The organism is Bacillus suaedaesalsae, from assembly GCF_016890225.1.
GTDB lineage: Bacteria > Bacillota > Bacilli > Bacillales > SA4 > Bacillus_BS > Bacillus_BS suaedaesalsae.
The window spans coordinates 1-57,671 of sequence record NZ_JAFELM010000045.1 but is presented as its reverse complement, the minus strand read 5'-3'; the positions used below and the strand labels follow the sequence as shown (position 1 = coordinate 57,671).

Here is a 57,671-nt window from a genome sequence, read left to right as displayed (position 1 = left end):
ACTGCTCGTCTTATGATGGGTGCTACAAATCCTAAGGAATCAGCACCAGGTACTATTCGTGGTGACTACGCAGTAACTGTTGGAAAAAACATTATCCACGGATCAGATTCACCTGAAAGCGCTGAGCGCGAAATCAATTTATTCTTTAACCAAGAAGAATTAGTTGATTACTCTAAGCTTATCAACGAGTGGACAATCTAATAGACGCTATTAGTAAAAACCAGTCAATCAGACTGGTTTTTTTTCTATTCCTTACATCCAAATATTCCTTACATACTTGATGTATGAATTAGCCTGATTTTCATGTATACTCAAGCTAATAAACTTACTAACGAAGATGAGGTAGCGCCATGAGTCAAGACTATGAGAAGTTCATACAAAATATCAAAAAGAAGACAGGTATTGATTTATCTCTATATAAAGAGGCTCAAATGAAAAGACGATTAACTTCGTTATATGAAAAAAAAGGATATAAAGACTTCGAAGAATACTACCAGCACATGACATCCAACCAGATGCTATTTGATGAGTTTTTAGACCGCATGACCATAAATGTCTCAGAGTTCTATCGAAACGGTAAACGGTGGGAAGTTCTCCAAGAAAAAATTATTCCTAAACTATTAGGTCAAAATAAGAAGTTGAAAGTTTGGAGTGCAGCGTGTTCTACCGGAGAAGAACCATACACAATCGCGATGGTATTATCGAACTTTATGCCGCTAAGCAGTATTTCCATTCATGCTAGTGACTTAGATGAAAATGCAATTGCTCGTGCAAAAAATGGTACGTATCCAGAACGATCTCTTCAAGAAGTACCAGCTGAAATGAAGAATAAATATTTTACAAAAGATGGTATGTTTTACAAAGTAGATGATGCAATAAAGAAAACCGTTACCTTTAAACAGGAAAACCTCCTAGCAGATTCCTTCGAACAAAACTATGATTTAATTGTTTGTCGTAATGTACTCATTTACTTTACTGAAGAAGCGAAAGACACCTTGTATAAGAAATTTAGTGATGCGTTGCGTCCGGGTGGGATATTATTTGTTGGAAGTACTGAACAAATTTTTAATCCCTCGAGCTATAACTTTGAAACAGAGGATACATTCTTTTACCGTAAACAATAAATCCACAAACTCAGTTTGTGGATTTTTTACATTATAATAGTAGCTTGTTTTCGGTGTTACTAGTATTTTGTCAGGTAAGTAGAATAGATACTTTCACAGTAGGCTTGGAGGCTTTAAAATACGGAGAGGTATTGACGTAAAGTCGGTTAAGTTGAACGTACTATCATCAAAATATAGCACGATAGACGTTCATTTCTTTCTTTGTCTACCTTGTGTATACTTTATAATATGAAAAAATATCTTCACTACAATATGAATTATGATATATTGTTACATAAAAGCTTTAAAGTGATAAAGGGGATGTGAAAAATGAGATATCTAACAGCAGGTGAGTCACATGGTCCACAATTAACTACCATTATAGAAGGTGTTCCTGCCGGAGTTCCTTTAACTGCAGAGGACATAAATGAGGAGTTAGCGCGAAGACAAAAAGGTCATGGTCGTGGCAGGAGAATGCAAATAGAAAAGGATCAGGTTCAGATCGTTAGTGGAGTACGCCATGGAGTAACACTTGGCTCTCCTATTGCATTAGTGGTTGAAAACAACGATTGGAAGCACTGGACGAACATTATGGGAATTGAACCTGTTGAAGAACAGTCAAATGAAGTAAAGCGAAAGGTATCCAGGCCCAGACCAGGACATGCAGATTTGAATGGTGCAATTAAATATGGTCATCGTGATATGAGAAATGTACTTGAACGTTCCTCTGCAAGAGAAACAACTGTAAGAGTGGCGGCTGGGGCAGTAGCCAAGAAAATATTAAGTGAATTAGGAATTAAGGTTGGTGGACATGTATTAGAAATTGGCGGAGTTAAAGCAAATCCACCGAATTATGAGACAATAGAACAGCTTCAAAAAAGAACGGAAGAATCTCCAGTTAGGTGCTTTGATCCTGAAGCGGAAATAAAAATGATGGAAGCAATTGATGATGCTAAGAAAAACGGTGATTCAATCGGTGGAATTGTCGAAGTAATCGTGGAAGGAGTACCTGTTGGTGTCGGGAGCTATGTACACTACGACCGAAAACTGGATGCGAAGATAGCAGCAGCAGTTATGAGTATTAATGCGTTTAAAGGTGTGGAGTTTGGAATTGGCTTTAAAGCAGCAGAAAAGCCGGGTAGTTTAGTTCATGATGAAATTATTTGGTCTGAAGAATATGGCTATTCACGCGCAACCAATAACCTAGGTGGATTTGAAGGCGGTATGACAACGGGTATGCCAATAGTTGTAAAAGGTGTCATGAAACCGATCCCTACCTTATATAAACCTTTAATGAGTATAGATATTGAGTCGAAAGAACCATTCGCAGCGAGTGTAGAACGTTCTGATAGCTGTGCTGTTCCGGCAGCGAGTGTAGTTGCTGAAAGTGTAGTTGCGTGGGAGGTAGCAGGTGCAATTGTAGAACAGTTTGGTCAGGATCGACTGGACCTTATTAAAGAGAACGTCCAAAAGATGAAAAATTGGGCGAGGGAATTTTAATGAATGAATTGTTAATACAGACAAATTCAAAGGAATATCCTTTAATAATAGGTGAAAATTTATTTCTGCAAAAGGATATTCTGTTACGTGCGATCGGTGAAAAGCCAACTTCTATACTGGTCATTACAGATGATCATATCTCTAGCCTATATCTTCAAAGGGTAGTTCATGCATTAGATGAAATTTCTCCTATATTTACAAAAGTAATAAGAAGTGGAGAAGCCTCTAAATCGTTTGACATGTATTACGAATGCCAAACCTTTGCTTTAGCAAAAGGACTTGATCGTAAGTCACTTATTATTGCACTAGGTGGTGGTGTAATTGGAGATTTAGCTGGATTTGTCGCTGCAACCTTTATGAGAGGAATTAGATTTATACAAATCCCAACTACAATATTAGCTCATGACAGTGCAGTGGGCGGTAAAGTCGCGATTAATCATCCACTAGGGAAAAATACAATCGGCGCCTTTCATCAACCAGAAGCTGTATTATACGATACAACCTTTCTTAAAACATTGCCTCCTGAAGAAAAGCGTTCTGGATTTGCTGAGATTATTAAGGAATCTTTAATTTTAGAAAAGAATTTTTATCAATGGTTAAAAACGTCTGTTCCAACATTAGATAGCCTTCACGGTTCAATATTACAAGAAGCATTGCTTAAGGGAATGAGAGTTAAAGCAACAATTGTTAGCCAAGATGAACGCGAAACAGGAATTCGAGCCTACTTAAATTTTGGTCATACACTTGGTCATGCACTAGAGTCTGTATTAGGATATGGAAAAATAAGTCACGGTGATGCTGTTGCAATTGGTATGATCTTCGCGATGAAGGTTAGTGAAAAACAATTGAATGTGACTTTACCCATCCGAGAAATGCAAAAATGGTTCAATGACATTGGCTTCCCGTTATTTCCAAAAGGTTTGTCTGCACATGATATCCTTGAAAGTATGAAAAAGGATAAAAAAGTTGTAAGAGGTAAAGTTCGGATGAATTTAATGAAGGAAATTGGAGCATTGGCAATTGAAGAGGTCGATGACGAGCTGTTACTCACCTTACTGAAACAAGAATGTGAGGAGGTAAACGTATGATCCGTGGAATAAGAGGCGCAACAACAGTGACCAGTAATTCTGAAGTTGAAATATTGAACCGGACAGAAGAACTAATTAGGGAAATGATCCAAGAAAACAGTGTAGAGCCTGCAGATATTGCTTCAATGATCATTTCCGTAACCGATGATATCAATGCAGTATTCCCTGCAAAGGCGCTAAGAGGAATAGTAGGCTTTACATTTGTTCCTGTTATGTGCGCGCGAGAGATACCTGTTCCAGGCTCTTTGCATTTGTGTATTCGTATTATGATGACTGTAAATACAACTGTAGCACCACATGAAGTGAAACATATATATCAATATGATGCTATTTCACTAAGACCTGATTTAAAATTGACAAATTAGGTTGAATTGTAATACTATTTAAAAAAGAGTATGTAAGAGTTGAGATTGTTAGTTGAGAAGAGACCGTAATAGGGTAGATGAGAATGAGTTGAGATAGTAGAGAAGAGCTGAGAAATAAGTATGAAATTCTACCCAAAGACAGGAAGTGTCTTTGGGTTTTCTATTTTTAGCAAAGGGAAATGTATTTTCTATACATTTCATCCCCTCTATTCTCCTCATTCTCCTGACAAAATGTTAGGAGGAGAGAGTATGTCCACACAAAATGAAGCCGCATTTCTTAAAGATTGCCTTCAGTACAATACCATACCCATAGTTAAAACGTTTTTTGTTGATACGTTAACTCCCATTCAGTTAATTCAAGTGCTTAAAGATGAAGCCGTGTATTTATTAGAAAGCAACGATGAGCAGTCACGGTGGTCCAATTATTCATTTATAGGATTATCTCCGTTTATGACAATCGAAGAAGAAAATCAACAACTACTTGTAAAAGATAAGCTTAATAAGGAGTTATACTCAGCAACTGGAGTAACAGAAGCCATTCAATATGTTAAGAAAGCATTAAAAATAAAGGAGCTAGATATAGATTTGCCCTTTAGAGGAGGTGCTGTTGGTTACATTGGCTATGATGCAATCACTTCAGTTGAACACGTTCCAAAACATAAAAACAATGATCTCAATTTAAAGACGCATCACTTACTCTTTTGTGAGACCATTCTTGTTTTCTCTCATTCTAGGAAGGAATTGACCTTTATTCACTACTTGCAGTTAAACGAATTAGAATCAATTGATCAGCGAAAAGAGAGTTATAGAAAAGCAATTGGAAATATTGATCGTTACTATAACCAGATTTGCAATTATCACTATCAATATGAACAGTTAACTAATCCACGTGACTTCAAAATTGAATTTTCAAAGTTTGCTTCCACATATAGCAAAGATACATTTATTGAACACGTAAACAAAATTAAAGAGTACATTTCTGCGGGGGATGTTTTTCAAACGGTATTATCTCAACGATTTGAGCTTCCTATTCAGACAACTGGCTTTGAACTTTATCGAGTATTAAGAGTAGTGAATCCATCTCCATATTTGTTCTATATAAATTTAAAAGAGTGTGAGATTGTAGGAAGTTCACCAGAGAGGTTGATTCAAGTTCATGATGGTCATTTAGAGATACATCCAATTGCTGGAACGAGGAGGAGAGGGAACTCACCAAAAGAAGACGAACAACTAGGTGAAGAATTATTAAAAGATAAGAAGGAGGAAGCAGAGCATTATATGCTTCTGGACCTCGCTAGAAATGATATAGGTCGAGTAGCTGAATATGGATCTGTAAAGGTTCCAGTTCAAAAAGAATTACACTACTTCTCTCATGTTATGCATCTAGTATCAAAGGTAACAGGACGACTCCAAAAAGAAGTAGCTACTGTAGATGCGTTATTAGCTTCGTTTCCAGCGGGTACCGTATCCGGTGCACCAAAGGTTAGAGCCATGCAGATTATACAAGAACTTGAACCTGTTGCCCGCAATATTTATGCAGGGACAATTGCATATATCGGATTTGATGGAAATATTGATTCATGTATTGCAATAAGAACAGCTGTCATTAAAGAGGAAAAAGCTTATGTTCAGGCAGGAGCAGGCATCGTGGCAGATTCTATCCCAGAACTAGAGTATAAGGAAACTTTAAATAAAGCGAGTGGAGTAATCAAGTCAATTTTAATAGCAGAGCAGATGTTTAGTAGAGAGGAGAAGGTACAGTGTTAAAAAGTTATTTGGAAGAAAGTTTACAAGGAAAAACACTTACTGAAGCAGAGGCAGAACAAGTAATGAACGAAATTATGAGTGGGAAAGCAACACCCAGCCAGATTGCTAGTTTAGTATCAATATTGCGATTTAGAGGAGAAACGGTTGAAGAGTTAACAGGGTTTGCGAAAACCATGAGGAAATATATGGATAAAGTAACAACTACATTTGAGGATGAGTGTATAGATACATGTGGAACTGGCGGTGATGGGGTATCTAGTTTTAATATTTCTACTGCTTCTGCAATTGTTGCCAGTTCACTCGGCATTAAGGTTGCCAAGCATGGAAATCGAGCTGTTTCTTCTAGAAGCGGTAGTGCAGATGTACTAGAATATCTAGGAATACCAATTCAGTCAACAATTGAGGAGGTACAACATTCCTTAGAGCATCATTCATTGTCATTTTTATTTGCTCCAATTTACCATGCAGCCATGAAGCATGCAGTAACTCCTAGGAAGGAGCTTGGTTTCCGTACAGTTTTTAACCTACTTGGTCCACTGGCAAATCCTACACTATGCAAAAGGCAAGTGATTGGAGTTTATGATACTAGGTTCGCATTGGACATGGCAGAAACGTTAAAGAAACTCGGCTCGACACATGTATTACTAGTCACTGGAAGAGATGGACTTGATGAACTGTCTGTGACAACGTACACAGATATCGTTGAATTAAAAAGAGGGGATATTACGACCTATACACTGCACCCTCATGATGTGGGATTAAATATCGGCAATTTAGATGATATACAGACAAACACTGTGGAGGAAAGTGCCTCATTAATTCTGCAGATTTTCAAAGGAAGTGCAAATGAGAGTGCACGAAACACGGTTCTGTTAAATGCAGGAGCAGCCATTTATGTGGCAGGAAGGGCGAGCTCCATTAAAGAAGGTGTTGAGATTGCACGTGAAGCAATTGATTCGTTAACGGTGCTTCATCATTTTAACTCACTAGTGAAAAATAGAGAGGAGCATCGTTATGCTTAATAAAATTATTGAAGTGAAAGTAGAGGAAATGAAAAACTTTGTACTTCCAGAACAACGGCAAGATTATAAGATTGTTTCCTTGTATGATGCATTGTCTTCACCAAACAGATCAGTCGGATTAATAGCCGAAGTTAAGAAAGCATCTCCATCAAAAGGTATTATACGTAAAGACTTCAATCCGTTGTCGATTGCTACAGATTATGTCTATGCTGGCGCAGATGCAATCAGTGTACTGACTGATGCGCCATTCTTTCAAGGTTCTAAAGAGTATCTATCGCAAATAAAGGAAGCAGTTGATGTCCCATTACTTCGAAAGGATTTCATTGTCGACAATAGGCAGATCCTTGAAAGTAAACACTTAGGGGCAGATGCCATATTGTTAATTGGAGAAGTACTTGAGCCATCGCGACTAGTTGAATTTTATATAGAAGCTGAAGAATTAGGTCTAGAATGCATTGTGGAAGTACATTCAATTGAGACAATAGAGAAGTTATTGAAACGATTTACTCCTAAGATTATTGGAATTAACAATAGGGACTTATCTTCCTTTCAAACTTCTATTGAACAAACAGAGGTCATTTCTAGCTATATTCCGCCAGAAAGCTTAATTGTTAGTGAAAGTGGAATATTCACTCATGCTGATATCGAGTATGTAAAGGAAAAAGGAGCAGATGCAGTATTAATAGGGGAAGCAATCATGAGGAAACAAGATGTAGTTTTAGCTATTAAAGAGTTATTCGGAGAAAATGCTCATGTCTAAACCTCTTTTAAAATATTGCGGTAATCGCTGTTTCGAAGATTGGTGTCTCGTGATGGAAAGTAAGGCAGATTTGATAGGTTTGATTTTTGCTGAAAGCAAGAGAAAGGTATCACCTGAAACTGTAGTGAAATGGATTGACGAGAAGCCTGTAACAGAAGGAAAAAAAATCGTTGGAGTATTTGTAAATGCAAGTTTATCCTATATCGAACATGTTGCATCATGTGTTCCACTAGATATCATTCAGTGTCATGGACGAGAATCAATTGAAGAATTATGCATGATTAAAGCGTTAACGAAACTTCCAGTTTGGAAAGCTATTCATCACGACATACATGCAATCTTGTGCATGAGGAATTTGAGAGGAATCGCAGATGGCTATGTAATTGATACAAAATCTATTAACTCATGGGGAGGAACAGGTGAATCGTTTGATTGGTCCGTTATACCAGAATACCAAAAAGAAGCGTTCGTACAAGAAGTTCCTTGCCTTATTGCAGGTGGTGTGAACCCAACTAACATTTCAAAACTATTAGCTCATCATGTGGATGGTATAGATATATCTTCAGGAATAGAATACGAAAATAGAAAAAATATAGAACGTATAAAACTCATAGATAAAGAGGTGGATTGCTATGTACACAACTTATCCAGATAAAAATGGTAGATTCGGCCAATTTGGTGGTAAATTCGTACCGGAAACACTGATGAACTCGCTGGAGGAAATTGAACAGGCACTAGAAGATGCGAATAATGATGAAGGCTTTAGAACGGAATATATAAGATTATTGAAACAATATTCAGGTAGACCGACAGCTTTAACATATGCAGATCATTTATCCTCTGTACTCGGTGGAGCAAAAATTTACTTTAAGAGAGAAGACCTGAATCATACAGGGGCTCATAAAATTAACAATGCAATTGGGCAAGCTCTGTTAGCCAAAAGGATGGGGAAACGAAAAATCATTGCAGAAACTGGAGCCGGTCAGCATGGAGTAGCAGCTGCAACAGTTGCGGCAAAGTTTGGTATGGAATGTATCGTTTTTATGGGAGAAGAGGATGTGAGGAGACAAGAGTTAAATGTGTTTCGAATGAAATTATTAGGAGCAACTGTCATCCCGGTAACAAGTGGTAATGCTACATTAAAGGATGCTACGAACGAAGCGATTCGATATTGGGTACAGCATTGTGAAGATCACTTTTATATGATTGGTTCTGTAGTTGGTCCACATCCATATCCCGAGATGGTACGGAATTTCCAACGAATTATAGGTGATGAAGCAAGAGAACAGTTTTTAACTCGAGAGGGGCAAATGCCTACAACTGTCATTGCTTGTGTAGGTGGTGGCAGTAATGCAGCAGGAATGTTTTATCCATTTTTAGCCGATGATGTTGAGTTAATCGGAGTAGAAGCAGCGGGTAAAGGTATAGATACAGCTTTACATGCAGCGACGATTACCAAGGGTACAATAGGCGTTATTCATGGCTCCCTAACTTATCTCCTGCAGGATGAAAATGGGCAGATTATTGAACCATACTCTATTTCTGCTGGGCTAGATTACCCTGGAGTTGGGCCAGAGCATGCATATTTTGCTAGTGTGAGCCGAGTCCAATACGAAAGTGTTACAGATGATGAAGCACTGTATGCACTACAATTCGTTACAAAAACAGAAGGAATCATACCAGCCATTGAATCCGCACATGCCTTGGCAAAGGCAATTGAAAAGGCAAAACACATGTCTACTCATGAATCAATATTAGTTTGTTTGTCAGGCAGAGGAGATAAAGACGTTCATACATTAATGGAACGATTAGGGGGGATTACATCATGAATACTCCACTGAAGCGTACGATACCGAAACAACAGTTTTTATTTATTCCTTTCATTATGGCAGGATTCCCTGATGAAGAAATAACAATTGAACTTGCGTTATCATTACAAGAGTTAGGGGCATCTGCAATAGAGCTGGGTGTTCCATATTCTGATCCTCTAGCTGATGGGCCGGTCATTCAACAGGCAGCTTCAAAATCACTAAAATCGGGCATGACAATACAGAGAGCCATGGAATTAGTCGGAAAAATGAGAAAAAAAGGGGTCGAAATTCCGGTTATCCTCTTTACCTATTATAATCCTGTGTTACAATTAGAAGAAAAATCCTTTTTCGCTTTAATGCACCAAAATGATATTGACGGTCTACTTATTCCAGATTTACCACATGAGGAAAGTCAGCATATGAGAAAGAGATGTAAACAGGAAAAAATTATGTACATTTCTTTAGTAGCCCCAACGTCAGATACTCGAATAGAACAGATTGCAACAGGAGCTGAAGGATTTCTATACTGTGTGTCTTCGCTCGGAGTCACAGGTGTGAGAAACGAATTACATAAAGACATTATTTCATTTTTAGCTACTGTAAAAAGACACTCTCCTATTCCAATTGCTGTTGGTTTTGGGATTTCGTCGGATACTCAAGTGAAAGAGCTTATGCCTTTATGTGATGGTGTTATTGTAGGTAGTGCGTTATTAAAGAAAATTGGTGAATTAGAAGATTTGCTTCTGAATCCTAAAACAAAGGATCAAGCAGTATACGAATTTAAGCAATTCGTGCTGTCTATTGTTACTCCCATCTCTTCTTAGAAAGGAATACAGATCATGATAATCAAACAACAACTTGAAACATTAACTCCTTATCAGCCTGGAAAGCCTATTGAGGAAGTTAAGGCAATGTACGGATTAGATAAGATTGTCAAGTTAGCATCAAACGAAAATCCATTTGGAAGTTCCCCTCAGGTTCAAAAAGCTATTCAAAAAAGTTTAAATGAGGTCACATTATATCCAGATGGATATGCTAGTCAATTGAGAGAGAAATTAGCTTTATTTTTGGACGTAGCTCCTAATCAACTTATTTTTGGAAATGGGTCAGATGAGGTTATTCAAATCTTGTGTCGTGCATTACTGTCTAGGGATACAAACACTGTAATGGCTACTCCGACGTTTCCACAATATAAGCATAATGCTGTCATTGAAGGAGCAGAAATAAGAGAGATTGAGTTATGTAATGGCCAGCACGATTTAGAAGGCATGCTTTCCGTAATAGATGAAAAAACCAGAATAGTTTGGGTATGTTCACCCAATAACCCTACCGGTACCCTTACTGATAAAAATAACTTGCTTTCTTTTATTGAAAAAGTACCTGCTACAACATTAATCGTCTTAGATGAGGCGTATTATGAATATGTTGAATCGAATTTGAAGTTAGATAGTGTTACATTACTAGATCAGTATAAAAATGTAATGATATTAAGAACCTTTTCTAAAATATATGGGTTAGCCAGCTTGAGAATTGGTTATGGAATTGGTAATGCTGAATTTATAAATGCTATTGAGACTGTAAGGGAACCTTTCAATACTTCTAGATTCGCACAGGCTGCAGCAATTGCAGCAATTTCTGATCAAGAATTCGTTGCAGCATGCAGAGAAAAAAACAGATTAGGATTACAACAGTTTATTCAATTTTGCGTGGAGAATGAATTAGCGTATTATCCGTCTCAAGGGAACTTTCTATTAATAGATTTCAAATCAATACAAGGAAATGAAGTATTTCAATATTTACTAGAGCGTGGGTTTATTGTTCGGTCAGGAAATGCACTTGGCTTCCCTACTTGTGTAAGAATTACAGTAGGAAGCACAGAAGATAACCAAAGCATCATTTCGTTATTAACTACGATGTTGAAAACAAAATTTCAAGTTTCATAATCTGGTCAAAAGGTGGGTACCTAACCTGCCTTTTTCTCTACATATTCAACTTCGAGGTGATAACATGAAGAAAAAAGTATTATTAATTGGTCTTGGATTAATTGGTGGCTCAATTGGTTTAGCGATTAGGCGGAATCAGGATGTCTTAATTAGTGGATATGATATCAAAGTAGAACAGGCAAGATTGGCAAAATCTCTGCATGTCATCGATGAAATAGCTGAGGACTATTTAGTAGAAGCAACTTCTGCTGATTTTATCATTATATCTACACCAGTTTCACAAACTGAGAAAATTATTCACGAGTTTTCAAAGCTTCAGTTGAGAACAGGTGTTGTCATCTCAGACGTTGGTAGTACGAAGTCACAAATTGTTGAGGCAAGTACTTGTTTATATCAGGAAAAAGTCTATTTTATTGGTGGTCATCCGATGGCTGGCTCACATAAATCAGGTGTTGGATCGTCCAAAGCACATCTTTTTGAGAATGCTTTTTACATCCTAACACCTACAGAACATACTCCGAGAGCATATGTTGAGTCGTTAAAGGAATTGCTAAGTGGGACAAAGGCAAATTTTATTGAAATGACTGCAAGAGAACATGATGAAATAGCAGGTCTCATTAGCCATTTTCCCCACATTATTGCAGCGAGTTTAGTGCATAACGTTGCAGGGTATGTAAATGAACGTCATAATATAAGTCGACTAGCTGCAGGTGGTTTTCGGGATATTACTAGAATTGCTTCCTCAAATCCAGCAATGTGGAGAGATATATTAATCCATAACAGAGAGCAGTTGTTAGCAATGTTTGATGCGTGGAAGGTAGAAATGGATCATGTTAAAGAAATGATAGAGAGTCTTAATGAAACGAGTATTTATCATTACTTTGAATCTGCAAAGGCCTTTCGAGATGGACTTCCACAAAAAGCAAAAGGAGCCATACCTGCTTTTTATGATCTTTTTGTAGATGTACCTGATTATCCGGGTGTAATATCAGAGGTAACAGGAGTCTTGGCCATTCAAGAGATAAGCATTACAAATATTCGTATTATCGAAGCAAGAGAAGATATTTATGGTGTTTTAAGACTTAGCTTTCAAACAGAAGAGGATAGAGAAGAAGCTAGACGTTGTTTAGAAGACGAAAACTATGAAACATACATATCAAGTTAGGAGGCAACCATGAAGAAGCTATCTTTGTATCATACACCTTTAAACGGAACAATCGAGGTTCCTGGTGATAAATCAATCTCCCATAGAGCGGTCATGTTTGGTTCTCTTGCTAATGGAGTGACACAGATTGAACATTTTTTACCAGGTGAGGACTGTCTTAGTACGATTTCATGCTTTCGCAAAATGGGGATTGACATTGTGCAATCACATGAAAATGTCAGTGTAACAGGTGCAGGCTGGAATGGAATTCAAGAACCGAAGGAAGTTTTAGATGTTGGGAATTCTGGTACAACAGCAAGACTATTATTAGGAATTTTAGCAGGACTACCAAATCATTCATGTCTGATCGGAGATGAATCAATTGGAAGGCGGCCAATGCGGAGGGTAACCGAACCATTAAGAGAGATGGGGGCCAAAATAGATGGCAGACAAGATGGACAATATACTCCAATCTCCATCCGTGGGGGAGGATTAAAAGGTATGCATTATCAATCTCCTATCGCAAGTGCACAAGTGAAGTCTGCCATTTTATTAGCGGGATTGAATGGTATAGGGGAAACGACAGTTACAGAGCCTCATCAATCTAGAGATCATACAGAAAGAATGCTTCTAGCGTTCGGAGCAGTAGTTGAAACGAATGAGAACACTGTTTCAGTGAAGGGCGGTCAATCATTAACAGCTACATCCATTTATGTACCTGGTGACATATCATCCGCTGCATTCTTTTTAGTTGCTGGAGCAATCACACCTGAAAGTAATATTACATTAAAAAATGTTGGTATTAATCCTACTAGGACTGGAGTTATTGATGTATTGCAACAGATGGGTGCATCTATTTCCATAACAAATCACCAAGAGAAAAACTTTGAGCCTTTTGCTGATCTTCATATTTCCACTTCAAACTTAAAAGGAATTGAAATTAGTGGAAGTTTAATACCAAGACTGATTGATGAGATTCCTATCATTGCATTGCTTGCAACACAAGCCGAAGGAACAACTATTATTAAAGATGCAAGTGAATTAAAGGTGAAGGAAACGAATCGAATCGATACGGTAGTAAATGAATTATCGAAATTAGGTGCTTCTATTGAAGCAACTGAAGACGGTATGATAATTCATGGTGGAGCAACTCTGTCAGGGAATACAGTAAATAGCTACGGAGATCACCGAATAGGCATGATGCTATCGATTGCCTCCTTTATAACAGAAGGAATTGTAGAAGTTGAAAACACAGAAGCAATAGCTGTGTCGTATCCAACATTTTTTGATGATATACAATCACTCACTAAACGGTAAAAGGATACAATTTATTGTCTTTCATATAGTCTATAGTATGCCTTTCGAATGGAATCGTTCGAAAGGCATTTTTAGTTTTCTTCGTTTTTATTACTTCAAGACCTCCCTGAGGCAATTACTTAAACATAATTGGTCATTGCAACGTCCATGAGGAACCTCTGCTAACTAACGGATCAATTAAGGTTACTCACGTCCTGTTTGAAACGCAGACTCCAACATCTCCGCCACTAGGAAGGATAACGAGCACTCTAAACGGGAATCAACTCTTATTAAAACTCAATTATTTCTAATCATACTTTTTCTATTTTCAACATAGCTTGTCTTAAGGAATTCGTTTTTGGTAGAGGCAAGTGTTGGGAGGATTTTGAATGACGTACGTAATCAATAATGCCAATGTAAAAAAGGAAAGTGAAATGATCACATGCTCTCTTTCCATTAAAGACAATAAGATTGAGTATATTAAATCACATATGAACAATGTGAACTTTATTAAGATGGATGTTTCCCCCTATTTATTAACTCCAGGTCACGTTATGCTAGATTTTAAAATTGAAAGATTAGCAAATATACAATCTTTTAAAGAGCATATGAAACAATTAGTCGGAAAAGGCTGTACAACTGCATTAGTTGGAGTTTCGGTTAAGTATGAGTCTGAACTTAAACAAAAAGTTATGAAAATACAACAGCAAATGATTAACAGTCCGATTGATTATTGTATTTGTGTAAAGATTCCTATTCGTGCTCTCACCCCATCTTTTATAAGGCAATGTAAAAGATTGAAAATCCCTGCAATATTTGTAGAGTTAAAAGAAGAGGAGTTGTACACAACTGTATGGGGATGGATTAGAGAAGCGTTATATCCTTATTTTCTTTCCGTAATCCCAATATGGACTCCTGATTATTCAAAAGGTAAGATAAAAAGATTAACAGCTGAATGGAAAGCTAGATTAGAAGAAGAGAAGATTCCTACTGTACCTAGTTGTCCAACTGAAGGAGAACCATTAGCCCTTAATGTTTTAAGGAAAATAGGTATCTCTCCAATAAAAGGTGAGCTGCGAATTGGTGGAGATGTCGATTATAATTTATATCAGCAAAAAAGCAGGGAATTTGCGAATCAGGAAGAAGTTAATTATGATATGGATAGACCTGTAATTACCGTGCATAAAGGCAGGAACATAAAGGTAGGTAACGAATTTTATATTAATCCAGGCTACGGTGATCAACTGTGCATTAAAGTGCCTGGTTTCTATTCTGCTACCTTTGAATAAATAAACTCATTAGATTAGGCAGCTCTCGAATAGATTGTTGTTTTTCAAAAAGTCTAGAGACACGTAATTAGATAGGGTTTCGGGGCATCTTTTCGTCAAAGAAATGAATTTATCATACATTTAAGATTTCAAAGTAATTATTAGGTAATTGCAACAAGGTTTACGAAAATGGCCTTAGATTAAGAGGGAAATAGGGGAGTAATATGAAATCGATACATGCAGCAATGGATCTTATAGAAAATGGAGATGTGGAAAAAGGCTTATCCGAGCTTGCAAGCATTATACCAAAAGCAAATGACGACGAACTATTTAGTATCGCAGAAACATACTATCAATATGGATTTTTAGAAGAGGCGAAAGATTTATTACGTAAGCTCCTAGAACGGTACCCTGGTGAGAGTGATTTAATTTTATTGCTGGCAGAAATCTTAATTGACTTAGATGAAGAAGAGCAGGCGATTAGTTTCCTTGGTACAGTAGAAAAAACAGACTCAGAATATCCAAGAGCGCTACTACTACTCGGAGACCTTTATCAAATGCAAGGTTTAGATGAAGTTGCCGAGCAAAAATTACTTCAAGCAAAGGAACTACTTCCAGACAATACAATTATCGATTTTGCGCTTGGTGAGTTTTATTCGGGAAGAGGTCAATACAAAAACAGTATTCCGTATTATAAATCAGTCTTAACCTCACAAGACACGGTAGGAGAAATAAATGTCGATTTAAGACTGGCAGAGTCCTATGCAGCAAGTGGATTATTTGAAGAAGCTTTTTCTCATTACGAAGCAGGACTTGAAGACAGGCTAGAGATTGATAGCTTGTTCGGCTATGCTTGTGCTTCTTACCAAGCGGAACAATACAAAACAACTATACACAAATTGATTCAATTAAAGGAAATGGATCCATCTTATAGTCCTTTATATATTGTGTTAGCTAAAGCTTATGAAGCGGAAGAGCTCTTACAAGAGGCGAATGAAGTAGTTAATGAAGGCTTGAAAATTGACGAATTTAATAAGGAACTTTTCATATATGGTGGAAAATTAGCAGTGAAGTTGCATGATCCATCAAGAGCGAAGGAATTACTCGAAACAGCTATTGAGCTAGACCATGAATCTGTTGAAGCGAGCTTCTTATTATCACGTCTTTATATGAATGAAGGTGCTTATGAGAAAGTAATTCCATTTATTGAAAAAGCGATGGAAAATGGTGACGAAGATCCCCAGATGATATGGGACTTGGCAACGGCTAAAAGGGAAGTCGAAGAATATTCAGATGCATTAAAACAATATTATGCAGCATATACTTTTTTTAAGGATCAACCGGATTTCCTAGAAGAATATGCACAGTTTCTAATTGAAGAGGGACAGCGAGACGAAGCTATTAAATTATATAAAGAAATTCTAACAATTGATCCATCAAGAATTGATATTGAAGAAGCAGTACTCCAATTAGAAAATGATTAATAACGATAACCTTTATCTTAAAAGCACAGAGGAGGGAAAACAAATGGCATCCCCTGTATCTGTTAACGAGAAGAAAGAGTTTGTGCGTTGGTTTTTAAATAATTTTCAATTAAAAAGAAGAGAATGCGTTTGGATTTTAAATTACTTAATGAGTCACGATCAATTAATGAAAAAAGTTCATTTCGTCGAGCAGGCTCAATATTGCCCTAAGGGAATTATCATGTCTACTCATTGTGTAGATGATGTACCGTTCCGATTCTATAAAGAAAACGTAATGACTACAGATGCGGAAAAATCGTTTCACGATATTCGATTAAATCGTGATGAAGATATTTATATTCAGTTAAACTTCCGTGAATCTTATCATTCCTCAAACTACGTTTTAGTGTTAGAAGACAATCCATTTATGCCAAAACATTTACAAATTAGTGAAAAGGATAAGGAACTGGCAGAAAAGTTCCTCGTCGAATCAATCTATACGTTTCAACGAGATAAGCTCATGAAATCGATTGATGAAGCGTTGGATAATCATGACCATGAGTCTTTTATACAACTAACAAAACAACTGAATAGTCTTCAATAGCACTCTATATCGATTCCCAAATGGGGTATCGGTAATAGAGTGTTTTTTTTGCTGCGAGAAATTTCTATATATGAAAGGAATAACATCAACATCAATAGAGGAAAAGATAACTTTTTACTATTTTCATAAGAATTGGTGCTATTTAATTAAAGGCTGTTTTCGTAAAGCTTGTTGCTTTTGCATATAAAATAAATTGCTATAGTGTAATGGAGCGGAAAATCTCAACTAAAACAACAAAGTATGCGAAAACAGCCTAATTAAATTAGGTGAGAGATTGTATTGGAGCGGAAGTAAGTGCCTTCAGCGAGAAGGAACGGACAGGCTACAGAGCTAAAACAACAATCTTTAGAAAGAAAAAACGTTATATTTTTACTCTGTTCACACCTTGGTTCAAAAAAGAACATTTTGTGAACAATATGGCTAGATTGGATTGAAAATGAAGTTTGCATTGTATTCTATAAGATGAAAAGAAAAAATGAATGTGGTTTAATGGAAATGGTAGTATTGGAGGTGAAATATATGAAGTGGATGACTACAGATGTTGATCTTTACATACAGTCTAAACAATATGTGGACACAGCGATAATTCCTCTCATTCCGGTTGATTTTTCAGAGGGAATGAAAAATAAAGTGCTTGAGGGTGAGTTTATTACTATATTAAGTAATGAAATTGAACGTCAATTCAAAGGGAGAATGTTTTTATTCCCACCTATTACATACTTAAGTGAAGAAACGAATTTATTTAACGATCTCGAAAGATTAAAAGATTGGAAGATGCTTGCAATAACTAAAGGATTTAAGCATGTAATATTTCTTACAAGCGATGCTGCTTGGAAAGAACATGAACAGGTTCTGGAATCTTCTCTAATTTGTCTATCACCTATCCCTCTTGAGCATGTAGATGGAAACCTAAAACAACAAATCATGACTGACCAAGTTCAAGCATTAGTACCATTATTGTTAAAAGCTTGGAGAAATTAACAAAATTTATACATATCTAATTCCGAATATGAAAATGATAATATTGACCTTAAAAGAATATTGATATAATATGAGTATGTCCTAGTTTTATAAGTGTTAAAGTATGTCCGAACGGACTTAGCTTCGTATAGAGGGGGGAAAATGATGAGTGAGAAAAAACATCGGGTTTCAAGACGTCAATTCTTAAACTATACCCTTACTGGTGTTGGTGGATTTATGGCGGCAGGAATGCTTATGCCTATGGTTCGATTTGCGTTGGATCCTGTTTTACGTCCGCAAGCTGAAACTGATTTAGTTGCAGTTGCTGATGTAGCTGATATAACTGCAGAACCTAAGCGATTTGACTATAAGATTGATCAAGTTGATGCTTGGTACAAATCTGAAGAACCAAAATCAGCTTGGGTGTATAAAGATGGCGATAAGGTTGTTGCTCTTTCACCTGTTTGTAAGCATCTAGGTTGTACGGTTAACTGGAACTCAGATCCAGGAAATCCAAATAGGTTCTTCTGTCCATGTCACTATGGAGCATATGAGAAGGATGGGAAAAACGTTCCAGGAACTCCACCTTTAGCACCATTAGATGTTTATGTTTCTGAAGTGAAAGACGGGAAATTATACTTAGGTAAAGCTAAGCCAAGAGGGGAGGCGTAATACATGTTAAACAAAATTTATGATTGGGTAGATGAACGTTTAGATATTACGCCGTTGTGGCGTGATATTGCGGACCATGAGGTTCCAGAACACGTTAACCCTGCACACCATTTCTCTGCATTTGTATACTGTTTTGGTGGTCTTACATTCTTTGTAACAGTTATACAAATTTTATCTGGTATGTTCTTAACAATGTACTATGTTCCAGATATCAAAAATGCTTGGGAATCAGTTTATTACCTGCAAAATGAAGTAGCATTCGGTGTTATTGTTCGTGGAATGCATCACTGGGGAGCAAGTTTGGTCATTGTTATGATGTTCCTACATACGCTTCGTGTGTTTTTCCAAGGGGCATATAAGAAGCCGCGTGAATTAAACTGGGTTGTCGGAGTTCTAATTTTCTTCGTAATGTTAGGACTAGGCTTTACTGGTTACCTACTACCTTGGGATATGAAGGCATTATTCGCTACTAAAGTAGGTTTAGAGATTGCAGCCGCAACACCATTCGTTGGAGATGCTGTAAAAACACTACTTGCTGGACATCCTGAAATCGTTGGTGCACAAACGTTAACTCGTTTCTTTGCAATCCACGTATTCTTCTTACCTGCTGCATTATTTGGTTTAATGGCGGCTCACTTTATGATGATTCGTAAGCAAGGTATTTCAGGACCGTTGTAAAATTAACAAAAATAAGAAATGTTGAAAATTAAATATCGAAAAAAATTTGAGAGAGAAACGAGAAACGATTGTTTGATTATTCTTTCACAGATTTTTTTCCACTCTACAAAAGGAGGGGAAATGAATGCATCGTGGAAAAGGTATGAAATTTGTTGGTGATTCGCGTGTTCCTGCTGAACGTAAGCCGAATATACCAAAGGATTATTCAGAGTATCCAGGTAAAACTGAGGCATTCTGGCCAAACTTCTTATTAAAGGAGTGGCTAGTAGGTTCTGTATTTTTAATTGGTTTTCTATCGTTAACAATTGCACATCAATCACCTTTAGAGCGTGTAGCTGATCCTACAGATACAGCGTACATTCCATTACCTGACTGGTATTTCTTATTCTTATATCAACTATTAAAGTATGAATTTGCAGCTGGACCTTACACTGTAATTGGCGCAATGGTTATGCCAGGTTTAGCATTTGGAGCTTTATTGTTAGCCCCATTCCTAGATCGTGGACCAGATCGTCGACCAGCTAAGCGTCCTATAGCAGTTGGTATGATGTTATTAGGAGTAGCAGCTACAATTTTCTTAACTTGGGAATCTGTTGCTACCCATGACTGGGAAGCAGCAGCACAGCAAGGTAAAATTGTAGAAGAGGTTCCAATTGATGTAGAAGCAGAAGGATATAAAATCCTAGAAGCAAATACATGTCTATCTTGTCATGGTGCCCAACTAACAGGTGGGGCAGGACCAAGCTTAATCGGTCTTGGTATGACTCCTGAAGAAATTGCGGACATCGCTGTTAATGGTCAAGGCGATATGCCGGGTGGTATTTTCAAAGGAACTGATGAAGAACTACAAAAGCTAGCAGAATTCGTTGCGAATATCGGTAACGAAGATGCTGAAGGTACAGAAGAATAATAATTGAAAGCTGACGAATTCGTCAGCTTTTTTACTATTCTTTTAAATTAGGTATAATGGTTGTAACTTGTCTGGTGGAGGGATATTAGTTGCTTAGAATTTTTCAGCACCTGTTAATTCAAAGATGGATGTTATGGATATTACTTTTCGTAAACCTAGCAGGAACGGTATACGGCTACTATTGGTACAGATTTCAGCTCGCTGATACACCACCGATTTTCCTGATTTTCGTTCCGGATAGTCCTACAGCTAGTTTGTTTTTTGTTTTTGTTTTACTTGCGTTCCTTAAGAAAAAGAATTGGCCACTTTTGGAAGCATTGGCAATTGTGACTTTATTTAAGTATGGAGTATGGGCAATTGTAATGAATCTAATGGTGCTAAATGTACGTGGTTATCTTCCATGGGAAGGGTATATGTTAATTTTCTCTCATGGAGCAATGGCTATACAGGGGTTATTGTTTTCTCCGTATTATCGAATAAAATGGTGGCATTTACTTCTTGTAGCTCTTTGGACGTTACATAATGATATCATCGATTACGTTTTCTTTATGTTCCCTAGATACAGCTTAGATGAATATATTCCGTATATTGGCTATTTTACGTTTTGGTTAAGTGTTGTTTCACTTTTTATTACTTACATACTGTGTGTTCGAAAAAATAGAACACAATTAAGTTTGTAAATGGTCTACTCTTGTCCACCTATTCATACACTTTAGTAGTAATAGGGGAGGGACAAGTATGAGTAGAATTAGATGGATCATAGTATTAACAATTGTTCTATTATGTGTAAAACCTTTATTTGGATACTCGGATCATACTTCACAACATACAGATAATTGGAAGAAGCTTGATAGTATCTCAGACCAAGCTTTACAACTAGTGAAACATCAAAAGTATGAAGAAGCTAAAAAACTTCTTTCTTATTTTTCCGATAAATTCTCCAATGAAATCATACAAGAAAAGTCTTTTTCAATGGATGAAATAAGGTTGATTACAACTACATATGAAGATGCAAAATTAGCCCTAACTTCTACATCGGCTTCTCATGAAGAGCGTGTTCAAGCTGTAACGAAATTTCGTTTAGTTGTTGACGCTGTAAACTCTGAATATCAGCCGTTATGGGCGGAGATGGAGTATTCGGTCATGACGACTTTTCAATCGATGAAGGAGTCAGTCAAAATTCAGGATAATGAAGCGTTTCAAATACGTTTAAATCAATTTATTACAAAGTATGAAGTCATTCATCCAAGTATTTTGTTAGATTTAGAAGTAACACAATCTGAAAAAATCGATAGCTTTGTCACGTTTTTAGATGAGTATCGTGATGAGTTCTTGAAAAATGATTCTCGTATGGAACATATGGAAACGATGGAAGAAGAACTAATTAAGATGTTTAAACAAATGAAGGAAGATGATGCTGACCCATCTCTTATTTGGGTGATGATTTCTACAGGAAGTATCATCGTGCTTACATTATCTTACGTTGGGTGGAGAAAGTATAAAGGTGACAAGGAAAAGCAAGCTGCTAAACGAAGACTAAATGATTGACACGCTATCATACCTTGCTTACAATAAAGGTATGTAAAACGTTTCAATGGAAGGAAGGAAAGTCATGTTCCTAATTTATTTTGTTCTTATTATTGCAATCCCTTTATTAGCACAAATGAAGGTGAAGAGCGCATATAAGAAATATTCTAAAGTTGCAGCTTCATCTGGTATGACTGGTGCACAGGTTGCAAGAAAAATTCTTGATGATAACGGGCTATATCATGTAGGTGTAGAAGAAACTCGTGGAGTTTTAACAGACCACTATGATCCACGCTCTAAAACAGTAAGATTATCAACTGACAATTATTATGGTAATTCAATTGCAGGGGCTGCGGTAGCTGCTCACGAAGTTGGGCATGCAATTCAAGACCAGCAGGATTATGCGTTCTTGAGATTCAGACATGCATTAGTTCCTGTAGCAAACATTGGCTCAAATTTTTCATGGATCCTGATATTAATCGGATTTTTTGCAAGTATGAGTGGATTGGTTCTTCTAGGTATCGCTTTTATGTCTGCTGCTGTATTGTTCCAACTTGTAACTCTTCCAGTTGAATTTGATGCTTCAAACCGTGCAATGAATGAAATTGTTTCTGCTGGTATCATTCGAAATGATGAAGAGCGTGAAACAAGAAAAGTACTAAACGCTGCTGCGTTAACATATGTAGCCGCTGCGTTAGTTGCCGTACTTGAATTAGTAAGATTGGTACTTATCTATACAGGTATGACAAGCGAAGAGTAACAACAAAAACCTACTCGGTTACCCAAGTAGGTTTTTGTTATTGTAGTGGTTTTTTATTCTCATCTAGTGTAAAACCTTCACCTAGTACGTCATGCACATCTAATACTGAAACGAATGCATGAGGATCTACAACTGTTATGATATTCTTTAACTTCACAATTTCATTACGGCCTACTACGCAGTATAATACTTCCTTATCTAGCTTTGAATATGAACCCATACCTTTTAGTATTGTCACACCACGTTCCATCTCTTTTAAAATCTTTTCTGCAATTTCTTCATTTTTCTCTGAGATGATCATCGCACCTTTACCGGAATATGCACCTTCTTGCATAAAGTCAATAAGCTTAGCACCTACAAAAACAGCAACTAACGTATACATACCTTTTTGAAGTGATAAATATGTAAGGACAGATAAAGAAATGACAAATATATCAAATAAAAACATTGTCTTTCCCATACTCCACCCAAGATATTTATGTGATAGGCGTGCAATAATATCAACGCCTCCTGTAGTACCACCATATCGGAAAATAATACCCAGACCAACTCCGATACACAATCCTGCAAACAGAGCAACGAGTAATAAATCATTTTCCAATTCAAGACTCACTGGGTACCGTTGAAAAATCCATAAAAACCCTGAAACACTAAATGTTCCAATTATTGTATAGATGAAGGAAGTTCGACCGAGAATTTTCCATCCTACAAAAAATAAAGGAATATTTAACAATAAATTTGTAATGGCTGGATCAAATTTAAATAGAAAAAATAGTAATAGCGTGATCCCTGTAAAACCACCTTCAGCTAGGTGAAATTGCATATTAAAATTAACGAGACCAAAGGAAAAGATACCGGCTCCTAGTAAAATAAAGAAGATATTAATGATTCTAATGTTTGCAAACAAATTTTGTCCCCCTGTTCTTGTAAAGTTTACACTCACAATTTCCAATTATATCCGATGTTGAAAATATGAACAATTAACTTTGTTACTTAATTATAATATTTGTCAAACTACGCTATTTTAGCTAACATGGAAGAAGAAAAATAAGAGGTGAGCTTACATGACTAAATCATTGCAAGAAATTCAAAAAGAAGTAGATGCTTATATAGGACAATTTAAAGAAGGGTATTTTAGTCCCTTAGCAATGCTTGCACGGTTAACAGAGGAGCTCGGTGAATTAGCTCGTGAAGTGAATCATTACTATGGAGAGAAACCAAAGAAGTCTTCTGAAGAAGATAAATCGATGGAGCAAGAAATTGGAGATATGCTATTTGTATTAACTTGTTTAGCAAATTCATTAAATATTGATTTAGAGGAATCACATAATCTCGTCATGAATAAATTCAAAACCCGTGATAAAGACCGTTGGACTAAAATAGACGAATAATAGGAGTGTAAAGATGATGACAATTAAAATAGTACTTGCAGGACCAAGAGGCAGAATGGGAAGAGAAGCACTTCAACTTATACATAATACACCACACTTTCAGTTGGTAGGAGCAATTGATCGAGTAAACGGTGGTAAAATGATATCAGAAGTCGAAGGATTACCAAATATAGATGCAAAGATTTATACTGATATTGAAGAGTGCATGCAAAAGGAAATGCCTGATGTACTTGTTGATTTAACGACACCGGAAATTGGGAGAAGACATACAAAATTAGCATTAGATTACGGGGTAAGGCCAGTAGTAGGAACAACTGGATTTACTAGCGAAGATCTTGAAGAATTACAACAAATAGCCGAGGATAAAGGAATTGGAGCAATCATTGCGCCAAACTTTGCAATTGGTGCTGTTTTAATGATGAAATTCTCTCAAATGGCAGCCAAGTATTTTCAGGATGTTGAAATTATCGAGCTTCACCATGATCAAAAGCTTGATGCACCGAGTGGAACGGGCATAAAAACAGCAGAGATGATTGCTGCTGTGAGAGAATCAAAGAAGCAAGGGCATCCAGAAGAAGTAGAACATATTAAAGGTGCAAGAGGTGCTGACTATGATGGAATTCGACTTCATAGTGTTCGTCTGCCTGGTTTAATTGCTCATCAAGAGGTTTTGTTTGGAGGAGACGGACAAGCACTAACTATAAGACACGACTCGTATAACCGGGCGTCATTTATGTCTGGAGTCAGGCTTGCTGTTGAAACAGTAATGAAAATTGATTTATTAGTATATGGACTGGAAAATATTATGGAATAGAGGACTAAACAAATGAAGATTGCTCTAATTGCACATGACAATAAAAAAGATGATCTCATCCAGTTTGCAACTGCGTATAAAGGAGTTTTTGAAGATCATGAATTATTTGCAACAGGCACTACAGGTTTAAGAATTATGGAAGCAACGGGTTTAACCATTACCAGATTTCAATCTGGTCCCCTGGGTGGAGACCAAGAAATAGGCGCGTTGATTGCCAAAAATGAAATGGATGCGGTTTTCTTCTTTAGAGATCCATTAACTCCACAACCTCATGAGCCAGATGTAACAGCGTTAGTAAGGCTTTGTGATGTATATAGCATCCCACTAGCAACAAATATGGGAACAGCAGAGATTCTTATCCATGGATTAGAACGTGGTGACCTTAAGTGGAGGAATATTATCCATGACCGAAAGTCAGAAAATAAATAATCATCAACTCGATATACTTGCGTTTGGTGCACATGCAGATGATGTAGAGATTGGGATGGCGGGGACGATTGCAAAGTATACAAAGAATGGCTGGAGAATTGGTATTTGTGATTTAACAAAGGCTGAACTATCTTCAAATGGTACTACTTTATTACGGTATGAAGAAGCAAAGAATGCAGCTAGTATATTAGGTGTTTCAATCCGAGAAAATTTACAATTTCCAGATCGTGGCTTATTTCTTCAGCAAGAATATATACGTAAAGTTTCATATGTCATAAGAAAATACAAACCTACATATATTTTTACACCGTATGAAATTGACCGCCATCCAGATCACGGAAACTGTACGAGTATAGTAGAGCAAGCGGTTTTTTCAGCGGGTATTAAAAATTATCAAGTGGACGAACAATTACCTGCGCACAAAGTTTCAAATGTGTTTTATTATTTTATTAATGGCTTCCATAAGTCTACATTTATGATTGACATAAGCGAAACGATTATAGAGAAAATACATTCGCTTGAGGCGTATAAAAGCCAATTTACTAAAACGACATATAGTGTTGATACTCCATTAGTAAATGGGTATGTCGAGTTAGTGAAAAATCGTGAGAGACTATTCGGAAGTGAAGTAGGAGTCGAATTTGCTGAAGGCTTTATTAGTAAAAAACCAATCCTACTTGGAGAGGGTTTGTTAGGGGAGAAACGATGAAACTCAAAATTGGTATCACGTGTTATCCAACAGTCGGGGGATCTGGTGTTATAGCAACAGAACTAGGGAAATTACTTGCAGAAAAAGGTCATGAAATTCACTTTATTTCATCAAGTTTACCGTTTAGGCTGAATAAAGTTTTTTGCAACATTTATTATCATGAAGTTCAAGTGAACCATTATTCTGTTTTTCAATACCCACCGTATGATTTGGCTTTAGCGAGTAAAATGGCAGAGGTAATTGATAGGGAAGAACTAGACTTATTACATGTTCACTACGCGGTCCCACATGCAGTGTGTGCTGTATTAGCTAGTCAAATGGCTAAACGAGACGTGAAGATTGTAACAACCTTACATGGCACAGATATAACCGTTTTAGGCTATGATCCTTCCATGAATGAATTGATTCGGTTTGGAATTGAAAAATCTGACGCAGTTACTGCTGTATCAAATCAGCTGATTGAACAGACGTATGAGCTGTTAGAACCCAATAAACAAATTGTGCCAGTATACAATTTTATTGATGAAAGAGTATATCATAAAAAGGATACATTCAATTTAAGGTCATCGTATGGAATACAACCTGATGAAAAAGTTATTATACATATTTCTAATTTTAGACAAGTAAAACGTGTTCCGGACGTTATATCAGTATTTGAGAAAATTCAAGAGCAAATTCCATCAAAACTTTTATTAGTTGGCGATGGACCAGAAGTGACTGTAGTCAATAAATTAGTTCGAGAGAACAATTTAATTGATAAAGTGTTGTTTTTAGGCAAACAAGATAATCTAGAAGAACTATATTCAATTAGTGACTTAAAACTTTTGCTGTCTGAGAAGGAGAGCTTTGGACTCGTTCTTCTAGAAGCAATGGCTTGTGGGGTTCCTTGTATTGGAACACGAGTAGGCGGAATTCCAGAAGTAATTGTTGACGGTGAAACCGGTTTTTTATGTGAGTTAGGTAATATAGATGAAATTTCAGATAAATCTATTATGCTTTTATCCGATACTATGTTACATGAGAAAATGGTGAAAAATTCTTTTATACGAGTTAAGGAAGTATTTGATTCATCGAATATTGTTAGTCAATATGAACAGTTATACTATGATACCTTAGGTGTTTAAGGGAAGTGTTGCTCACGTGAATACAATGTTCTTGAAAGCTGGCAATATTATAAAAAGACTCGAGGATCATGGCTTTGAGGCATATTTTGTCGGAGGCTCTATTAGAGATTACCTTTTAAATCGTCCGATTGGTGATATTGATATCGCTACTTCAGCATTGCCCAATGACGTTATAAACCTCTTTGAGAAGACTGTGCCTGTTGGCTTGCAGCACGGTACCGTAGTAGTCATACAAGATGGTGAATCTTATGAAGTAACGACCTTTCGAAAAGAAGAGGACTATTTAGATTATAGAAGACCAAGTCTTGTAAAGTTTGTTAGTTCTTTAAAGGAAGATTTGATGCGCCGGGACTTCACGATGAATGCGATCGCGATGAATCGTACTGGTAAAATTATTGATCTGTTCGAAGGTCAAAAAGCGATTGAGGAGAAGTCGATTCAAACTGTTGGTGAAGCCGATGAACGATTTAATGAGGATGCTTTACGGATGATGAGAGCACTTCGTTTTCAAAGTCAGTTAACATTTCAAATTGAGACGAGGACCCATCAAGCCATTACGAAACATGCTGCGTTACTTCAGCATGTTTCCGTTGAACGTATAACAGTTGAATTTGAAAAACTGATAAAAGGTAAATCATGTCACCAAGCCATTCAATCACTTGTTGCAACAGGCTTGGATATATACCTACCAAACTTGGAAGAAAAGAAAGAGAAATTATTAAAGTGGCCAGAGTTAAGCTACTCTTCCTTACAAACAAGATCTGAGCTGTGGGCGCTAGTTTGTTTATTACTTGAAGTAAGGGATACATTTACATTTTTGCAGCCGTGGAAGCTTCCTACGAAAGTTATGAAAGAAACAGCGGTTATCGTGGATGGTGTTAAAGAAATTCAATCTATAGGGTGGAAACCATTCTCCTTATATGAGAATGGTAAGGAAGTTAGCATCTTAATAGAGCGTGTTAATAGCATAATTTTAGGGAACTCAATTCCTGATCATGTTCAAAACGTTAAGAGACAGTTTGATATGCTGCCAATCTCTTCAAGAACGGAATTAGTGATTAGTGGAAGAGATATAATTGAATGGGGAAAGAAAAATCCAGGACCATGGGTAGCTAAAACGCTACATGAGATAGAGAAAGAAATCGTAAATGGTAAGCTAGAAAATAAGCAAGAACACATAAAGGAGTGGCTACTTCAGTGCAATCGGCTTTAAGGGAGAAACTATTAGAAGTATTTACACAAGCACAGGGGGAGTTCGTTTCCGGTCAAAAGCTTAGTGAAGCGATTGGCTGTTCGAGAACCGCTATTTGGAAGCACATCGAGGATCTAAGAAAAGAAGGATATGAACTTGAAGCAGTTAGACGTAAAGGGTATCGAATCATGATGAAGCCAGAGAAAGTTACGTCTAATGAAATTCAACTTGGATTAGCAACGAAATATATTGGCAGAACGATACACTATGAGGAGACAGTTGAATCTACACAAAAAATTGCCCATAGGCTTTCCTACGATAATGTACCTGAAGGAACAATTGTAGTAGCGGATGAGCAGTTATCAGGAAGAGGAAGGCTAGATCGCACATGGCATTCCCCAAAATTCTCAGGTGTATGGATGAGTACGATACTAAGACCGAGAATTCCACTTGGACAAGCACCTGGCCTAACTTTGCTCGCTGCTGTAGCTGTTGCACAAGCGATTGAGGATATGACAGAGCTAGAACCAGAGATTAAGTGGCCGAATGATATTTTAATCAATGGAAAAAAAACTGTAGGTATATTAACAGAAATGCAAGCTGAGTCTGATCGAATAAATGCAATTATTATTGGGATTGGAATAAATGTAAATCAAAGTGTGGAAGATTTCCCTGAAGAGTTACGAGAAAAAGCGACTTCGCTTCGAATTGAAAATGGTTCAACATTAAATCGTGCAGAGCTAATTCAAGCAGTACTTATGAAATTAGAAAAATTGTACGAACAATTTCTTTCAAATGGCTTTTATCCTATTAAGCTCTTATGGGAAGCATATGCGATTAGCATTGGAAAACGGATTATTGCCAGTACATTACGAGGAACCATCACAGGTTACGCAAAAGGTATAACAGATGATGGGGTCTTAATGCTCGAAGATGATCATGGGACAGTCCATTATATTCATTCAGCTGATATTGAAATTGAACGATAAATACCAGTTATAGCCTATTGATAGATGTATTGATATAATAAAAAAGAAACTTGGGTAGTATCCTAACTGGAACTACACCGCAAAATGTTTCCTTGAGTAAAAATTTTGAATAGTTCTGCCTTGATCCGAAGAGGACTGGGACAGAGGGATGAATGAAACCTTAGTGTAAGTATGTCCATTATCCTTCTTGTCATAAGAAGGGTTTTTTTATTTACATTGGTTCATTTGTTACCTCTCTAAAAAGGAGGAGAAGAAATGAAACAAACAAAAACATTTATTAAAATGAAGCGTGACAGTGAAAAAATTACGATGTTAACAGCTTACGATTTTCCATCTGCGAAATTAGCCGAAGAAGCAGGAATTGATTTGATTTTAGTCGGTGATTCATTAGGAATGGTAGTGCTCGGATATGAAAATACAATTCCTGTAACAGTAGACGATATGATTCATCATACAAAGGCTGTAAAACGAGGAGCTAAAAATACATTTATCGTAACAGACATGCCATTCATGTCCTATCACATTTCTAAAGAAGATACATTACAAAATGCAAAACGAATGATACAAGAATCAGGTGCACACGCCCTTAAGCTCGAAGGTGCCGGAGAAGTTATCGAACTAATTTCACTCCTAACAAAAGGTGGCATACCAGTAATGGCGCATCTTGGCTTGCAACCTCAATCGGTCGCTGTACTAGGTGGATATGCAGTTCAGGGGAAAGACGCAGATAGTGCTAGAAAATTAATTGAAGATGCGAAGAAATGTGAAGAAGCTGGTGCATTTGCGGTAGTATTAGAATGCGTACCCAAGCAATTAGCTGAGGAAATTTCTAAAGAATTAACAATCCCTACAATTGGAATTGGTGCGGGAATGAACGTCGATGGCCAAGTACTTGTATTCCATGATGTAGTCAATTTTGGTGTTGATAGAGTACCGAAATTTGTTAAGACATATACAGATATTAATACGTCTGTTAAACAAGCGATCATTCAATATATAGATGAAGTCAAACAAAGTTCATTCCCGAATGAAGAGCATTCTTTTACGATGAAAGAAGAAGAGCTATTGAGTTTATATGGGGGAAAACAATAGTGGAAATCATTAAGACGATAAAAGAGATGCAGCAAAAAATTGAACAACTGAAAAAAGACGGTCAAACTATAGGGTTTGTACCAACAATGGGTTACTTACACGAAGGACACTTAACATTAGTTGAAGAAGCACGAAAGAAAGCAGATATTGTCATTATGAGTATCTTTGTCAATCCACTTCAGTTTGGTCCGAATGAAGATTTTGACAGATATCCTAGAGATATAGAGAGAGATGAAAGGTTAGCAAATCAAGCTGGAGTAAACTTTTTGTTTTATCCAGAAGTTAGAGAAATGTATAAAACGGAGATGTCATTTCACATTACCGTGAAGGGTCTAGCTGATGTTTTATGTGGAAGTAATCGACCGGGACACTTTGATGGTGTTGCTGCTGTGTTAATCAAACTATTTAACATTGTCCAGCCACACTTTGCATTTTTTGGAATGAAAGATGCACAACAAGTAGCCGTTGTAACATCATTAGTTGAACAATTTAATTTCCCAATTGAAATTGTACCTGTTCCAACGGTTAGGGAAGAGGATGGATTAGCTAAAAGCTCTAGAAATGTCTACTTATTAGAAGAGGAAAGAAAAGATGCAACTGTCCTTTTTCAATCATTACAGCTTGCAAAAGGGCTGATCAAAGCTGGTGAGAAAAACCGTGAGAAAATTCAAAGTGAGATGAAAAGATATATCAATCAACACTCAAGTGCTTCTATAGACTATGTTGAAATTTACACCTTCCCAGACTTAAAGCCCTTACAATCTTTAAGTGGATTGGTTTTAATTGCCGGTGCGATAAGGTTTACAAATGTAAGACTAATTGATAATATGACTATTGATATATAGTTTGTCACTTCAAGAAGGAGACAAGGGGGATATTCACATGTTTCGTACAATGATGAATGGGAAAATTCATCGTGCCCGTGTAACGGAAGCGAATTTAAATTATGTTGGAAGTATTACTATTGATCAAGATATATTAGATGCTGTTGGTATGGTAGCTAATGAAAAAGTACAAATAGTAAATAATAATAACGGTCAACGTTTTGAGACATATATTATTTCTGGTGAAAGAGGTAGCGGAGTTTGTTGTCTTAACGGAGCTGCAGCAAGGCTTGTACAAGTAGATGATGTTGTAATTATCATCTCATATGCATTAGTACCGGAAGAAAAAGTAGCAACACATCACCCAAAAGTAGCAATTATGGGTGAAAATAATAAAATTGTCGATTTACTATCTCATGAGCCTGCTGCAACGATTATGTAATCATAAATTAACGAACCCTAGGAACCCTTATTATGAGGTTCCTTTTTAATTTGGCTCTGTTAAAGTACAGTGTTGATTTTTAGATTAGTGAAGGGTGCGAGACTCCTGCGTTCGAAGCCAGACAGGTGAGACTCCTGCAGGAGAATAGCAACGAGGAGGCTCACCAACTTCCGTGGTATCCGGCAAGTGCCCTCTTAGTAAATCAACATTATTAACAAAGTCCTTAACCTTAATAAATATACTAGAAATCACTATACTAATGGTAATAGTTTATATATGTATAATTGTAGTATGATACAATTGATCCTATTGCTACATAGTATTTTATAAAGATTTGTTTAGCTATTATAGTATTACCGAGGTGGTAATGATGAATAAATTTGTTGTAGTTGATTTAGAAACAACTGGTAACTCTCCGAAAAAAGGTGATAAAATCATCCAATTTGGTGCTGTTGTTTTTGAGAAGGGTGAAATAACACATACCTATTCTACATTTTTAAATCCGGATCAGCCTATTTCTCCGTTTATTGAACAATTAACGGGCATTAACGATAAAATGCTAGAGGATGCTCCTCTTTTTGAGGAAGTTGCACCTATTATTGTTGAATTATTAGAGGATGCTTATTTCGTTGCACATAACGTATTATTTGATTTGAGTTTTCTTCAAGAAGAGCTTAAACAATCTGGACATGAACAGTTTTTAGGCCCTGTACTAGATACAGTTGAAATGTCTCGATTCTTATTTCCAAAGTTAACTAGTTATAGATTAGGTGGTATAGCAGAGCATTTCAATTTTAATCATGACCGTCCGCATCAAGCAGATAGTGATGCAGAAGTTACTGCGTTGTTGTTAGGGAGATTACTAGATAAATTACAAGAACTACCGTACGTAACCTTAAAAAAACTGCTTACAATTAGTGCTAATTTTACAAGTGATCTCGAGGAATTAATTGAAGAACTTGTAACCCAAAAAGAAAAAAAACAACATGAAGATATTTTGCAGTTTGATGTACATAGAGGAATTGCATTAAGGAAAAGGAAGGAAGTATTCCAGCCTCAAGATCAAGTTTCAGGACAATTCTCATATTCAAGCATACGGCAGCTTTTTCGAGATTTTGTTATGACTGAGAGGCTTTTTTCACATGGTGAGCTTCGTAGTGAGCAATTACAAATGATGGATATTATCCAAAATGCTTTTCATGATCATGAGCATTGTGTCATTGAAGCGGGAACAGGACTAGGCAAAACTGTTGGATATCTTATCCCCGCTGTGATTCATAGTCTTACCACTAGAAGACCCGTTGTAATAAGTACATATTCAGTAGAGCTTCAAAATCAGCTTATAGAGCGTGACTTCCCGGTCATTACTGAGTTATTTCCATTTAATATTACAGCAGTAACCTTAAAAGGAAGAAGTCATTACATAAGCCTATCAAGATTTGAAGCTCAGCTGAAACAAGTTGACAATAACTATGACAGTAATTTAACAAAAGCAAAAATACTAGTATGGTTAACGGAGACTTCTACTGGGGATATTGATGAAATTAATTTACCCTCTGGTGGACACATATTATGGGATAAATTGTCGACAGATTTCCCTGAGGAAAAAAATCATAAAGATCCGTGGCAATCACGCTGTTTCTATCGGTATACCAAGACACGTGCAGAAGAGGCTCAGATTATTATTACAAATCATGCACTATTTTGCAGAGACTTGATTGATGAGAAAACTCTTCCCTCCTATAATGAAGTCATTATTGATGAGGCTCATCACCTTGAAGATGTCGTAAGTGAATATTTAGGCAAGCAACTTGATTATGTAACGATTCACTATACGTTAGGGCGTCTAGGGAATAAAGATGATGCCGGTATTATCAGTAGTTTGTATAAAATATGTAAAAAGAAAGATGTCCAAATAAGTTCCTATATACAAATGCTGCAAGACAAGAAGAATGTCCTAAAAGAGGAAATGGATGACTTATTTAGAATGTTGAGATCTTTTGTGCTAGAGAAAACAAGTAAGGAAAGTCGAGATAATGGGCGTAGAAGCTACACATTTCAAAGTGGGATGGAAAAGGGTTCCACATGGAATGCCATCTTAGAGTGTATTGATCGAATTAAATTTACGATTACAGAAGGTGTAAGAGAAATTGAACGAATGAGCCAGCAAATGGAACATGAAATGCTAGATAGAAGCTTTCAAGTAACTTTCCTTTTATCTGAATTACAAAAAATTGCTGAAACCATGCTGAGTTGGAAATTAACATTAAATCAATTATTTTTCGGTGAGAATGATAACCGAGTGACATGGATTGAAGTGGAAGAAAAAGGAGCTCTTAATTCAACCTATCTATACGAACAACCATTGTTTGTTTCTGATACGTTAGCAGATAACCTATTTGGGAAGAAAAAGAGTGTCATCCTTACATCTGCAACATTAACAACAAAACAAACCTTTACTTATATTAAAGCTCGACTGGGACTGAATGATTTTAATCCAACCTGTATTTCACTATTATCACCGTTTAACTATGAGGAACAAGCCCAAGTGTTAATTCCAACAGACCTACCAAATGTGAAGGATGTAACTGGAGAAGAATATATTTATGCGATTTCAACTCATATTTCTGCTATTGCAAAGGTAACCAAAGGTAGAATGCTTGTGTTATTTACCTCGTACGATATGTTGAAGAAGACCTTTTACACCGTAAAAGATAAGCTTGGTGACGATGGGATTACATTATTAGGTCAAGGTGTTACTAGTGGAAGTCGTGCAAAGCTCTCAAAAACATTTATCCAAAGTGAGCATTCGATTTTATTTGGAACTAGTAGCTATTGGGAAGGAGTAGATTTTCCTGGTGATTCATTAAACTGTCTCATCATTGTAAGATTACCCTTTACTCCACCTAGTATGCCTTTATTCGAAGCAAAGGCAAGAGAAATAGAAGCAAATGGTGGAAACTCATTTTCTGATCTTTCTTTACCTCAAGCAATTTTAAGATTTAAGCAGGGTTTTGGTAGACTTATTCGCTCGAGACAAGATAAGGGTACAGTCTTTGTTTTTGATAAACGGATTGTGACAACGTGGTATGGAAGACAGTTCCTTGATTCACTTCCTACCTTATCTGTGAAAAAAGGAAGCTTGTCAAAGCTTTTGGTTCATCTTGAGGAATTTTTAAACTAGGCTTTGTTAAAGTATAGTGGTGATTTTTAGCTATATGTTGATTGTAGTGGAAGATCGAGACTCCTGTTGGGAGAAGTGGGGTAGATGACTCGTGAGACTCATGTAGGAGTTTAGCGACGAATGCTCCCATAGCACCAAGGAAAGCGAGTACCTTCCACGTACAACATTATTGTTTAACAGAGCCTTAAACTTACGTTGTTTGAAGAGAATATCGATGAAAAGCGATAAAAAAATAAATTCGGCAACATGATAATTTTCCTGAAATTGAGTACTCTAAAGCTAGACCACCTTGGAGGGATAGCATGAGAAAAGCATGTATATTTATTGTTTATGCTTACTGTTGCCTTTTTTTACTTACTGGCTATGAACAAGGCAGGGAAGTGCCAACTGAAATAGAGAAAGTTGACTTAAAATTGAATAATGAAGAGGTGGCCATAACCTTTCTAAGTCTGTCTAATGGAGAAGCGACATTAGTGCAAAATGAAAAAGGAGAAGGGCTATTGATTAATTCTGGGCACGAGGAATCACAACTTGAGTTGAAAAAATATCTTGATGTTTATGGAATAACTCAAATAAATACCATTGTTTTGACAAAGCTAGATCCTCATTATATGGGAAACCTTCATTACCTTATTAGTCAATATAAAATACAGCATGTAATTATTCCTTTTCTTTCAGAAAATGCTGCTCTACCTTCTGTAAATATTCCTAATAACAAATGGAAAGAAGGGGATCAGGATTTTGAACAGTTTGGCTTGTCAATACAAGTACTTCAAATTGATCAAGAAAATAAGGGCATGGATCTTTTACTTAAATATGGTGAGCATCGATTTTTATTTATGGCAAATGCAAATGAATCGCAAGAGCTTGAATTAACAAAGAAATTTAATCTTAAAGATGTAAATATCCTTAAGGTAGCTGAATTCGCTAAAAAGACAGGTACATCCCAGAGACTGCTTGAGGAAGTAGATCCACAAGTAGCGATTATCTTTCAAAGACGAAATAGCTATCCTAGTGCAGATGTTCTAGAAAGACTTCAATCTACATGGATCGATATTTATTACACAAAACAGTTTGGAAATGTAACTGTCAAGTGTAAAAAAGACAATTATGAAGTCATAACTTTGTCCGTTGAAAGTTTAAACCGTCTGTAAGCTCCAATTTATAAAAGGCTAAGTTTAATATCTATGTTGAGTTTATTTGAAGCACAGTTGATTATAGTGGAAGGGTGTAGTAAGAGACTTTACTAAGGTACACCACTCCCGTGGTAAACGCAGAAGTCAACATCATTAGTTAACAGATGGCTATAAAAAAAACCTGGTGCATGTTGCATCAGGTTGTACAATGTGGGTAGGAGAAAATTTTTAATATGAAAAAGTGTTGAATGTACGGTTTTACTAAATTAACTGTTATAATAGTGAGTGGTAGCAACAAGAACTTTCTTGTTGTCTGTACTAGTATTATTACCTTTATAAACTAAACATATGTTTAACAAAATTTGTGTTGGTGGAGGAAATGAAAATGGAGAGTAAAATTGAAATACTTTCAACTGTTCGAATCAAACACTCTTCGGACTTATATAAAATTGTTGATAGCTTAAATCGAACATTAAAAAGAGAAGATTTAATGTTTGGCCTCGCTCTTGACGAAAAAGACCAAGAGACAGCAATCTTCACAATATATAGAACGTAAGGATTTGGGATATGAAGAAGTGGATTTTTCTCGGTATTATTTTATTTGGTGTTTTCATTTGGTTCGGAGTACATACATATCAAAATGCTTTTGAATATCGCTATAAGCAAAGTTCAAAAGCAATTGAACAAGCTAAAGAAGAAGTACCTAACATAGAAATACTAGATGTTACTTATTTTAATGGTAATGAGTCTTATACAATTGTTCATGGAAAAATAGACGGAGAAGAACATATCGTTTGTGTACCGAATAATAAGAAGTTAGATATTATAGAAGTAAATCCTGAAAAAGGCATAACTGCACAAGAGGCTATTGGAATCGTAAAGGACGAAAGAAATCCATTAGAAATTAAAGCTGTAAACCTTGGAATTGAACAAAATATTCCAATTTGGGAAATTATCTATTTAGATGAACAAAATCGTTATTCTTATTATTATGTAACCTTTAAGGATGGTCAATTTATCAAAAGGTACACGTTATAAGGGGGACTTTAGGGAATGAAGTTGGCAAATCGTGTTGCAGCATTAACACCTTCCACAACACTAGAAATTACAGCAAAGGCACAAGAATTAAAAGCGCAAGGTCATGATGTAATTGGTCTTGGAGCAGGTGAACCGGACTATAATACTCCTGAGCATATCATGCAGGCTGCTATTATGGCCATGAAAGAAGGACATACGAAATACACTCCAACAGGTGGATTAAGTCAATTAAAACAAGCAATCATCGAAAAGTTTCAAAAAGATCAAAATATTTCATACAACCAAAAAGAAATTATAGTTTGTAATGGTGCCAAGCATGCACTATATACCTTGTTTCAAGTAATTTTAAATCCAGGTGATGAAGTTATTATTCCAACACCTTATTGGGTGAGCTACCCTGAGCAAGTAAAGTTAGCTGAAGGAAAGCCTGTCTATGTTGAAGGCTTAGAATCTAACTCATTTAAAATTACACCAGAGCAGCTTAAATCGGTAATAACAGATAAAACGAAAGCTGTGATTATTAACTCTCCAAGTAATCCAACTGGGATGATCTATAGTAAAGAGGAGTTACAAAAGCTTGGTGAAGTGTGTCTTGAACATGGATTATTAATTGTCTCAGATGAAATTTATGAAAAGCTTATTTACGGTGAAAATCACCATACATCTATAGCTCAAATATCACCTGATTTTAAGGAGCAAACCATTATCATCAATGGTGTATCGAAGTCGCATTCAATGACTGGGTGGAGAATTGGTTATGCAGCGGGGAATATGGCGATAATAGGCGCAATGACCAACCTTGCAAGCCATAGCACATCTAACCCTACTTCCATCGCACAATACGCGACGATAGCTGCCTATACTGGGCCACAAGATGATGTAGAAACGATGAGACACGCCTTTGAGGAAAGATTAACAATTATTTATGATAAGCTCATTCAAATTCCTGGATTCTCTTGTCTAAAGCCACAAGGCGCATTTTATCTTTTTGCCAATGTTTCAAAAGCAGCTGAATTGGCTGGATTCGATTCTGTAGATAACATGGTTAAGGCAATCCTTGATGAAGAGAAAGTCGCTTTAATTCCTGGTTCTGGTTTTGGCGCAGATGATTATGTACGCTTATCATACGCAACTTCATTATCTATATTAGAAGAAGCAATCGAACGTATACAATCATTTATGAACAGAAAAATGAATAAATAAAACGCGAAAGATCAGCTGATGTGATCGCTGGACTTCAAAATAGAAATTCAGTTTTTTGCATCAGTTTTTTCTTTACTTGAGGCAAAATGCACTGTTAGTATATAATGACTACATATTGAAAAGGTTTTTTATGTTTTAGGAGGAAAGATTTGTGAAAACTACGATTGCAGAAGTTGGAAAATACGTTGGACAAGATGTAACTATCGGAGCATGGATTGCAAATAAACGCTCTAGTGGTAAAATTGCTTTTTTACAATTACGTGATGGTACTGGATTTATTCAAGGTGTTGTAGTTAAAAATGAAGTAGATGAAAAAGTATTCGAAGCAGCAAAGTCGATTACTCAAGAATCATCCTTATATGTAACAGGGGAAGTAAGAGTAGACGAACGTTCTCCTTTTGGATATGAGCTAGGTGTAAAGGAAATTAAAGTGATTTCTGGATCAGTTGATTATCCAATCACACCAAAAGAACATGGTACTGAATTTTTAATGGACCACCGCCATTTATGGTTACGTTCAAAAAAACAGCATGCAGTAATGAAAATTCGAAACGAAATTATTCGTGCTACATATGAGTATTTTAACAATAACGGATTTGTAAAGGTAGATCCTCCTATTTTAACTGGTAGTGCACCAGAAGGAACTACAGAGCTTTTCCATACGAAGTATTTTGAAGAAGATGCTTACCTATCTCAAAGTGGACAATTATATATGGAAGCTGCTGCAATGGCATTAGGTAAGGTATTCTCATTTGGACCTACATTCCGTGCAGAAAAATCTAAAACGCGAAGACACCTTATTGAGTTTTGGATGATTGAGCCTGAGATGGCATTTTATGAACACGAAGATAGTTTAAAAGTTCAGGAAGAATACGTTGCATTTATTGTAAAATCAGTATTAGATAACTGTAAGCTTGAGCTTGGAGTGCTCGGGCGTGATACAAGTAAGCTTGAAAACATTACAGCTCCATTCCCTAGAATCAGCTACGATGATGCGATTCAATTCTTAAAAGATCAAGGTTTCACGGATATTGAATGGGGGGACGACTTCGGTTCTCCACACGAAACAGCTATTGCAGAAAGTTATGATAAACCAGTATTTATCACGAATTATCCTACTGCTTTAAAGCCGTTCTATATGCAACCACATCCAACACGTGAAGATGTTGTATTATGTGCTGACTTAATTGCTCCTGAGGGATATGGAGAAATTATTGGTGGTTCTGAACGTATTCATGATTATGAGCTTTTAAAGCAAAGAATACAGGAACATGATCTGCCAGAAAGTGCATATAAATGGTACCTTGAAACTCGTGAATTTGGATCAGTGCCTCACTCAGGATTTGGATTAGGTCTTGAAAGAACAGTAGCATGGATAAGTGGAGTAGAGCACGTACGTGAGTCAATTCCATTCCCAAGATTGTTAAATCGTTTGTATCCATAAAAAAGAGGATAAGCTCTCACCTAGAGAGCTTTTTTCCATTATTTGAATTTCAACCATTGAACAATAGAACATGCTATAATGAAAAAGTGATCGAAAATCTATATGCTATCCATCTAAATAAAAGACTTTTCTTGCATGTAACGTATCACGAGCAATGAAGGTCTTTTTCTAATTGTTTATAAAAGTAATTGAAGAGGTGAAATGGTTGAAAAAGGATAAAATGATTGAGTGGTATGAACAAGGAAGTGTAGCCATTCCACGTCAACTTCTTAATAACTATACAAGACTAGGGTTATCAGAGAGTGAATTAATTCTTATTCTTCACGTTCATTCCTATATTGAGAGCGGAATTTCTTTTCCCACACCTGATGAAATTGCATCAAAAATGACCATTTCTGTGGACAAGTGTATAGAAATTTTGAGAAAATTGATGCAAAAAGGATTTTTATCCATTGAGGATCGAGATATTGCTGGAGTTCGTGGAGAAAGGTACTCATTACGACCTTTATGGGAAAAAATGATGATGTTATTTTTTCAGGATACAAAGGAAGAGAATCAGCTTGAACGCAGAACCTTGGAGTCAAAGCTTTACTCTATCTTTGAACAGGAATTTGGTAGACCGTTATCTCCAATTGAAATTGAAACATTGTCAATATGGCTAGATCAAGAAAATCATGAACCTATCATCATTAAAGCAGCATTAAAAGAAGCAGTGCTATCAGGAAAAATGAACTTTCGATATATAGATCGAATCTTATTTGATTGGAAGAAAAATGGTGTTAAATCTGTTGAAGATGCAAACAGACATGGCGAAAGAATTAGACAAAATCAATTTAAAGGGATTCATAAATAACGCTAGTTTGAAGGGGTGAGGGGATGTTAAACAAACAACAAATTCGATATGTGTTAGATACGATGGGAGAAATGTTTCCAGACGCGCATTGTGAGCTCAATCACTCGAATCCATTCGAATTAGTAATTGCAGTTGCATTATCTGCTCAATGTACGGATGTACTAGTAAATAAAGTAACAAAAGGTTTGTTTGAAAAATATAAAACACCACAAGATTATTTAGCTGTTACAGAGGAAGAATTACAACATGACATTCGTTCAATTGGCTTATTTCGTAATAAAGCAAAAAATATTCGAAAGCTAAGTCAGTTACTACTAAGTGAGTATGATGGAATCGTACCGAAAGATCGGGATGAATTAACAAAATTGCCTGGTGTTGGGAGAAAAACAGCTAACGTAGTAGTATCCGTCGCGTTTGGTGAACCTGCAATTGCTGTAGATACACATGTTGAACGTGTTAGTAAGAGATTAGGTATCTGTAAATGGAAAGACTCTGTCTTAGAGGTAGAGAAGACGCTAATGAAGAAAGTTCCAAAAGTAGAATGGTCAGATACGCACCATCGTTTAATCTTCTTCGGGCGTTATCATTGCAAAGCACAAAATCCCAATTGTAAGGAATGCCCTTTGTTAGACTTATGTAGAGAAGGGCATAAGAGAATGAAGGGAGTAAAGAACGTTGAAGCAATTAGTTAATATTACATTACCTTCAACCTATTATCCTTCCATTTTTTATTCTTCAAATAATATTGAATTTGAGTATAACAATCAATTATCGGATGTGTTACAATCACCATTTATATATGATCTTTTAGATCAATTTGAATCGAATCATTATAAGCCATGGGAATCTCGTGAAGAGAGCTTACCGTTTATCTTAAAGGAATGGGAAAAGGATAGGCAAAAATTAACTGATCTATTTAGTGCAAGAAAGAGAAAAGAAGCAAAACCTATTGCTCTCAATTGTATCTCATTATTCTTTATGGCAGTATATTGGACAAATGAAAAGTCAGTTCAATCTGTTAATCAACTTGAAGAACCTATAACCAATTTAAAAATTAAGCCAGTAAATTGCGTTGAACGTTTAACTTATATTTTAAATGCCCCAGATCATTATCATTCGTTTATTCAATTAACGCAGTTATTTGATGAGTTAAATAAACAGTTTCATAAATCTATTTTCATGCAAAAAAAATAGCTGTTATTACAACATTATTGTTGTATCACAGCTTTTTTTGTAAACAAAAATGGCTAGCATTTCACTAGCCATTGCTTAATAATTCTATCGTTTAGGTAAAACTACTCCTATTCCAATGGGTAATCCATTGTCATTTCCTTGGCCATTTCCATCACCATTGCCGTTACCATTTCCGTCATCTCCACCATCATCTTCACCACCATCATCTTCGTTATCATCATCGTCACCAGGGATAATGTCAATTTCGTCCTCAATTTTAGCTGGGATGGTGATTGTAATTTGGGCTGGGTCACTTCGGTTTTCAGAATCTTCTTCCCTCAGTGCAGTAACTGTGAATGTGTATATTGCTTCTGGTATAGCATCTTTCATAATTAAGCCTAATTCCTTCACAGTGCCTATTGGTGTAAATGGACCTTCATCCACTGACGCTTGAACCTCGAATACGATGCCTTCGCGTTTATCTTCTGGATAATCCCACTTTAACGTTACTTCACCTTTTTCGTTATCGTAATTGATCGTTAAGCCACTTACAGCATCGAGCTTATTGTAAGTTTCGGATACTTCAGTTGGTTCAGTTCCTTTAATGAAATATTCTTTTACAATTTGGTCCTTTGGAGTATATTCACTCGGTAGCTTAGGTGGATTAGAACCTTTTTCTACCCCTACTAGAACCACACTGCTCGGTTTTTTAAAGTCAGGCGTTTCTTTACCTTTAGAGACTTCCTCCATAACAGACCTGAAAACTTCCTTCGCTAAGGCTTTCTCTTTAGAACTTAGAATATAATTTTCTTCGGTTGTTTCTTCATATCCAGTCCAAACCGCAGCGGTATAGAGTGGGGTATAGCCAGCAAACCAAATATCGCGAACTCCACCAGATTTAATATTAAATTTTTCTTTTGTTTTTGCATCAAAGTTTGTTGTACCTGTTTTACCTGCAATCGGAAGACCAGATACAGCGGCACTTCTTCCCGTACCAGACGTTACAACAGATTTCATCATGTCAGTAACCATAAAAGCTGTAGATTCTTTCATTGCTTTTACTGGTTCTGGTTTTAAGCTTATCTCTGTATCATCCATAAACACAACTTTCGTTACGGTATGAGGTTTATTATACTGACCTCGGTTACCGAATGCACTAAATGCACCAGCAAGCTGCATAGGGGAGACACCGTCAAATCCACCGATAGCATAGGATTCTTGCACAGCTCCTTTAAACGAAATGCCAAGTTTCTCAGCGAATTCCCCTGCACGTTCTGCGCCGACTTCTTTCATGGCTTTTATTGCAGGGATATTTCTTGAATCAGCGAGCGCTTCTCGTATAGACATTTGTCCTTTGAATTTTCCGTCGTGATTTCGTACAGATTGACCACTAGCGTATTTGTAAGGTTCATCTACAATTTGTTGATATGTTGGCCACTGTAGGTGTTCAATGGCTGGACCGTAGTCTAAAATTGGCTTGATTGTTGAACCAGGCTGACGTTCAATAGCAGTTGCAAAGTTAAATCCACGTGCAACTTCGGAATTACGTCCACCACCAATTGCTCGTATTTCACCTGTTTGTGTATCTAATAATACAATACCAGCCTGAATTTCTGTTTCTGGAAATTTTACAATCTCATTGGACTCAAGTACTTTTTCTACGTGAGTTTGTGCTGCAGGATCTAACGTTGTATGAATCTCTAACCCAGCAGTAGAAATATCTATATCTCCTAACTCAGAAACTTCTTTAATGACCTGGTCAATAAAGGCATCGTAAGGATTTGGATCCTTCGTTGTTTGTACTAGTGATTCTTGTACAGGTATTTTCTTTGCCTTTTCAGCATCTTCGTTTGAAATAAATCCATGTTTCGCCATTAACGTTAATACAATGTTTCTTCTTTTTTCTGCTGCTTCTGGATGGTTAAATGGATTATAGTTATTTGGACTTTGAGGCATACCCGCAATTAAGGCTGCTTCATGAAGTTCCAGTTCATTTAACTTTTTACCGTAATAAGCTTCTGCAGCAGTTGCCACACCATATACGTGGCCGTAAGAGTTTACTTTAGATAGATAAATTTTATTCACATACATCTCAAGGATTTGTTCTTTTGAATATTTTTGTTCAAGTCGAACAGCAAGCCATTGCTCTTGAAGTTTACGTTCAATTGTTTTCTCTGGTGTCAGGAAAGAGTTCTTAACAACTTGTTGTGTAATGGTACTTGCTCCCTCAGCTCCAAATCCATCTTGTACGTTAGCGATAACAGCACCAACTAAACGTTTTACATCTATTCCATTATGTTCATAAAACCGTACATCTTCTACTGCAATGATAGCATGTTCCATCAATTTTGGTATTTCCTGATAGGTTACATGTGTCCTTTTCTCTAGTCCAACCTCTGCAAATTTATTTCCATCTTTATCGAATAGCTTTGATGATGCTCCATCTTTTAAGAGAGCCTCATCAAGTGGGGGAGCATCTTTTACAACAGCAAAAAATGTGACCCCTCCTGCTACCATCCCAACTACTCCAAGTATAAGTACTGCAAGTAAGATCTTTTTAAATAAAGTATGATTTCCTTTAGTTTTGCTTTTTTTATTTTTCTTCTTTGCTTCTCTAAGCTCTGATCTCGTTCGATTTTCTGCCATAGAAAATTCCTGCCTTTCTAACTAACAAATAAGTGTTTTTCTCAACTTCGATTGTTAGTGAACCTTAAAAATATAGTTTGTCGAGAATTGAAATGTAGGGAATACGAGGTTGATACCCAATCAGTATTTTATGTCCGTATTCTTCAATCTCTTTTTTTGTAATCGATTTTCTTCCACCATTCAAAAGTCGGTCCCAAAATTCAAGTAAATGAGAGGCTTCTAGATAATACACTTCATCAGTAATTGAAAATCTTAATATGACAAAACAAATTCCTTCTTGGTCTAGAACGTGTCTCATATGACTAATTTGATGTTGATGAAAGTTTTGAAGGGGAAAAGATGTTGTATTCTTAGTTTCCTTAGCTTCGAAATCAATATACCTGCCTCTATAAATTCCGTTATAGTCAGTAGTTGATGCTTGTTTAAAATAAGCTTCCTTAATCACTGCTGCACTTCTACTTGGATAATCGACATTAACGATCTGTACAGGTGTTGGTTTTTTATGAATGACCGCTATTTGCCTCTCTAAATAATAACTATTCGTTTCGTTTAAGTCTTCTTCGAGGGTCATTCCACGATTACTGTATGATATTTTTTTTGTAGTCATTTCCTTTTTGGGTGTGGTGCTGGCTTGATACACCTTTCCGTTTGGGTAACGAATGGACATATGAACCTCCTTGTAACGACACTAATACATAGACGAAATAAAAGACTGGGAAGTTACATGATAATTTATTCGTATGTAGAGCCTTTCATTATGTGGATGTATTTACATCCTATTATGTATAATACCAAAAAAGTAGGGAAAAGAGATATGAAAACATAAGTTGATGCTTTTGACCCGTCTCTATCTATCTAAGAATCGTTTACATATGAGCGCTTTAGTAAAGGATAATCATGAGGTGGACACAATATGTTAACAAAAGAAGAAATTGAGATAGTGGAGAAAATTCGGAATAACACAATAATTAATAATAGAGATAACATTACAAGAACAAATGCATATGCTGACTTTTATGAGAGAAATCCGGAAATAAAGTGGTCTTTTTTAGCAAGTATGGTGTCAAGAAATGCTGGGTGGAACATGTGTGACTTAGAAGGTGAATGGTATCCTAGAATACTGGCAAATCAATTTAGAATGCGATTATTTTTAACATATGAACGAGCTAATTGGTTGATTTTCTCTGATGCTTATCCTCAGTTATGTATTTATGAAGAGTCTAAAAGAATCGGAAAGGGGTTATTTCATCTATTACAGGAATTCTCTGTTTCGTCTTTTATGGAGAAACAATGGAAAGAGTTTTGGGAAATTAACGGAGAAGAGAAATTAATGATCTCACTCATTATTAATGAACAAAATCTAATTCAACGTCCTGTTATCGAACATCCTGTTTATGAACATAAAGTATTCAAAACGTGGATATTTTTATTACAGGATTGGTTACATTTTAGTACGGTACTTTTTCCAACGAGAGATGGACATTTATATGGATGTTCAGTCCACGATTTTAAAAAACTAACCTCTAGAATAAAGCTTGGAAAAAGTCTAGCCAAGATATTATTTCATCCTGATCTGTATTCTCGCATACATGAATTCTCAATATCTGTTGACCATACAGGTTCAAGGCATGACTATGAAGTTTTCCTAGGAGAACATAAAAAGCAAGATACTCCGATATTACGTGATGTGTTTCCAGTCATTCATCATCATAGGCATGACTTCAAAGGATGGATTGAACAAAATAACAAGATTGGAGAATGGTTGCAACCAGTTAAGATAACAAATGAAATACATATCACAGATTGGTATAGAGAAAAGCAGGAGCAACTACATCTTGGTATTTTAATGGAACAAGAATTTCAAGAATTATTATCTTTAAATAAGCTAGATCCTTCTCAATCAAAATAAAAGGCAAGGAGTCAAGTCCTTGCTCTTTTCTCTAAGTATGGATTATACAGAAGGACGATTCGGACCTTCTAATTTGGGATTACCATAACCAGCCTTTGTTTCCTCAGCTGATTTATTTTGCTTCGAGTTCTTTTCTTTATTTTTTGCCATTCATTGCACCTCCTTGTAGTAATAGCTTTTACATCACTTTTATTTTCATTCAGATGAATATCTCTTGTCGATTGGAGCTGTAAAAAATCCCGAAATCCACTTTCTTTGACGAATATGCACTAGTTTTGTCAGAGAGGGAGGTACTTTGAAAATTGTATGGAAATAGAAAAACATATAAAAATTTCTGGAGGGATTTCTAGTGGGAAATTTAGTAGCGATTGATCGTATTGAACAAGCATTTGATGAAGTGATCAAAAGTATTGATAAAATTGAAGCGACAATGGAATCTCATATTGATATTGAAATAAATGAACACAAGCTAGCTCAGCTTGAAAAGATTAAATTTGTGGAGTCTTCGGTAGTAAGACTTGAAAATAAAACAAAGACCATTCCTACAGTTCCTTCATTAAAATTAGCATTTAGTAGGTAGTTTATTTGAATTAAATGATAGAAAGAAGTATCATTAGTTCATACATTAACCTATAGGTGATTAGATGAACAAAGAATTAATCCGAAACGACACGGTCCGTTTACTACAATATAATAAAGAACTAATGGAGATTTTTGCTAACACTTTGAAAGAGGATGTTCCTTCAGATTTCCATTCGGTCGTCAAACCATACGCAGACCAAGTGTTTGAACTAACAAATCGATGGAATGAGCAAGTGAATATTTGGATAAAAAAAGAGCGTCCGAAGTACTTGCACCCAAACCAAATCGAAAATACAATTGAGAATATAACAACAGTTGCACTACAAGCTTTTTATCCTGATACTAGACCGAAGAGATTTAAGGAATTGATCCGTTCAAACGAATATATTTTAGAGTCAATCATACAAAAATTGAATGACTAACAAAACAAACAAACTATGGTACGTCCTACGATTGTAGGACACCATAGTTTGTTTTTTATCATTATTCCTCTGTTTCTTTAACAATTTGAAAGGAAACCGCATCCCTGTCAGCCGACGCAACAGGTTCAATCGCATATTCAACATGATCCGCATGCTTAGGAGCCACTTCGATTGCACTCTTTGGTAACTCGCGGTTTTGTCCCTTTGTTTGATGATGAAATGCTTTTCCACGACCCATACCATCCACTCCTTAATCAAAGTCTACTCTTCAACAATATAGAGCCTTATTAATTTGCTTTAAGAAGAGTGAATTTACAAAGGTAACTTTTAACATGATTATGAATGTTAGAGTTTTGCCTGATCTAGTCCTTCAGGTGTATAGTTATTTTCTTGCTCTAATTGTTTAACAACTTCTCTATAATCAACAATTTGGATATCTCCTCGTACGTAGCATAATTTAGCAAAATGGAGAAGTTCTATTGAATCAACGGGTTCCTGTTTACTCACTGCAATAAACCTATTTCTCAAATCCACTATGTTCATCAAAACCAAGCCCCCTATTTAAATTTGTTTTCATCTTACCATGTAAATAAAGATTCTTTAGATATTAGAATAGTGAAATTTCCGACAATTCCAGTCAATAAATTACATAGGGAATAGAGTAACACCAATTTTAAAAGTTTTCATAAACTGCTACTAACAAGACATTAACCTAGGAGGAATGATTTTTTATGTTTGGCATAAAGGAAAAGAGACGAATGGTTCGTAACCCGTTTATGAATAGTAATTCCTATTATCCGTATCAAGGTCATTCAAATCAGCCGTTACATCTCAATCAGCAATATTACCAACAACCCTATCCAACTATGAATCAGCATTCAAATACAGTAAATTCTTATATGTGGCCACAAACCCAAAATATGACACCTTTTCAAATGCCATATCCTGTTCAGGCACAAAAAGCAAAACCTAATCCAAATGCAGGTTTTAACGGGATATTGAATCAATTCAAAACAAAAGATGGTGTGTATGATGTGAATAAAATGATGAGTACAGCAGGACAAATGATGAATACTGTAAACCAACTTAATGGGATGGTAAAACAAGTTGGTGCGTTGTTTAAGACGAAGGTATAAAAATGAGTAGACATTCTACTCATTTTTTTATTTGGATGAAAAAATATATTGCAACTTTTCCTATACAGGAGTAAACTCCTTCTAGAAACATTTCGAGAACCGAAAAGAAGGAAGGAAGAGAGATGAGATACTCTTTAGACATCATTAAGAAAAACGAACGTTTTAGTATCTGGAATGGAGCTGCTTCTACCATTTCCCAAAGCTTTATCATGAGCTTTATTCCCTTGTTTGCTATTCAAGTTATAGGGGCATCCAATTTTCAGGTTGGACTAATAAGTTCAATGCCTTCCTTTATGACGCTTTTGGCGATGATCCCAGGTGCGATTTGGGTCAGTCGTTTGGAATTAAAGAAAACCTTCACCGCCTATTCAATTTTTGCTGCTCGGTTCGGTTTATTGTTAATTAGTCTGATCCCATTCATTCCGTATACAAATCAAGCCTGGATTTTAGTTGCGGTAATCGCTTTATTAAATTTCCCAAATGCAATCGCAACATTATCATGGCAAGCATTTATAGGGGACTTGATCCCTGAGAATCGGAGAGGGAAATTTTTTAGTGAACGCAATCAAATATTAACGATTGTTGGTATGATTGCAACCTTTGCTACAGGGATTACACTTAATGAATTTAGTAAATCTTCAGCATCACCCTATCAATGGATATTTCTTATAGGCTTTTTATTCGGAATACTAGAGGTTTACTACTTAATGAAGCATAAAGAAGTTACGAGTAGTAACAAAAAAGAAAAGACATTTAGTAAAAAGGCACTTAGCCAAATATACAAACATAAACCATATTTCTATTTCCTAATTTGCGCAACCTTATTTAACTTTGGTTGGCAAATGGCGTGGCCACTATTTAGTATTTATCAAATTAATGATGCCCATGCTACTGCCTTTTGGATTAGTATTTTTACTGTTGCTAATCAATTATCTCAAATTGCTAGTTACAAATGGTGGGGAAGGTTTGCAGATCGTTATGGTAATACTATCATGTTATTTATTGCTTCAATTGGAATAGGTACGGCTCCATTTTTAACGATACTTTCTACAAATATGTATTACTTAACTGCAGTGAATTTATGGACCGGTGTATTTGTGGCTGGAACTGTAACGTTACTATTTAACCAATTATTAAGCGTTTCTCCAGAAACAAATAGAACTACTCTACTAGCAAATTACAACTTCCTGGTTGCTTTGATGGGATGTATCGCACCTCAAATAGGAGTCCTTCTACTCGACTTATATGATGTGAAATTTGCGATGACGATCTCTACAATTATAAGATGGGCGGGTGCATTTTCATTTTTATTTGTGTTTTATAAAGAAAATCAAAAAAAGAAGGCTATTCAAAAGCCCTCTATTACTCTTTAGACTGATTTTCATTATATCGTTTAGCAAGTAAGGAAAAAACTTCGTTATAAGATAGTCCGGATTGAGCATTTAATCTTTTAACTTCTTCAATATTTGTATCACTAAATTTTTTAGTAGAAAATGATGAACTCTTTTTCATAAACCGCACCTCCAGTAACAATTCTTGAATATTTTGTTCACTTGATACAAAGGATATACAAGAATATAGAGGAAAAGGTGTGATTCGTATGAAGGAAAAGAGTGAAAATATAGCTGGGAAACAATATGATCCATCCTATTATCAAAAAGCATCTGAGGTTGAAGCGGGACTTGCAATGACGCATGAACAAGCAAGTGATACGTATATGGAAGGCACGATTGATGGTGAAATTGATCAATTAGATGACAAATCTACTGCAATACCTAGAAAACAAGAATAATACAAAAACGTCAAATGATTTTGACGTTTTTTATTTTGACGTTGAATGAATGACTGTGTTTATTTTTACAATGAAAGGTGGAGGTTGTACTTGCTTAACAGAGTTTATTTTATGTAGGAATACGTACATAGTGTAGTGAAAATGGCTACAAAGCAAACGGCAATTAATGAGAACAGTAAAGAAGTACTCTCAATTAATAAGCTCCCGGCTAAAATAATCGAAAAATCAAATAGAAAAATAATAACACCGACATTCATAAGAAAGGCAATGGATAATGCCTGAGCTAATAAATCTAGTCCACCTGTACTTGTTTGATATCGTAACATGAGACCAATCCCTACACCAATCAAAGCCCCACCTAAAGCGGCACTACTAATCATAGGAAGAGAAAATGTACTCCGAAGTGGGCTTAACATGTCAATAAAGAAAGAAGACAGTAACAGTCCGTGTATGCTTCTAAAAAATAGTGTTTTATTATATAAAAACGTAAATATATAAATTGGTATACTTAATATAATGATCGTTAAGCCTGGCTCAAGGCCCCATTTATATTTAGCAATCAACCCAATTCCGATCATCCCACCTTCCATTAAGTGGTGTGGCATGATGAATGCATTGATCCCAATCCCAATCAGAAGACTGCCAATTGTTACCGCACATATCCGTTCATTCAAAGAAACCATTCCTTTTTACGTCCTTTACTGCAATATATGTACAACCAATTCTAATAAGAACGTATTAAGTGAAACGAAAAAACCACCCTTGATAAGGTGGCATTAGATAAGAAGTTCATAAATATGGTTAAGCTCCGACGTACGTGGGAAATCTTGCTCATCAAGCGCGTGTTCAATTTCCTGAGGTAATATATCATTTAAAAACTGAGTTTGTTCTTGATCTAATGATCGCACAAAAGATATCTCATCATCTAATTTTGATTCAAGTTTCTTATAAATTTCTCTAGAGATTGCATGTTTATCCGTGTAATTAGAGAGGATTTCTCTTAAGTAACCTAAAGTTGTATCCATATATCTTCAACTCCTATGATTGTCCAAAAAATTCATCAAGCTTCTTCTTTTCTTCACTATTTGTAACGTTATTGTAATAGGGATTATCCTCACTAGAGGATTTAGGGTCTAAATTTGTTTTTATTGCAAAGATTGGTTCATGAGTATGCTCTGCAACTAGACGATCGGACAATGAGTCAAAATCAGGCATTTTTTTGTTTCCTTTCAATTCCTTCACCTCCATTCTCTTAGCATCCGTTTTCATAACTAAAACTATTCTTATGCATATATATATCGAAATGTCGTAAGCCTAACCAAGCATCTTACATACATTGATAAGGAAAGAATTATAGGAGGGGAATTTATGTCAGTAATTAGGAATTATCAACAATTTGGTTTTAGTGTAAATACAATACGTGAATATCCAGATGTTGACTCAACTAAGTTTTCAGAATCTGCCACTACTTTTAGAGGGTTAATGAAGGATGCTTCAAAAGTATTAGACCGTTTAGCAGATTCTAAAGCCTTTGCACATGATGTGATGTCAGCTGCACAATTATCAAATACGATCAAGGTTGAACAGCTTATTGAATCTACAGGTCTCAATTCAAAAGTAACTCCTACATTTAATCCAGACGGTCTCACAATGGTTTTTCATGATCAAGTTGAAGAAACAGATTGTTGTAAATTAACGATGACATTGAGATGGTAGAAAATCATCCAATTTAACTAATTTGAGATTGTAGACAAAGGCAACTAGAATGGAAACATTAAGTTGCCTTTTCTTTAATTATGTTTGATCGAGACTAGTTTAACCAGCTCTGATTATAGTGATATATTAATTGCCAAAAAAATTATTACACCACTCCACCTAAGCTTATGGTATATTACTTTAGTATTCATCGCATAGGAGGAGAGTTATGACAGAGACCTTAATTTATTCAATTATAGGAATTACTATAATTGTTTTTAGTGGATCCTTCTTATATCTCTATTTACAACAAACAAAAGATACTTTCTATGATCCAAACTATTTAGAACTCTTTGGATTTGTCACAAATTATGGTGGACATTTTTTATCACACTTGATGTTCTTGAATGATAAATTTGGTTTTTGGAATCAAAATAAATCGGTGTATTTTAGCCTTCAGAAAATAGCGGGAAAAGTAGTGGTACTTGGTGACCCAATCGGTGACGAAGCATCTTATGACTCTGCACTAAAAGAACTAGAAGAAAAATGTAAATCAAAGCTGGTGCATCGTCCGATTTTTTATCAAATATCTTCTCAATACATGTCTATATATAGGAATCTAAATTATCAAATAATAAAAATTGGTGAAGAAGCTAAGGTATTCTTGCCTTCATTTACGCTAGAAGGTAAACAGGTTGCTAAATTTAGAACGAGCAGAAATAAATTTGAAAGAAATGGATTTAACAGTAAAGTATTGCAACCACCTCACTCTGAAAAAATTTTAGCTGAAATTAAGGAAGTTTCTGACTTATGGTTAGGTAATAGAAATGAAAAAGGCTTTTCGGTAAGCTATTTTGACAAAGATTATATATCCCGCTTTCCGATTGCCGTCATAATTAATTCTGATGGTAAAGTTATTGCTTTTGCTACACTACCTAGTCATACGTATAAAAATGAGCAAAATATCCATATTGATTTAATGAGATATATTCCAGACAGCCCTAATGGAACGATGGATGTGTTGTTTACTTCAATATTTTTATGGGCAAAGGAAAAAGGATACGACTACTGTAGTTTAGGTATGGCACCTTTATCAAATGTAAAACCTACTAACCAACCTGCAACACTCTATGAATGGGCAGCTAATCTCATGTACGAACATGGAGAGAAGTTGTATAAATTTAAAGGTTTAAAAGAATATAAATCGAAGTTTGCCACGCATTGGGAACCTCGTTACATTGCGTATCAAAAGACAACAATACTTGGAGTGATGCTTCGTATCATCGCACTTATCCATATGAATTATAATAAGAGAAGAAAACCTGCGCTACTCCAAGTATTAAAAAGAGTCAGTTAAGAGACAGTATTAATGCTGTCTCTTTATTTTTATATTTTGTATACCCCATTTGACAATCTCTATTAAGTTGGATAGGCTTATGCAATACATATGAAGGAGGAATAATGATGCAATCATTTACAGTTACGTTTCATCAAGAAGACGAAGTAAAGCCAATGAATGTTAAAAAGTTAACAGAAGAGGATTTTAATGTTGTCACTGCTGGAGGAACAAGACATTTATTTGAGCTTGATACTAACGTAGGCTTTTTTGTTTATTTTGATGCAGAAGACGAAAAAGGAGAAGAACATTATTTAGTTCTTCAATATGAAGAAGATGGTGAAGATCCAGTAGCTTGCTTTGAGTTTGAACTGAAGGATTTCTATCAGTTTACAGCGCTTTACTTAAATGACCTTGAATTTAATGAAGAGGTAAATGAGGAAGAAGAAGAATATGGACCAATCCATCATTTAGCTCATCTCATGTACCACATCATTGAAGATGGTAAAAACGTATAACAAGAAGAAAGCCTCCGATTTTGGAGGCTTTCTTCTTGTTATGTTTTTCTGTTTAACTAAGTGATCTCCGCTCCGGCTACTTGCTTTCCTCGGGGGGGCGGTGAGCCTCCTCGGCGTTACCGCCTGCATGAGTCTCACCTGTCCCACTGCTCCCGCAGGAGTCGAGTGCCATTCCGCTACAATCAGTATATAAAAAATTTAGGTCTGTTTTTTAACACATTCAACTTTTAAAATAGAAGGAGAATATATTTGAGGTAAAAATATGCTATCAAAACATAACTCTATTTAAAGAGATCAAATTGAAATGATTGCTTTAGACGAACTAGTCCAACCAATAATCTTGCTCGTAACTAGAAGCTGCAATTGAATTTGGAATTATTTTGCTTCTTCTTCTATCGGTTCGTAGTGAGTTGAACAGAAGTCAAAGACCAATTTTTCCTCATCATCTTCGAGTTCGAATTCTAAATAACGGTCAGTGGAATTTTCGTGAAATGAAGATTGAGATATTTTCTTTGTTTCACCATCAACTGTAAAAATAACTCTCAAATAAACACCCTTTTCAGTATATAAATCATCCTCTTCGTCTACACTGACTTGTAACATAAATTCATAGCGATTGCCTTGAAGAATTTTGAATGGATCATCCATTAGTTCAACTGTGTATTCTGTAATTGTAAACATTTCATCACCTTGTCTTTTTCTTATTTACAGTTTATGCTTTCTATATTATTATACACTGAAGGATAATTATCAAAAACAAAATACATTCTATCAATGTAATTCATTAAAGTGTAAGGGAATGAACAAAATGACAACTGAAAAAAAGAAAATCAGCTTACAAGAAGCAATTAAACAGCAACTTGCGAATAAGAAACAAGCTAATGAAAATGGGAACTCAAACAGCAAACAAGGTGGTACTGGGACTCAAAAAATGAAGAGTCAGCATACAAAAAAACCTAATAACCAAAGAAGAAAAACTGGTGCATAAGATCCTCTAACATTGGATCTTTTTTTTGTTATCTCGTAAGATGAATGCTTCTGTTTTGATTTGTGAATAATACCCATGTATTTATAAGCTTGATAGATGGGAGATATAATATGACACAAAGTCAATCTAAGGATGCAAACTCGTCTAACGATAAAAAGGGAAGCTTAAAATGGTGGCAGCTTTCTCTCCTTGGCGTTGCCAGTATTATCGGTACTGGTTTTTTTCTAGGTTCTAGTTTAGCGATAAAGACAAGCGGACCTTCTATACTTATTTCCTTTTTACTTGCCGCACTAGCAACATATATTGTATTTAATGCACTAGCTCGTATGACAGCAGATGATCCGCAAAAAGGCTCCTTTAGATCTTATGCTAAAAAAGCATTTGGACGATGGGCAGGATTTAGTAACGGATGGGTGTATTGGGCATCGGAAATGTTAATAATGGGAAGTCAGCTAACTGCCTTAGGGCTCTTCACTAGGTTTTGGTTTGATAATTTTCCATTATGGCTACTTACACTTATTTATGGAGTGTTAGGTATTATTGTAATACTTGCGGGTGTAAGTAGTTTTAAAAAGGTAGAAAATGTATTAGCAATATTAAAAATTGCAGCTATATTTATGTTTATAATCATTGCCGCACTTGCACTCTTTGGTGTTATAGATGGAGAAAAGGAAGTCAGCATAAAGAAAACGTATAGTGAAATATTCCCTAATGGATTTAAAGGATTTTGGACTGCGTTAATTTATGCTTTTTATGCATTCGGAGGAATTGAAGTAATGGGGATTATGGCATCTGATTTAAAAGAGCCAAAAGATGCTCCTAAATCAGGGAAAATCATGCTCATTCTATTGACGACGATTTATCTTCTTTCACTAGGTCTTGCCATTACACTGTTATCTTGGGATAAGTTTTCGACGAAGCAAAGTCCATTTATGACAGCGCTAGAAGGTTATAATTTGCCTTTTGTACCACATGTCTTTAATGCCGTTCTTATTATCGGTGGGTTTTCTACAATGGTTGCAGCTCTTTATGGAGTGACGAACATGATCGTAACACTTTCTGAAGACGGAGATGCACCAAAGGTTTTTCAAACAACGAAAGGGAAAAAGAAGCTCCCAATTGCTGCACTATTATTAACAGTTGGTGGGTTAATCGTGTCAATTGTTGTTTCGTTATTACTACCTGATAAGATTTATGAATATTTAACTACAGCAGCGGGTTTAATGCTTTTATATACTTGGTTATTTATTTTATTCTCGTTTAAGCGTGTGATGAAAAAACTAACGGCTACAGATAAGTTTTTACGGATTCTCGGAATACTGTTAATACTACTTGCCATTAGTGGTACGATGTTTGAGAAAGTAAGCAGAATTGGATTTTTCGTTAGTTTTGCTTTCTTGGGGGTTATTGGAATTGTAACGTTAATAATGAGGAAAAAGTGGAAGAAAGAAGAAGCAACACATAAAGGTTAAAATAAAGGAAACGACAAGCATCGAGATTGAACTGCCCCCTGTCAAGTAGACAGTGGAAATAATAAAAAGGATCTAAGCGGCTTTAGCTCTATATTCCATAGTGCTAAGGCCGTTTAATCGTTTTTGGTATCTCTCATGATTATAAAAATGAATGTACTCATTTATCGCAAGAGAAAGATCCTCAAAAGTCTTATATTTATGCAAATAATATTTCTCACATTTTAGTGTTCCAAAAAAGGATTCCATTGGTCCATTATCAATACACCGACCAACTCGTGACATACTTTGTGTCATATTCGCCGCATCTATTTTACGTTTAAATCCTTTAGAGGTGTACTGAAATCCACGGTCACTATGGATAAGTGGTTTTTCCGCAGCTAATAGTACTGTAGCTTGGTCAAGTGTCTTAAATACAAGTTGGTTATTATTAGAATGTCCTAGAACATAACTTATGATTGAACCATCATATAGGTCACGAATCGCACTTAAATAGGCCTTTTTTGATTGACCATACTTAAATTCTGTCACATCCGTAACCCATTTTTCATTTGGTTTTTCCGCGGTAAATTCTCGATTTAATATATTGTCTGCCACATGTTGAGGTGTAGAACGTTTATATTGTTTCCTCTTAATCCTAATGACAGAGCGTAAACCAGCCACTTTCATTAATCGGTAAATTCTTTTATGATTAAGGTTCTCCTCAAACATTCTGTTCATATGAAGCGTCATTTGTCGGTAGCCGAAGGTGTTATCAACCTTTTTATGGAGAATTTTCATCTCTTTAATGATTTCTTCATTCAGTATTTCTCGGGTAGAAGGGGTACGGTTAAGCCACTTATAGTATGCAGAACGTGCAATTTCAGCGATCTCACAAAGTAAACTAATGCTTAAATTCTCATTTTTGTGAAGCTCCTGAATAGCGATATACTTATCCTCAAATCGGATTAGGCTTATTTTCGCCTCCTTTCGATCTCCTCTAACTTTTTTAAGAATAAATTCTCCGCACGTAACCGTTCATTTTCTCTTTCTAACTTTTTCATTTGAAGTTCGATTTTCTCTTCTGGAGTAAGCTTAGCTTCTTCTTTCTTAATACCACGTTTATCTTTTAGTGCTTCATCTCCGCCACTTCATACTTCTTAACCCATTGATAGACTTGTTGATAAGAAACATTATAAGTATTAGCTGCTTCTTGATAATCTTTTCCGCTCCCCAAGCAATCAAGTACAATTTGTATTCGTTCTTCCCAAGTTGTTTTTCTTCCCTTAGTCATAGAGCTCGTCCTTCCTTTTGACGTATCCTTTAAATCTCTATGAGTATTATACTTCTTAATCCACTCGTGGAGGACGGAATGACTTGATATTTCATACTTTTTGACAACCTCAAGTAAAGAGTATTTACCAGACAGATAATCACTAACAGCTAAAAGCTTTATTTCCTTCGAGTACCTTTTCCAAGTTGAGGATTCTTTAAGACCTTCAGAACCAAATGTATCAAAAC

66 protein-coding genes (1 of these 66 running past the window's edge) are annotated in these 57,671 nt (G+C 36.0%); 54 read left to right on the top strand and 12 right to left on the bottom strand.

Annotated features, from left to right (window positions below; genetic code table 11):
* The 24 genes from ndk to JR050_RS19445 form a co-directional block, all read left to right on the top strand.
* Nucleotides 1-201 carry the 3' end of a nucleoside-diphosphate kinase gene (gene ndk, locus JR050_RS19560; RefSeq protein WP_204205344.1) on the top strand. 246 nt of this gene lie to the left of the window's left edge, so only the last 201 of its 447 coding nucleotides appear in the window; its start codon lies beyond the left edge, outside the window; it ends in the stop codon at nucleotides 199-201.
* 149 nt (nucleotides 202-350) lie between these two features.
* Entirely contained in the window at nucleotides 351-1,124 is a 774-nt protein-coding gene (locus tag JR050_RS19555; RefSeq protein ID WP_204205343.1) for a CheR family methyltransferase, read from the top strand.
* A 309-nt stretch (nucleotides 1,125-1,433) separates the two neighbouring features.
* A complete protein-coding gene (gene aroC, locus JR050_RS19550; protein ID WP_204205342.1) occupies nucleotides 1,434-2,603 on the top strand; it encodes a chorismate synthase in 1,170 nt (389 codons plus the stop codon).
* Nucleotides 2,603-3,691 (top strand): 3-dehydroquinate synthase, encoded by a 1,089-nt coding sequence (aroB, locus tag JR050_RS19545; RefSeq protein WP_204205341.1) that lies wholly within the window; start codon nucleotides 2,603-2,605, stop codon nucleotides 3,689-3,691. The genes aroC and aroB overlap by 1 nt, the downstream gene beginning before the upstream one ends.
* Nucleotides 3,688-4,056: a chorismate mutase gene (gene aroH / locus JR050_RS19540; RefSeq protein WP_204205340.1), complete on the top strand. Its 369-nt coding sequence runs from the start codon at nucleotides 3,688-3,690 to the stop codon at nucleotides 4,054-4,056. Before aroB ends, aroH begins: the two co-directional genes overlap by 4 nt.
* 249 nt (nucleotides 4,057-4,305) lie before the next feature.
* Complete coding sequence (trpE, locus tag JR050_RS19535) at nucleotides 4,306-5,823, top strand: anthranilate synthase component I (RefSeq protein WP_204205339.1); 1,518 nt, start codon at nucleotides 4,306-4,308, stop codon at nucleotides 5,821-5,823.
* Nucleotides 5,817-6,845 carry an anthranilate phosphoribosyltransferase gene (gene trpD, locus JR050_RS19530; protein WP_204205338.1) on the top strand — a complete coding sequence of 343 codons (1,029 nt, stop codon included), beginning with the start codon at nucleotides 5,817-5,819 and terminating at the stop codon, nucleotides 6,843-6,845. Before trpE ends, trpD begins: the two co-directional genes overlap by 7 nt.
* Nucleotides 6,838-7,605, top strand: coding sequence for an indole-3-glycerol phosphate synthase TrpC (trpC, locus tag JR050_RS19525; RefSeq protein WP_204205337.1), 768 nt, complete (start codon nucleotides 6,838-6,840; stop codon nucleotides 7,603-7,605). Before trpD ends, trpC begins: the two co-directional genes overlap by 8 nt.
* Nucleotides 7,592-8,260, top strand: coding sequence for a phosphoribosylanthranilate isomerase (locus JR050_RS19520; RefSeq protein ID WP_346726786.1), 669 nt, complete (start codon nucleotides 7,592-7,594; stop codon nucleotides 8,258-8,260). Before trpC ends, JR050_RS19520 begins: the two co-directional genes overlap by 14 nt.
* Nucleotides 8,238-9,434 (top strand): tryptophan synthase subunit beta, encoded by a 1,197-nt coding sequence (trpB, locus tag JR050_RS19515; protein WP_204205335.1) that lies wholly within the window; start codon nucleotides 8,238-8,240, stop codon nucleotides 9,432-9,434. Before JR050_RS19520 ends, trpB begins: the two co-directional genes overlap by 23 nt.
* Nucleotides 9,431-10,240: a tryptophan synthase subunit alpha gene (gene trpA, locus JR050_RS19510; RefSeq protein WP_204205334.1), complete on the top strand. Its 810-nt coding sequence runs from the start codon at nucleotides 9,431-9,433 to the stop codon at nucleotides 10,238-10,240. Before trpB ends, trpA begins: the two co-directional genes overlap by 4 nt.
* A gap of 15 nt (nucleotides 10,241-10,255) precedes the next feature.
* Nucleotides 10,256-11,359, top strand: a complete 1,104-nt coding sequence (gene hisC, locus JR050_RS19505; RefSeq protein ID WP_204205333.1) for a histidinol-phosphate transaminase — start codon at nucleotides 10,256-10,258, stop codon at nucleotides 11,357-11,359.
* A gap of 64 nt (nucleotides 11,360-11,423) precedes the next feature.
* Nucleotides 11,424-12,524, top strand: coding sequence for a prephenate dehydrogenase (locus JR050_RS19500; protein WP_204205332.1), 1,101 nt, complete (start codon nucleotides 11,424-11,426; stop codon nucleotides 12,522-12,524).
* Nucleotides 12,525-12,533: 9 nt separating this feature from the next.
* Nucleotides 12,534-13,820, top strand: coding sequence for a 3-phosphoshikimate 1-carboxyvinyltransferase (gene aroA, locus JR050_RS19495; protein WP_204205331.1), 1,287 nt, complete (start codon nucleotides 12,534-12,536; stop codon nucleotides 13,818-13,820).
* Between the two features lie 368 nt (nucleotides 13,821-14,188).
* Nucleotides 14,189-15,088: a hypothetical protein gene (locus JR050_RS19490; RefSeq protein ID WP_204205330.1), complete on the top strand. Its 900-nt coding sequence runs from the start codon at nucleotides 14,189-14,191 to the stop codon at nucleotides 15,086-15,088.
* A gap of 203 nt (nucleotides 15,089-15,291) precedes the next feature.
* On the top strand, nucleotides 15,292-16,551 hold the full coding sequence (locus tag JR050_RS19485) for a tetratricopeptide repeat protein (RefSeq protein WP_204205329.1): 1,260 nt from the start codon (nucleotides 15,292-15,294) through the stop codon (nucleotides 16,549-16,551).
* A 43-nt stretch (nucleotides 16,552-16,594) separates the two neighbouring features.
* Nucleotides 16,595-17,134: a ReoY family proteolytic degradation factor gene (locus JR050_RS19480; protein ID WP_204205328.1), complete on the top strand. Its 540-nt coding sequence runs from the start codon at nucleotides 16,595-16,597 to the stop codon at nucleotides 17,132-17,134.
* 519 nt (nucleotides 17,135-17,653) lie between these two features.
* Entirely contained in the window at nucleotides 17,654-18,115 is a 462-nt protein-coding gene (locus JR050_RS19475) for a YpiF family protein (RefSeq protein ID WP_204205327.1), read from the top strand.
* Between the two features lie 144 nt (nucleotides 18,116-18,259).
* The gene (locus JR050_RS19470; protein WP_204205326.1) at nucleotides 18,260-18,766 is read left to right on the top strand and encodes a Rieske (2Fe-2S) protein; all 507 of its coding nucleotides are present in this window, start codon (nucleotides 18,260-18,262) and stop codon (nucleotides 18,764-18,766) included.
* 3 nt (nucleotides 18,767-18,769) lie between these two features.
* On the top strand, nucleotides 18,770-19,444 hold the full coding sequence (gene qcrB, locus JR050_RS19465; protein ID WP_204205325.1) for a menaquinol-cytochrome c reductase cytochrome b subunit: 675 nt from the start codon (nucleotides 18,770-18,772) through the stop codon (nucleotides 19,442-19,444).
* Between the two features lie 124 nt (nucleotides 19,445-19,568).
* The gene (locus tag JR050_RS19460; protein WP_204205324.1) at nucleotides 19,569-20,354 is read left to right on the top strand and encodes a menaquinol-cytochrome c reductase cytochrome b/c subunit; all 786 of its coding nucleotides are present in this window, start codon (nucleotides 19,569-19,571) and stop codon (nucleotides 20,352-20,354) included.
* An 89-nt stretch (nucleotides 20,355-20,443) separates the two neighbouring features.
* Nucleotides 20,444-21,034 (top strand): lipoprotein heptaprenylglyceryl N-acetyltransferase LhaT, encoded by a 591-nt coding sequence (gene lhaT, locus JR050_RS19455; protein ID WP_488153831.1) that lies wholly within the window; start codon nucleotides 20,444-20,446, stop codon nucleotides 21,032-21,034.
* A 58-nt stretch (nucleotides 21,035-21,092) separates the two neighbouring features.
* On the top strand, nucleotides 21,093-21,902 hold the full coding sequence (gene ypjB / locus JR050_RS19450) for a sporulation protein YpjB (protein WP_204205323.1): 810 nt from the start codon (nucleotides 21,093-21,095) through the stop codon (nucleotides 21,900-21,902).
* Nucleotides 21,903-21,966: 64 nt separating this feature from the next.
* Nucleotides 21,967-22,641, top strand: coding sequence for a zinc metallopeptidase (locus JR050_RS19445; RefSeq protein ID WP_204205322.1), 675 nt, complete (start codon nucleotides 21,967-21,969; stop codon nucleotides 22,639-22,641).
* Between the two features lie 37 nt (nucleotides 22,642-22,678).
* Here the strand turns inward: JR050_RS19445 and JR050_RS19440 are convergent, their stop codons facing one another.
* The gene (locus JR050_RS19440; RefSeq protein ID WP_204205321.1) at nucleotides 22,679-23,548 is read right to left on the bottom strand and encodes a YitT family protein; all 870 of its coding nucleotides are present in this window, start codon (nucleotides 23,546-23,548) and stop codon (nucleotides 22,679-22,681) included.
* A gap of 157 nt (nucleotides 23,549-23,705) precedes the next feature.
* Between JR050_RS19440 and JR050_RS19435 the strand changes: the two genes are divergently transcribed.
* The 19 genes from JR050_RS19435 (at nucleotide 23,706) to JR050_RS19345 (ending at nucleotide 41,699) form a co-directional block, all read left to right on the top strand.
* A complete protein-coding gene (locus tag JR050_RS19435) occupies nucleotides 23,706-24,032 on the top strand; it encodes a nucleotide pyrophosphohydrolase (protein WP_204205320.1) in 327 nt (108 codons plus the stop codon).
* Between the two features lie 13 nt (nucleotides 24,033-24,045).
* Nucleotides 24,046-24,846, top strand: a complete 801-nt coding sequence (dapB, locus tag JR050_RS19430) for a 4-hydroxy-tetrahydrodipicolinate reductase (protein ID WP_204205319.1) — start codon at nucleotides 24,046-24,048, stop codon at nucleotides 24,844-24,846.
* A gap of 12 nt (nucleotides 24,847-24,858) precedes the next feature.
* Entirely contained in the window at nucleotides 24,859-25,275 is a 417-nt protein-coding gene (mgsA, locus tag JR050_RS19425) for a methylglyoxal synthase (RefSeq protein WP_204205318.1), read from the top strand.
* Nucleotides 25,250-25,984, top strand: a complete 735-nt coding sequence (bshB1, locus tag JR050_RS19420; protein ID WP_204205317.1) for a bacillithiol biosynthesis deacetylase BshB1 — start codon at nucleotides 25,250-25,252, stop codon at nucleotides 25,982-25,984. The genes mgsA and bshB1 overlap by 26 nt, the downstream gene beginning before the upstream one ends.
* Nucleotides 25,981-27,108 (top strand): N-acetyl-alpha-D-glucosaminyl L-malate synthase BshA, encoded by a 1,128-nt coding sequence (gene bshA / locus JR050_RS19415; RefSeq protein WP_204205316.1) that lies wholly within the window; start codon nucleotides 25,981-25,983, stop codon nucleotides 27,106-27,108. Before bshB1 ends, bshA begins: the two co-directional genes overlap by 4 nt.
* Before the next feature lie 25 nt (nucleotides 27,109-27,133).
* The gene (locus JR050_RS19410) at nucleotides 27,134-28,321 is read left to right on the top strand and encodes a CCA tRNA nucleotidyltransferase (protein ID WP_204205450.1); all 1,188 of its coding nucleotides are present in this window, start codon (nucleotides 27,134-27,136) and stop codon (nucleotides 28,319-28,321) included.
* A complete protein-coding gene (locus JR050_RS19405) occupies nucleotides 28,306-29,289 on the top strand; it encodes a biotin--[acetyl-CoA-carboxylase] ligase (RefSeq protein ID WP_204205315.1) in 984 nt (327 codons plus the stop codon). Before JR050_RS19410 ends, JR050_RS19405 begins: the two co-directional genes overlap by 16 nt.
* Nucleotides 29,290-29,544: 255 nt before the next feature.
* The gene (panB, locus tag JR050_RS19400) at nucleotides 29,545-30,381 is read left to right on the top strand and encodes a 3-methyl-2-oxobutanoate hydroxymethyltransferase (RefSeq protein WP_204205314.1); all 837 of its coding nucleotides are present in this window, start codon (nucleotides 29,545-29,547) and stop codon (nucleotides 30,379-30,381) included.
* On the top strand, nucleotides 30,381-31,226 hold the full coding sequence (gene panC, locus JR050_RS19395) for a pantoate--beta-alanine ligase (protein ID WP_204205313.1): 846 nt from the start codon (nucleotides 30,381-30,383) through the stop codon (nucleotides 31,224-31,226). Before panB ends, panC begins: the two co-directional genes overlap by 1 nt.
* A 37-nt stretch (nucleotides 31,227-31,263) precedes the next feature.
* On the top strand, nucleotides 31,264-31,647 hold the full coding sequence (panD, locus tag JR050_RS19390) for an aspartate 1-decarboxylase (protein WP_204205312.1): 384 nt from the start codon (nucleotides 31,264-31,266) through the stop codon (nucleotides 31,645-31,647).
* Nucleotides 31,648-32,014: 367 nt separating this feature from the next.
* Nucleotides 32,015-34,831, top strand: coding sequence for an ATP-dependent DNA helicase DinG (gene dinG / locus JR050_RS19385; protein WP_204205311.1), 2,817 nt, complete (start codon nucleotides 32,015-32,017; stop codon nucleotides 34,829-34,831).
* Between the two features lie 302 nt (nucleotides 34,832-35,133).
* Nucleotides 35,134-35,985, top strand: coding sequence for a ComEC/Rec2 family competence protein (locus tag JR050_RS19380; protein ID WP_204205310.1), 852 nt, complete (start codon nucleotides 35,134-35,136; stop codon nucleotides 35,983-35,985).
* 367 nt (nucleotides 35,986-36,352) lie between these two features.
* On the top strand, nucleotides 36,353-36,523 hold the full coding sequence (locus JR050_RS19375; protein WP_204205309.1) for a YpmA family protein: 171 nt from the start codon (nucleotides 36,353-36,355) through the stop codon (nucleotides 36,521-36,523).
* 11 nt (nucleotides 36,524-36,534) lie between these two features.
* Nucleotides 36,535-37,005 (top strand): peptidase M4, encoded by a 471-nt coding sequence (locus JR050_RS19370; RefSeq protein WP_204205308.1) that lies wholly within the window; start codon nucleotides 36,535-36,537, stop codon nucleotides 37,003-37,005.
* Between the two features lie 15 nt (nucleotides 37,006-37,020).
* A complete protein-coding gene (locus JR050_RS19365; protein ID WP_204205307.1) occupies nucleotides 37,021-38,208 on the top strand; it encodes a pyridoxal phosphate-dependent aminotransferase in 1,188 nt (395 codons plus the stop codon).
* Between the two features lie 151 nt (nucleotides 38,209-38,359).
* Nucleotides 38,360-39,652: an asparagine--tRNA ligase gene (asnS, locus tag JR050_RS19360; RefSeq protein ID WP_204205306.1), complete on the top strand. Its 1,293-nt coding sequence runs from the start codon at nucleotides 38,360-38,362 to the stop codon at nucleotides 39,650-39,652.
* Nucleotides 39,653-39,857: 205 nt separating this feature from the next.
* Entirely contained in the window at nucleotides 39,858-40,505 is a 648-nt protein-coding gene (locus tag JR050_RS19355; RefSeq protein ID WP_239454494.1) for a DnaD domain-containing protein, read from the top strand.
* Nucleotides 40,506-40,528: 23 nt separating this feature from the next.
* Nucleotides 40,529-41,197: an endonuclease III gene (nth, locus tag JR050_RS19350; protein WP_204205305.1), complete on the top strand. Its 669-nt coding sequence runs from the start codon at nucleotides 40,529-40,531 to the stop codon at nucleotides 41,195-41,197.
* The gene (locus JR050_RS19345) at nucleotides 41,181-41,699 is read left to right on the top strand and encodes a YpoC family protein (protein WP_204205304.1); all 519 of its coding nucleotides are present in this window, start codon (nucleotides 41,181-41,183) and stop codon (nucleotides 41,697-41,699) included. The genes nth and JR050_RS19345 overlap by 17 nt, the downstream gene beginning before the upstream one ends.
* Nucleotides 41,700-41,783: 84 nt before the next feature.
* On the opposite strand, the gene JR050_RS19340 is transcribed toward JR050_RS19345, so the two are convergent.
* Both JR050_RS19340 and recU read right to left on the bottom strand, forming a co-directional pair.
* Nucleotides 41,784-44,324: a transglycosylase domain-containing protein gene (locus tag JR050_RS19340; protein WP_239454493.1), complete on the bottom strand. Its 2,541-nt coding sequence runs from the start codon at nucleotides 44,322-44,324 to the stop codon at nucleotides 41,784-41,786.
* A 64-nt stretch (nucleotides 44,325-44,388) separates the two neighbouring features.
* The gene (gene recU / locus JR050_RS19335) at nucleotides 44,389-44,991 is read right to left on the bottom strand and encodes a Holliday junction resolvase RecU (RefSeq protein ID WP_204205303.1); all 603 of its coding nucleotides are present in this window, start codon (nucleotides 44,989-44,991) and stop codon (nucleotides 44,389-44,391) included.
* Between the two features lie 246 nt (nucleotides 44,992-45,237).
* Here recU and JR050_RS19330 point away from each other — a divergent pair, with 246 nt between their 5' ends.
* From JR050_RS19330 to JR050_RS19320, 3 genes are all read left to right on the top strand, one after another.
* Nucleotides 45,238-46,233, top strand: coding sequence for a DUF2515 domain-containing protein (locus tag JR050_RS19330; protein ID WP_204205302.1), 996 nt, complete (start codon nucleotides 45,238-45,240; stop codon nucleotides 46,231-46,233).
* Nucleotides 46,234-46,582: 349 nt separating this feature from the next.
* The gene (locus JR050_RS19325) at nucleotides 46,583-46,813 is read left to right on the top strand and encodes a hypothetical protein (protein WP_204205301.1); all 231 of its coding nucleotides are present in this window, start codon (nucleotides 46,583-46,585) and stop codon (nucleotides 46,811-46,813) included.
* A 64-nt stretch (nucleotides 46,814-46,877) separates the two neighbouring features.
* On the top strand, nucleotides 46,878-47,237 hold the full coding sequence (locus JR050_RS19320; RefSeq protein ID WP_204205300.1) for a YppE family protein: 360 nt from the start codon (nucleotides 46,878-46,880) through the stop codon (nucleotides 47,235-47,237).
* Nucleotides 47,238-47,298: 61 nt separating this feature from the next.
* On the opposite strand, the gene JR050_RS19315 is transcribed toward JR050_RS19320, so the two are convergent.
* A complete protein-coding gene (locus tag JR050_RS19315) occupies nucleotides 47,299-47,475 on the bottom strand; it encodes a hypothetical protein (protein WP_204205299.1) in 177 nt (58 codons plus the stop codon).
* 107 nt (nucleotides 47,476-47,582) lie between these two features.
* Nucleotides 47,583-47,780, bottom strand: a complete 198-nt coding sequence (gene yppF / locus JR050_RS19310; RefSeq protein WP_204205447.1) for a YppF family protein — start codon at nucleotides 47,778-47,780, stop codon at nucleotides 47,583-47,585.
* Between the two features lie 188 nt (nucleotides 47,781-47,968).
* On the opposite strand from yppF, the gene JR050_RS19305 reads away from it, so the two are divergent.
* Nucleotides 47,969-48,373: a YppG family protein gene (locus JR050_RS19305; RefSeq protein ID WP_204205298.1), complete on the top strand. Its 405-nt coding sequence runs from the start codon at nucleotides 47,969-47,971 to the stop codon at nucleotides 48,371-48,373.
* A 122-nt stretch (nucleotides 48,374-48,495) separates the two neighbouring features.
* Complete coding sequence (locus JR050_RS19300) at nucleotides 48,496-49,746, top strand: MFS transporter (RefSeq protein ID WP_204205297.1); 1,251 nt, start codon at nucleotides 48,496-48,498, stop codon at nucleotides 49,744-49,746.
* On the opposite strand, the gene JR050_RS19295 is transcribed toward JR050_RS19300, so the two are convergent.
* On the bottom strand, nucleotides 49,736-49,885 hold the full coding sequence (locus JR050_RS19295) for a hypothetical protein (RefSeq protein ID WP_204205296.1): 150 nt from the start codon (nucleotides 49,883-49,885) through the stop codon (nucleotides 49,736-49,738). The genes JR050_RS19300 and JR050_RS19295 overlap by 11 nt on opposite strands.
* An 88-nt stretch (nucleotides 49,886-49,973) precedes the next feature.
* Here JR050_RS19295 and JR050_RS19290 point away from each other — a divergent pair, with 88 nt between their 5' ends.
* On the top strand, nucleotides 49,974-50,165 hold the full coding sequence (locus JR050_RS19290) for a YozQ family protein (RefSeq protein WP_204205295.1): 192 nt from the start codon (nucleotides 49,974-49,976) through the stop codon (nucleotides 50,163-50,165).
* 104 nt (nucleotides 50,166-50,269) lie between these two features.
* Here JR050_RS19290 and JR050_RS19285 read toward each other — a convergent pair whose 3' ends face one another.
* The 3 genes from JR050_RS19285 to JR050_RS19275 form a co-directional block, all read right to left on the bottom strand.
* A complete protein-coding gene (locus JR050_RS19285; RefSeq protein WP_204205294.1) occupies nucleotides 50,270-50,839 on the bottom strand; it encodes a YitT family protein in 570 nt (189 codons plus the stop codon).
* A gap of 102 nt (nucleotides 50,840-50,941) precedes the next feature.
* Nucleotides 50,942-51,190, bottom strand: a complete 249-nt coding sequence (locus tag JR050_RS19280) for a sporulation protein (protein ID WP_204205293.1) — start codon at nucleotides 51,188-51,190, stop codon at nucleotides 50,942-50,944.
* 13 nt (nucleotides 51,191-51,203) lie between these two features.
* Nucleotides 51,204-51,398 (bottom strand): hypothetical protein, encoded by a 195-nt coding sequence (locus JR050_RS19275; protein WP_239454492.1) that lies wholly within the window; start codon nucleotides 51,396-51,398, stop codon nucleotides 51,204-51,206.
* 135 nt (nucleotides 51,399-51,533) lie between these two features.
* On the opposite strand from JR050_RS19275, the gene JR050_RS19270 reads away from it, so the two are divergent.
* The 3 genes from JR050_RS19270 to JR050_RS19260 all read left to right on the top strand — a co-directional run bounded on the left by JR050_RS19270 (nucleotide 51,534) and on the right by JR050_RS19260 (nucleotide 53,714).
* Nucleotides 51,534-51,881: a YuzC family spore coat inner layer protein gene (locus JR050_RS19270; protein WP_204205291.1), complete on the top strand. Its 348-nt coding sequence runs from the start codon at nucleotides 51,534-51,536 to the stop codon at nucleotides 51,879-51,881.
* A gap of 208 nt (nucleotides 51,882-52,089) precedes the next feature.
* Complete coding sequence (locus JR050_RS19265) at nucleotides 52,090-53,217, top strand: phosphatidylglycerol lysyltransferase domain-containing protein (protein WP_204205290.1); 1,128 nt, start codon at nucleotides 52,090-52,092, stop codon at nucleotides 53,215-53,217.
* A gap of 107 nt (nucleotides 53,218-53,324) precedes the next feature.
* Nucleotides 53,325-53,714, top strand: coding sequence for a cytosolic protein (locus JR050_RS19260; protein WP_204205446.1), 390 nt, complete (start codon nucleotides 53,325-53,327; stop codon nucleotides 53,712-53,714).
* A 375-nt stretch (nucleotides 53,715-54,089) separates the two neighbouring features.
* Here JR050_RS19260 and JR050_RS19255 read toward each other — a convergent pair whose 3' ends face one another.
* Nucleotides 54,090-54,395 carry a DUF6509 family protein gene (locus JR050_RS19255; protein WP_204205289.1) on the bottom strand — a complete coding sequence of 102 codons (306 nt, stop codon included), beginning with the start codon at nucleotides 54,393-54,395 and terminating at the stop codon, nucleotides 54,090-54,092.
* A 127-nt stretch (nucleotides 54,396-54,522) separates the two neighbouring features.
* Between JR050_RS19255 and JR050_RS19250 the strand changes: the two genes are divergently transcribed.
* A complete protein-coding gene (locus tag JR050_RS19250) occupies nucleotides 54,523-54,702 on the top strand; it encodes a hypothetical protein (RefSeq protein WP_204205288.1) in 180 nt (59 codons plus the stop codon).
* A gap of 110 nt (nucleotides 54,703-54,812) precedes the next feature.
* Entirely contained in the window at nucleotides 54,813-56,174 is a 1,362-nt protein-coding gene (locus JR050_RS19245; protein ID WP_204205287.1) for an amino acid permease, read from the top strand.
* Between the two features lie 72 nt (nucleotides 56,175-56,246).
* Here the strand turns inward: JR050_RS19245 and JR050_RS19240 are convergent, their stop codons facing one another.
* Both JR050_RS19240 and JR050_RS19235 read right to left on the bottom strand, forming a co-directional pair.
* On the bottom strand, nucleotides 56,247-57,167 hold the full coding sequence (locus JR050_RS19240) for an IS3 family transposase (protein WP_204205445.1): 921 nt from the start codon (nucleotides 57,165-57,167) through the stop codon (nucleotides 56,247-56,249).
* A 112-nt stretch (nucleotides 57,168-57,279) separates the two neighbouring features.
* The coding region (locus tag JR050_RS19235) for a helix-turn-helix domain-containing protein (RefSeq protein WP_204205151.1) at nucleotides 57,280-57,671 on the bottom strand (392 nt) is incomplete at its 5' end.

Coding starts and splice junctions, on each gene's coding strand:
- JR050_RS19555 (WP_204205343.1), top strand. CDS start 351: ATGAGTCAAGACTATGAGAAGTTCATACAAAATATCAAAAAGAAGACA.
- aroC (WP_204205342.1), top strand. CDS start 1,434: ATGAGATATCTAACAGCAGGTGAGTCACATGGTCCACAATTAACTACC.
- aroB (WP_204205341.1), top strand. CDS start 2,603: ATGAATGAATTGTTAATACAGACAAATTCAAAGGAATATCCTTTAATA.
- aroH (WP_204205340.1), top strand. CDS start 3,688: ATGATCCGTGGAATAAGAGGCGCAACAACAGTGACCAGTAATTCTGAA.
- trpE (WP_204205339.1), top strand. CDS start 4,306: ATGTCCACACAAAATGAAGCCGCATTTCTTAAAGATTGCCTTCAGTAC.
- trpC (WP_204205337.1), top strand. CDS start 6,838: ATGCTTAATAAAATTATTGAAGTGAAAGTAGAGGAAATGAAAAACTTT.
- JR050_RS19520 (WP_346726786.1), top strand. CDS start 7,592: ATGCTCATGTCTAAACCTCTTTTAAAATATTGCGGTAATCGCTGTTTC.
- trpB (WP_204205335.1), top strand. CDS start 8,238: ATGTACACAACTTATCCAGATAAAAATGGTAGATTCGGCCAATTTGGT.
- trpA (WP_204205334.1), top strand. CDS start 9,431: ATGAATACTCCACTGAAGCGTACGATACCGAAACAACAGTTTTTATTT.
- hisC (WP_204205333.1), top strand. CDS start 10,256: ATGATAATCAAACAACAACTTGAAACATTAACTCCTTATCAGCCTGGA.
- JR050_RS19500 (WP_204205332.1), top strand. CDS start 11,424: ATGAAGAAAAAAGTATTATTAATTGGTCTTGGATTAATTGGTGGCTCA.
- aroA (WP_204205331.1), top strand. CDS start 12,534: ATGAAGAAGCTATCTTTGTATCATACACCTTTAAACGGAACAATCGAG.
- JR050_RS19490 (WP_204205330.1), top strand. CDS start 14,189: ATGACGTACGTAATCAATAATGCCAATGTAAAAAAGGAAAGTGAAATG.
- JR050_RS19485 (WP_204205329.1), top strand. CDS start 15,292: ATGAAATCGATACATGCAGCAATGGATCTTATAGAAAATGGAGATGTG.
- JR050_RS19480 (WP_204205328.1), top strand. CDS start 16,595: ATGGCATCCCCTGTATCTGTTAACGAGAAGAAAGAGTTTGTGCGTTGG.
- JR050_RS19475 (WP_204205327.1), top strand. CDS start 17,654: ATGAAGTGGATGACTACAGATGTTGATCTTTACATACAGTCTAAACAA.
- JR050_RS19470 (WP_204205326.1), top strand. CDS start 18,260: ATGAGTGAGAAAAAACATCGGGTTTCAAGACGTCAATTCTTAAACTAT.
- qcrB (WP_204205325.1), top strand. CDS start 18,770: ATGTTAAACAAAATTTATGATTGGGTAGATGAACGTTTAGATATTACG.
- JR050_RS19460 (WP_204205324.1), top strand. CDS start 19,569: ATGCATCGTGGAAAAGGTATGAAATTTGTTGGTGATTCGCGTGTTCCT.
- ypjB (WP_204205323.1), top strand. CDS start 21,093: ATGAGTAGAATTAGATGGATCATAGTATTAACAATTGTTCTATTATGT.
- JR050_RS19445 (WP_204205322.1), top strand. CDS start 21,967: ATGTTCCTAATTTATTTTGTTCTTATTATTGCAATCCCTTTATTAGCA.
- JR050_RS19435 (WP_204205320.1), top strand. CDS start 23,706: ATGACTAAATCATTGCAAGAAATTCAAAAAGAAGTAGATGCTTATATA.
- dapB (WP_204205319.1), top strand. CDS start 24,046: ATGATGACAATTAAAATAGTACTTGCAGGACCAAGAGGCAGAATGGGA.
- mgsA (WP_204205318.1), top strand. CDS start 24,859: ATGAAGATTGCTCTAATTGCACATGACAATAAAAAAGATGATCTCATC.
- bshB1 (WP_204205317.1), top strand. CDS start 25,250: ATGACCGAAAGTCAGAAAATAAATAATCATCAACTCGATATACTTGCG.
- bshA (WP_204205316.1), top strand. CDS start 25,981: ATGAAACTCAAAATTGGTATCACGTGTTATCCAACAGTCGGGGGATCT.
- JR050_RS19410 (WP_204205450.1), top strand. CDS start 27,134: ATGTTCTTGAAAGCTGGCAATATTATAAAAAGACTCGAGGATCATGGC.
- panB (WP_204205314.1), top strand. CDS start 29,545: ATGAAACAAACAAAAACATTTATTAAAATGAAGCGTGACAGTGAAAAA.
- panD (WP_204205312.1), top strand. CDS start 31,264: ATGTTTCGTACAATGATGAATGGGAAAATTCATCGTGCCCGTGTAACG.
- dinG (WP_204205311.1), top strand. CDS start 32,015: ATGATGAATAAATTTGTTGTAGTTGATTTAGAAACAACTGGTAACTCT.
- JR050_RS19380 (WP_204205310.1), top strand. CDS start 35,134: ATGAGAAAAGCATGTATATTTATTGTTTATGCTTACTGTTGCCTTTTT.
- JR050_RS19375 (WP_204205309.1), top strand. CDS start 36,353: ATGGAGAGTAAAATTGAAATACTTTCAACTGTTCGAATCAAACACTCT.
- JR050_RS19370 (WP_204205308.1), top strand. CDS start 36,535: ATGAAGAAGTGGATTTTTCTCGGTATTATTTTATTTGGTGTTTTCATT.
- JR050_RS19365 (WP_204205307.1), top strand. CDS start 37,021: ATGAAGTTGGCAAATCGTGTTGCAGCATTAACACCTTCCACAACACTA.
- nth (WP_204205305.1), top strand. CDS start 40,529: ATGTTAAACAAACAACAAATTCGATATGTGTTAGATACGATGGGAGAA.
- JR050_RS19340 (WP_239454493.1), bottom strand. CDS start 44,324: ATGGCAGAAAATCGAACGAGATCAGAGCTTAGAGAAGCAAAGAAGAAA.
- recU (WP_204205303.1), bottom strand. CDS start 44,991: ATGTCCATTCGTTACCCAAACGGAAAGGTGTATCAAGCCAGCACCACA.
- JR050_RS19330 (WP_204205302.1), top strand. CDS start 45,238: ATGTTAACAAAAGAAGAAATTGAGATAGTGGAGAAAATTCGGAATAAC.
- JR050_RS19320 (WP_204205300.1), top strand. CDS start 46,878: ATGAACAAAGAATTAATCCGAAACGACACGGTCCGTTTACTACAATAT.
- JR050_RS19315 (WP_204205299.1), bottom strand. CDS start 47,475: ATGGGTCGTGGAAAAGCATTTCATCATCAAACAAAGGGACAAAACCGC.
- yppF (WP_204205447.1), bottom strand. CDS start 47,780: ATGAACATAGTGGATTTGAGAAATAGGTTTATTGCAGTGAGTAAACAG.
- JR050_RS19305 (WP_204205298.1), top strand. CDS start 47,969: ATGTTTGGCATAAAGGAAAAGAGACGAATGGTTCGTAACCCGTTTATG.
- JR050_RS19300 (WP_204205297.1), top strand. CDS start 48,496: ATGAGATACTCTTTAGACATCATTAAGAAAAACGAACGTTTTAGTATC.
- JR050_RS19295 (WP_204205296.1), bottom strand. CDS start 49,885: ATGAAAAAGAGTTCATCATTTTCTACTAAAAAATTTAGTGATACAAAT.
- JR050_RS19290 (WP_204205295.1), top strand. CDS start 49,974: ATGAAGGAAAAGAGTGAAAATATAGCTGGGAAACAATATGATCCATCC.
- JR050_RS19280 (WP_204205293.1), bottom strand. CDS start 51,190: ATGGATACAACTTTAGGTTACTTAAGAGAAATCCTCTCTAATTACACG.
- JR050_RS19270 (WP_204205291.1), top strand. CDS start 51,534: ATGTCAGTAATTAGGAATTATCAACAATTTGGTTTTAGTGTAAATACA.
- JR050_RS19265 (WP_204205290.1), top strand. CDS start 52,090: ATGACAGAGACCTTAATTTATTCAATTATAGGAATTACTATAATTGTT.
- JR050_RS19260 (WP_204205446.1), top strand. CDS start 53,325: ATGCAATCATTTACAGTTACGTTTCATCAAGAAGACGAAGTAAAGCCA.
- JR050_RS19255 (WP_204205289.1), bottom strand. CDS start 54,395: ATGTTTACAATTACAGAATACACAGTTGAACTAATGGATGATCCATTC.
- JR050_RS19250 (WP_204205288.1), top strand. CDS start 54,523: ATGACAACTGAAAAAAAGAAAATCAGCTTACAAGAAGCAATTAAACAG.
- JR050_RS19245 (WP_204205287.1), top strand. CDS start 54,813: ATGACACAAAGTCAATCTAAGGATGCAAACTCGTCTAACGATAAAAAG.